Here is a 54643-nt window from a genome sequence, read left to right on the forward strand (position 1 = left end):
ACGCCGCATGATGACTGCCTGCTGATGATGCCGAGCTACAAGCAGGGTGTCGGCATGCGCAAGCTGCGGCTGTGCCGCCGCATCGGCTGAGGCTTCGCTTCAGTCGCGAAAGATATCGATCAGAAATACCGTGGAGGCCGCGCTGCAGTGCAGGGCGGCCTTTTCGGTGTCTTCGATCAGCGCGCAGTCCAGCGGGCCAAGGCTGGCGCCGCCGATCCCGATCCCGCCGGTATGGCACAGAACGAGCAGGGTTCCGGTCACGCTGACCTGCAACTCGCCTTGAAACCGTACCCGCCGCATCATATGCGTGCAGCTGGTACGCCGCGTCATGATGTTCAGATTGCTGACCGGCCCATCCAGCAACCTGCCCTCGGCGGGGCGGTCGGCGGCGAAGCGATGCGGTGCCGAGTCTTGGTCGAGCGTCACCGGCCTCTCGCCTTCTACCGCAAGCGTCAGGCCAGAGCCCTCGATTACTGACAGGGTGCGCAAGATGCCCGGAAAGGCGGAGAAGGGGGCATCCGCCTCCATGCGGGCGATGGACAGCCGCCAGTCGAAATCCTCCAGCCCGGCACCGGCCGGTGCGGCGGCGATTTCGGTGGTCGTGCCCTGGCCATTCTTCCACGGCATCGGGCTTCTGTCGGCATATCGGAAAATCTGCATGGCGGCTTTTCCCACGTCATGGGCGGGAAGGGAAGGGGGGAGGCGGATCGAACAGACCCGCCCCCCATCTGTCTTAGCGGCGGTGGAAGATCATCCCGCCATGATGCAGCGTGTTCTCGTCCACGAAGGTGCCGTCGGCGGTGAAGCCGGTATCGTCCCAATAGTCGATATGGGTGCCGGTCACCTCGTAGCGGCCCTGATAGGCCTTCTCGCGGCTGCCGCGCGCCTCGACATAGCGGTTGTTCGGCAGCAGTTCGTGGCGGATATGGCCGTCCGGCGTGACCCACATCCCGACATAGGGATGGTCCTGGGCGACCTGCGCGGCGGCGGGCTGATTGGTGGTCGTCTGGGTATTCATCTGGGCATGACCTTTCTGGATGGGAAGCAGGGCCGCACCGGCGAGGAGCACGGCGGCAAGCAGGGATGCGGTGGGCAGATACAGGGGAGGCGTCTTCATCGGGCTTCTCCTCAGCGTCGTTCGGCGAACAGCTCGGACAGCGCCTGCGAGGCGGCGATGGCGCGCGGGAAGCCGCTGGTCACGGTGACGAGGTAGATCGCCTCCTTCAGCTCCTCCTCGGTGACGCCGATATTCAGCGCATAGCCGGCATGGACCCGCATGATGCCGGTCTCGCCCAGCGCGGCGAAGGCGGTGACGGCGGCGAGCTGGCGGGTGCGGTTGTCCAGCCCGTCGCGCGCCCAGACATCGCCCAGCGCATAGCCTTCCGTCGCCTCGGCCAGGAACGGGAATTCCTCGCGCATGCGCTCCAGGTTGGGCTGGGTCTGGCCGTTGTTCAGGCTGAGGATCACTTCGGCACCGCGCTGCTGGCGTTCCTCTGTGGTCCGCGATGGCGTTTGCGACAGGGCGGTTGCGGGGAGCGCCACGGTAAGCAGCAGGGCGGCGGCGATTTTGCGATGGGTCTTCATGATGGTCTCCTTCACTGGGTAGCGGTGGGACGGATGACGATCTCGTTCACATCGACATCGTCGGGCTCCGCGATGGCGTAACGCACGGCGCGGGCAATGGCGTCGGGCTGCAGCGCGATGGCGCGGTAGAGCTTCATCGCTTCTGCTGCGGTCGGGTCGGTGATGCTGTCGGCAAGCTCGCTCTCCACGACGCCGGGATGGATGCAGGTGACGCGGATATCGTTATGTTCCTGCCGCAGCCCGTCGGAGATCGCGCGGACCGCATATTTGCTGGCGCAATAGACGGCCGCCGTCGGCACCACGGACAGCGCACCGACGGAGGCGATGTTGACGATGTGGCCGGAGCCGCGCGCGGTCATTTCCGGCAGCACGGCGGCGATGCCATGCAGCGCGCCCTTGATGTTCACATCGACCATGCGGTCCCATTCTTCGACCTTCATCGCGGCCATCGGGGACAGCGGCATCACGCCGGCATTGTTGATGATGACATCGACCCGGCCCCAGGTCTGGCGCGCGGTCTCGGCAAAGGCGGCGACATCGGCGCGGTCGGTGACATCGACGCGGGCGATGGCGGCATCGCCGCCCTCGAAGTTGATTTCCTTGGCCAGCGATGCCAGCCGGTCGGTGCGGCGCGCGCCCAGCATCAGCTTCGCGCCGGCCCGGCCCAGTTCGCGGGCGATGCCGGCACCGATGCCGCTGGAGGCGCCGGTGATGAGGATGACCTTGTCGAGGGACATATGCTTTCTCCACTGGTGTCGAAGTCCCGCATCGCGGGGTTGCCAGGAAGGTAAGCGCGGTTCATTGTCGCGATAAGACGCTCATTCTTTTCCATTAAGGAAAGAAAAACTAACCAATGGGGCCGGACTTCAATGCGCTTGCCATTTTCGCCCTGGTCGCCGAGGAGCGCAGCTTCCGCGCGGCCGCTGACCGGCTGGGCGTCACCCGCTCGGCGGTCAGCCAGACCATCCGGCGGCTGGAGGAGGGGCTGGGGATCGCACTGGTGCAGCGCACGACGCGCAGCGTCAGCCTGACCGAGGCCGGGGAGCGGCTCTATGCCGAGGTGGCCCCGGCGCTGGCCGAGATGCGGGCCGCCATCGAGACCACCGGCCATCTGCGCGGCCGCCCACGGGGGCAGTTGCGGCTGGCGGTCTCCTCCATCGCCGAGCGCTTCCTGTCCGGGCCGTTCCTGGCCTCCTTCGCCGAGGCAAATCCGGAAATCCAGCTCGACGTCACCGTGACCGACGAGGAATGCGACATCGTCGCGGAAGGCTACGATGCCGGTGTGCGGCTGGGCGAGGTGATCCAGCAGGACATGATCGCCGTGCCGGTGGCCGGGGAGGAACGGCAGATCATCGTCTGCGCGCCATCCTATATCCAGCGGTTCGGGGCCCCGGCCCACCCGAAGGACCTGTCCGCCCATCGCTGCGTCGGCTGGCGGCCGGCGCCCCGGGTGGCGCCCTATCGCTGGGAATTCACCGAGCAGGACCGCGAATTCAGCGTCGATGTGCGGCCGGAGATCACCACCAACGACATGGCGCTGATGATCAAGCTGGCGGTTGCCGGCGCCGGCATCACCTGCGGGCTGGAGGAAAGCTTCCGGCCCTGGATGGCGCGCGGCGCGCTGGTGTCAGTTCTGAGCGAGTTCTGCCCGCCCTTTGCCGGCTTCTATCTCTACTATCCCAGTCGCCGCAACCTGGCGCCGAAGCTGCGCGCGCTGGTCGATCATCTGCAGCGCTACCGGTGGGCCGATCAGTCGTAGGCCCGGCAGTGTGCGCTGCCGTTACGTTGCGCGGATGACGGCCTCGACCGGGCGGCGCGGGGCATAGGGCAGGGCCGGGCCATAGCCAAAGCGCAGGACGATATTCGGGCGCCGGCCCGGCAAGCCGACAAGGGCCGCAAGCTCTGGCCGCAGCGATGCGACCTCGACAGGCTGGTTCACAAAGGCGCATTTCAGCCCCAGCGCCGTGGCCTGCAGGGCGAAGCGCTGGCAGGCGCGCCCGGCCCGCATCCAGTGTTCGCGGTCGTCCTGCTGACCGACGAACACGGCGACTCCGACCGAGGAGCGCAATTGTTCCGCATATTTGTTGTTCTCCCCCTTGGCGGTGAAGACCAAGTCGAAGGCGCGTGGCCCCAGCCAGTCGGGCAGTGCCGGATTGCCGCTGGCCGCGCTGTACAGCCCGTCACCGGTGCGGAGCGCCTGGCCAGGGTTGAAGCGCAGCCAGGCCTTCAGTTCGCGGATAAATTCCGGATCGGCCATCTGCGCGCAGTTACCGGCGATGACAAGATCGCGGACACGGTCGAGCTGTGGCCGCTCTGTGATCAGCACCATGTCGATTCCGGGAATCGCGGCGGCATCGGCCAGGCTTTGCAGATCGGCCGCGCTGACCGGGCGGCCATCATAGACGGCGCGGGTGGATTGGCGATGCGGTATGGCCGCGAACAGGGGCGATTCCTGCGGTTCTGTCGGCTGGTGCGCAAAGACGATCCGCCCGTCGCCATGATCGTCGAACACCAGTTCCCCGCCTTGTCCACGCGCGGCTGCGGCCAAGGCGAGATTTTCGGCAGCGCATCCAAGGCTGGCATAGAGGTGATGATCGTCGGGATCGACCACCGGCGTCCGCCGGCTGAAATCGGGCTGAATAGTGATTTCGCCCAGTGCCACCGAGAACAGCCAGGGCTGGGTGTTGTGGCCGTTCGCCGCCAGCGTGGCATGGCGGATGAGGTCGTGGTCCCGCGGCTGGAGCGGCAAATCCGCGCGCAGTGCCTGCATCGCCTCCCGATAGGAGGCAGCGGCCTGCCTCTGGCGCATGGCCATCCATCCAGCCGCGCCGCCAAGCGCCAGCAGGCCGCCGGCACCGATGAGCATATGCCGCCTGTTCATGATCCTCTCCCGGTGTCCGTTTCCGGCGACCCTGCTGGATTTGGCCCTTCGATTCGGGGGGGGGCAATAGCCCTCGGCCTTGTCCCTGCGGCTATCCGGCCGCCCGGCGCTTGCGCAGGATGATGAACACGCCGCTGGAAATGATGATGGCCGCGCCGAGGAAGGTCATCGAATCCGGGATTTCGTGCCAGATCAGCCAGCCTAGGCCGGTCGCCCAGATCAGCGCCGTATAGTCGAACGGCGCCACCAGCGTGGCGGGGGCAAGCCGGAAGGCCTGGGTTATCATCGTCATGCCGGCGGTGCCGAACAGCGCGATGGCGACGAACAGCCAGATATCCTCGGGCCGGATCGCGGTCCAGAAGAACGGCACGATGACGCCACTGAGCAGGGCAGCGGTGCCGGTCAGGTAGAGCAGCAGGGTCCACACGCTCTCGCGGGAATCGACCCAGCGCGCGCTCAGCATCAGCAGCGCATAGACCAGCGCCGTGGCGACCGGCAGCAGCGATACCGGCTGGAAGGCGGCGGCCCCCGGCCGCAGGGCGACCAGCACGCCGATGAACCCCACGGTCACCGCCAGCCAGCGCCGCCAGCCGACCTGTTCGATCCGGAACAGGGCCGACAGGGCGGTGATGAACAGCGGCGCGACGAAGGCCAGTGCCGTCGCCTCGGCCAGCGGCAGGTGCATCAGGCTGGTGAAGAACAGCAGCGTCGCGCCGATCCACAGCACCCCGCGCAGCAGATGCGCCGCCGGCCGGTGGGAGCGCAAGGCACTGGTGCCGCCCATCCGCCATGCCACCAGCAGCGCGAAGGGCAGGGCGATCAGGTTGCGCAGGAACAGGATCTGCAGCGGCGCATAGGTGTCGGTCAGGCTCTTGGCAATCGCGTCATTCACGCACAGGCTGGCAACGCCGACACACATCAGGGCGATGCCGGCCAGTGGGCCCCGTCCTCGCGTGGCATCCGAAACAGGCTGCACTACCTCGTTTCCTTGAGGGCGGGTCAGGAGGCGTGGCGCTTGTCGAAATCCCAGACCTGCTGGAAGCCCATCATCTTGCTGAAGTCCATGAAATCATCCAGCGGCACGGTGACGCCGACACTCGCCCCCTCATTCTTCAGCGTGCCATAGACCGAGGCCAGCGCCGCACCCATCGCCAGGAAGCCGGTCGCCGGGAAGATCGCCATCGCATAGCCCAGTTCCACCAGCCGGTCGCGACTGACCACCGGCGTGCGCCCGCCCTCGACGATGTTGGCGAGGCAGGGTGTGTCGAAGCTGGCGCAGATCTTCGCCATCTCCTCCTCGGTCTCGGGGCTTTCGATGAATAGGATGTCGGCGCCGGCCCTGGCATAGGCCTCGCCGCGCCGCAGCGCCTCGTCGAGACCCAGCGTGGTGCGCGCATCGGTGCGCGCGATGATGAGGAAATCGGCGGAGTCGCGGCTTTCCACCGCAACCCTGATCTTGGCCACCATATCCTCCATCGGGATCACCCGGCGGCCTGGCGTGTGGCCGCACTTCTTCGGGAATTCCTGATCCTCCAGCTGGATCGCCGCCGCTCCGGCCTGCTCATAGCCGCGCACCGTGCGCTGCACATTCAGCAGCCCGCCATAGCCGGTATCGCCGTCGGCGATCAGCGGCGTTGTCGTGACTGAGGCCAGCGTCTGCACACGGCTGACCATCTCCGTATAGCTGGCAAGGCCGGCATCGGGCAGCCCCAGATGCGAGGCGACGGTGCCATAGCCGGTCATGTACAGGGCCGGAAACCCCATGCGGTCGGCCACGCGCGCGGAAATGCCGTCGAACACGCCGGGGGCGGTGATGAATTCCTTGTCGGCAAAGCGCTGGCGCAGGGTTTTTGAGGCGGTCATGACGGACGATCCCTTTCGGAATTTGGGAAAGAGTTTCGGTGGGTGAAAAAGGCGACTTGGCAAAATAAGCTGCACCTGATTAGCATCGACAAAACAAAAATCGCAATCGGGAGGAAACAAGATGAGCAAATTCAGCATCAAGGCGTGCCTTGTCGGCGCCGCCGCACTTCTGGGAACCGCCCTCGCAAGTCCGCTGGCCAGCCCGGCCAGGGCCGACCAGATTTCCGTCACCCACTGGGGCGTGCTGATGTATGGCGCGCCCTATGCGGTGGCGCTGGAAAAGGGCTTCTTCAAGGATGCCGGCATCGAGATCACCGGCATCCTGACCTCCAAGGGCGGCGGCACCACGGTGCGCAACGTGCTGGCCGGCGGCCTGCCCTATGGCGAGGTCAGCCTGGCGGCGGCGGTCGCGGCGGCGAAGGAAGGCCTCGACATCAAGATCGTGAATACCGGCGCCGCCTCAGTCTATGACATCCTCTGGGTGGCGCCGAAGGGCAGCGACATCAAGTCGGTGAAGGATCTGGCCGGCAAGAAGGCCGCCTTCACCAGCCCGAAATCGGTGACCGAGATGGTGCTGCTGATGTCGCTGGCCGCTGGCGGCGTGGATGTGAAGCAGGTGGAGCGCATCTCCACCGGCGGCATCGGCGCCGGCCTGACCGCGCTGGGCCAGGGCGGCGTGGCGGCGGCCCCGATCCTCGACCCGATCTGGTCGCGTACCCAGGACAAGTACCAGCCGGTCTTCTACGCCAAGGATCTGCTGCCGCTGATGACCCAGACGGTCGGCATCACCACCGGCGATTTCGCCAAGTCCAGCCCGGACAAGCTGAAGGCCATCATCGAGGGCCGGCGCAAGGGGGTGGACTTCATCTATGCCAATCCTGAGGAGGCCGGGAAGATCTTCGCTGCCGCCTACAAGATGGACGAGGCGCTGGGCATCCGCGCGATCCAGAACATGATCGATGTGAAATACTGGGGCCGCGGCGATCTCGACCTGAAGGCGATGGACAATATGGTCGAGGGCTTGCGGATCATCGGCGAGGTGGACGGTCCGATGGACTGGTCGAAGCTGGTGGACAAATCCTTCCTGCCCGACGATCTGAAGTCGTGACCATGGCGGCATCGCCGAAGACGATGCCCGCCGACAGCCCGGAGACGCGCGCAATTCACGCCAGCGTGGCGGGGGTGACGCGCGTCTTTCCGGCGGTCGGAGGACAGCCGCCGGTGCATGCGCTGGGGCCACTGGATCTGGACCTGATGCAGGGCGAGTTCTTCTCCGTCGTCGGCCCGTCCGGCTGCGGCAAGTCCACCCTGCTGGAGGTGCTGGCCGGCCTTTCCGCGCCGACCGAGGGCAGCGTGACCTTCGAGGGCAAGCCGGTTGCCGGGCAGGTGCCGGACGGCGTCGGCGTGGTGTTCCAGGAAGATGCCAGCTTCCCCTGGCTGACAGTGTGGGACAATGTCGCCTTCGGCCTGCGCCGCGCCGGCTTCGAGGTGGCGGAGATCGCGCGCCGTGTCGATTATGCGGTGGGTTTCATGGGGCTGGCGGATTTCGCCCAGGCCTATCCGGCACAGCTGTCAGGCGGTATGCGCCAGCGTGTCTGCATCGCCCGCACGCTGGTGCTGCAGCCGCGGCTGATTCTGCTGGATGAGCCATTCGGCGCGCTGGACCAGCAGACCCGCCTGCTGATGGGCGACGAGCTGCTGCGGCTGTGGCGGGAGACCGGCGCGACCGTGCTGCTGATCACCCATGCGCTGGACGAGGCGGCGATGCTGTCCGACCGGGTGGGTGCGATGTCGGCCCGGCCAGGCCGCTTCATCGAGCAGGTACAGACCGGCTGGCCACGCGAGCGTGACAGCCGCATCGTCTCGGAAGACAGTTTCGGCCGGCTGACCGGCCATCTCTGGTCGCTGCTGCGCGAGGAATCCATGAAGGCTTCCGGGCACCATGCGGGGCACCGGAAATGAGCAAGGTTGGCTGGATCAGGCTGGCCATCGTTGTGGGCGCGGTCGGTCTGCTGGAAATTCTGTGCCAGACCGGCGTGATCCGTCCGCTGACCATGATCCCGCCCAGCCGCATGGCGGTGGAGCTGTGGAAGCTGGCGGAAAGCGGGAAGTTGGCGCCGCCAGTGACCAAGACGCTGGGCAATGTGGCCGCCGCCTTCGTGCTGTCGGTCACGCTGGGCTTCGTCGCCGGGCTGCTGATCCACGCGCTGCCGCGCTTCCGCCGGGCGCTCGATCCGCTGCTGGCCAGCTATTACGCCGTGCCCTTCTTCGTGTTCTACCCGGTGCTGATCGTGATCTTCGGGATGAGCGACCTGCCGATCATCATCATCGGTTTCCTGTTCGGCGTGGTGGCGATGATCATCAACACGCTGAACGGTCTGGACCGCGTGCCGCCAGTGCTGCTGAAGGTCGGCCGGATGAGCCGGATGGGGCCGTTGCAGACGGCGCTGCTGATCAAGCTGCCCTCGGCAGCACCCTATCTGTTCACCGGGGTGAAGCTGGCCGTGGCCTATTCCTTCATCGGCGTCATCGCCTCCGAATTCATCCTGTCCGGAGCCGGCATCGGCTACGACATCGCCTATGCCTATAACAATTTCGACAACCGGACCATGTACGCGCTGATGCTGTTCATCCTGACCACGGTGACGGCGGTGAACATGGCGCTCTATATCTGGGAGCAGCGCATGCTGAAGCGCCGCCAGGGTGGAAGATGAGGGGTGGCCGATGAGCGCTACGGCCCTCGACAAGCCGGCGAATCCGGCGCTGCGGCGCTGGCTGGATTTCTGCCTGCTGATCGCCGGGCTGGTGGTGGTCTGGTACCTGCTGCATCTGTGGGCCGGCGATGTGGCGCTGACCTCGCCCTATGAGACGGTGACGAAGCTGATCCATCTGTTGGGGCAGGACTGGTTCTGGCCGCATGTCGGGGAAACCCTGGTGGCGCTGGGCTATTCGCTGATCATCGCCGCGCTGGGCGGGCTGGGGCTGGGTACGCTGCTGGGCATCCACCGGCTGTCCGGCCAGATCGCCGAGCCGATCCTGGTCGCCCTCTATGCCCTGCCGAAGATCACGCTGTACCCGTTGATCCTGCTGATCTTCGGCCTGGGGCTGCCGGCCAAGGTGGCGTTCGGCGCCATCCACGGCATCATCCCGGTCACCATCTTCGCGCTGAACGCGGTGCGCAACATCAAGCCGGTATATCTGAAGACCGCGCGCGTCATGCGCCTGACGCCGCTGCAGGCGATGCGCATCGTCTGGGTGCCCGCCGCCCTGCCGGAGATTGTCTCGGGCCAGCGCATCGGCTTCGCGCTCACCCTGCTGGGCGTGCTGCTGGGCGAGATGTTCGCCTCGCAGCGCGGGCTCGGCTTCCTGATCATGAACGCGATCGGCCTGAACGATGTGCCGACCATCATGGCGCTGGCGCTGCTGCTGGCGATCTTCGCGGTGACCGTCAGCTCGATTCTGCTCGCCATCGACCGGCGGCTGCACAGCCGCAGCTGACCGGTCTGCCTGACTTTTTATCGAAACGCTGTCCCCCGGATAATCCGGTGGCGGCGCTATGTCACCGAAGTGCAGAATATTCTAATTTCTTGCGCAAGCCATAAATATGTATGCATTACTGGTAATAGGGTGTGTTTTTGAGACTTCTTAAAAAGTAAATCAAAATTGAATCTGGGGTTCTCATAGCTAGTCTTTGTTTTGACATGATCGGCATTCTATTTTTCAGTGGACAGGCTGTTGAAATCAGAGTTTCACTATAAAAAATCTCCGACTCTTTGATCGGCGATGGCGGCTCTTTCGGGCCTGCCAGCAACAAGGTGGGAAATCACGGCGGCAAACAGTGGCCTGCTGTCCTGTAGGGGGCACGGCCGGTCTTATTGTTTTCGAAGGAACCGCACGTGACGACCACCACCGCCGTTACCGCATCCGGCACCTCCTATATCGATTCCCTGCTGCATGGCCAGAAATGGGACGGCACGACACTCACCTATGCCTTTCCCGACGCTGCGGCCAATGTCGGCTATTCGATTGACGGCGCCTATTTCACGGCGCTGAGCGGCGCGGAGCAGACCGCCTTCGAGGCCGTGCTCCAGGCCTGGGCCAGGGTTTCCGGCCTCACCTTCACGGAGGTGGCTGCCGCCGACGCGGCCACTGCCGATATCTCGGTCTATTGGTATCGCTCGCCGGATAATCTGACGGCCCGTGTCGTCACATTTCCGGACGGGACGGTCGAGGGCGGTGATATCCAGCTGGGCAGCGGCATCAATGGCGGGGATCTGTCGAGCCCTGGTAGCTATTCCCATTTCATCGCGATGCATGAGCTGGGCCATGCGCTGGGGCTGAAGCATCCGCACGAGGTTGAGGGGAGCTTCCCCGCCGACACCGGGATGTCCGTCGAACTGTCGGTGATGAGCTATGTCAGCTTCACCGGCGGGTCGGTGAGTAGCTATTCGATTGCCGACGGCAGCTACCCGACCGCGCCGATGCTGAACGACATTGCGGCGATCCAGTATCTCTACGGCGTCAACACCAACGCGCTGACCGCCAATCTGGGCGATACCACCTACACCTACGACCCGGGGGCAGCGATCATCTTCCAGGCGCGCTGGGATGGCGGCGGCTACGATACCTTCAATTTCGCCAGCTATGGGACCGACCTCTCGGTCGATCTGCGGCCCGGCCAGTGGATCGATCTGGGTGGCCAGTACGCGGTGCTGGATACGGGCGACATCAATGTCACGCCGCTGGGCAACATCGCCATCCCCTATCTGCATGAAGGCAACACTGCCTATCTGATCGAGGCCGCCTATGGCGGCAGCGGCAACGACCTGATTGTCGGCAACGAGGCCAACAACCTGCTGCGCGGCAATGGGGGCAATGACACGCTGCGCGGCGGGGCCGGCACCGATACGCTGGTCGGCAGCGCGGGCCAGGACACCTTCGATTTCACCGATGGCGCGGCGAGCAGCAATACGGTCAGCGATTTCACGGCCGACGATACCATCGTGCTGCGTGATGCCGTTGTCGGCGGGATCGTGCGTGGCAATGATGGTGCCACATTGGCGCAGGGCGAGGTCTCCTTCGCTTGGAACGGCGTCTATAACGTGCTGTATGTCGGGCTGGACGCGACGGCGGGCTCCGACCTGCAGATCGTGCTGGCGAACAGCACCGTGTTCGACAATCTGAGCCTGTCCGGCAACACGATTTCCTTCATCGCCGATACCGTGGCCCCGGAATTTCTGAGCGGCACCGGTCCGGCGGACAATGCTGTCGGCGTCGCGCGCGACGCGACCCCGACCCTGATCTTCAACGAAGAGGTGTCGGCGGGTACCGGCGAATTCATCATCTACAACGTCACCAACCCGTCGGTGGTCAAGACGATTGCCGCGAACTCCGCCGCCGTTACTGGCTGGGGCACCTATCGCCTTACCATAGACATCGATCCGGACGGGCTGACGCCGCTGCCCTATGGCGCGGAGATCGCGATCATGTGGGACGAATCGGCGGTGCGCGACCTGGCCGGCAATCCGCTGGCGGAGAATACCAGCGAAACGCTGTACAGCTTCATCGCCAATGTCGGGCCGACTGCCACGGCATCGGCGGCGAATGTCGCCCATACGGCGGCGGGTCAGACCAGCTACAGCTTCACCGTAACCTACAGCGATGCCGACGGCACCATCGATGACACCTCCATCGACACGAACGATGTCACCGTCACGGCGCCCGACACCAGCACCCTGACGGTGACCGGGGCGGTCTGGAACGGCGACACCAACACCGCGACCTATACGGTGGAAGTGCCCGGCGGCAATGGCTGGGAGGCGGCGCTGGAAGGCACCTACACCATCGGCCTGGTGGAAGGGGAAGTTACCGACAATCACGGCGATGGCGTTGCCGGCAACGCAAATGCCGACAGCTTCACCGTGGATCTGACGGTACCGCCGACGCCGGACCCGGGCCCTGGCCCGTCGCTGCCGCCCCCGACCGACACCAGTGTGGGCGGGGTGGACATCGCCACGCGCTACAGCACGGATGCCAGCGACCGGCAGATCGAGACCGTCACCATTACCCCAAATGGCACCCAACAGACGACGCAGGGCGTGCCGCTGGCCGGACCGGCGAGCAATCCGGTGCTGTCCGGCACGCTGCCCTCGACGGTATCGGTCACTGTTACCAGGCCGAGTGCGCCTATCAGCAGCACGGCACTGGTCAACAGTCTGCTGGCGGAGGTACCGTTCGGCATCGTGCTGCCGGATGACCCTTCACTGCCGGTGCTCGCGGCGCTCAGACCCAATGTGCCGATCACCGCCCGTACCATCACCATGACGCCATATGGCACAGACGACCTTCTGGAAGCCATGATCATTGAAGGGTCGCCGGACAGCGGCCAGGCCAGCGGCATCGTGCTGGATGCCCGCAACCTGCCGTCGGGAGCGCCGATCCAGCTGAACAATGTCGATGTCGCCATCATTTCCGGCGATGTCGTGGTCAGCGGCGGGGCGGGCCCCAGCATCGTGCTGGGCGATGCCGGCAGCCAGAACATCGTGCTGGGCGAGGGCACTGATTACCTGCATGGCGGTGCGGGCAACGACACCATCGGCTCGGCCACCGGCAGCGACACGCTGCTGGGCGGGGAGGGCGATGATTCCGTGTTCGGCGGCATGAATGGCGACAGCATTGAGGGCGGCGAGGGCAACGACATCCTGCGCGGCGGCAAGGGCCATGACAGCCTGGACGGCGGGGCCGGCGACGATATCCTCTATTCCGGCTTCGGCGATGATACGCTGACCGGCGGCGAGGGGGCAGACCTGTTCGTGCTGCGCGGCTTCGATGCGAATTTCGCCGGGGCGGTGCTGAAGGCGACGGTCACCGACTTCGCGCAGGGCACTGATCGCTTCGCCGTGGAGAATGTGTCGGTGGCCGCGCTGGAAGCGGCCCTTGCGCTGCAAAGTGTGACCGAAGCGGGCGTGGTGATCGAGGTGGCGGGGGCAACCCTCACCTTCATCGGCATTTCCCAGCTTACCGCTGCCGATATCGACCAGAGCTTCTACGCCTGAGCCTGTTGGTCTGAATGCGCGGTTTGTCATGGCGACAAACCAGCGATTTCCGTCCGGCCGGATTGCTGGCATCCTTGCGCCCCATTGAAAGACCGTAGGGCCAAGGAGCCTTGCCATGTACACACCCCCTGCCTTCCGCGACGAGGACAAGGACAGCCTCCTTGCGACCATCCGCGCCGCCCGGCTGGCCAATTTCGTGACCGCCACGGCGGACGGGCCGATGGTCACGCCGCTGCCGCTGTTCTTCGACGGGAGCGAGGGGGAGCAGGGGGTGATCTACGGCCATCTGGCGAAGGCCAATCCGCAATGGCGCATCCCGCCGGTGGGCGAGGCGGTGGCGGTCTTCATGGGGCCGGACGCCTATATCACGCCGGCCTGGTATGCCACCAAGCGGGAAACCGGGAAGGTAGTGCCGACCTGGAACTATGTCGCCGTCCACGTGCATGGTCCGGTCGAGTTCTTCGAGGATGCGGACCGGCTGCTGGACCTCGTCACCCGGCTGACCGACCTGCATGAGGGCGAGCGCGCCGGTCCCTGGGCAGTGTCCGATGCGCCGCCGGAATTCGTGCAGGCGCAGCTGCGCGGGATCGTCGGCCTGCGCATGCCGGTAACCCGGATCGAGGGCAAGCGCAAGATGAGCCAGAACCGCAACGCGGCCGACCGCGCCGGCGTGGCCGCCGGGCTGGCGTCAAGCGACCGGGAGTCCGACCGCGCCATCGCGCCGCTCATCCCGTCCTGAGCCGCGCAGCCGATATCGTCTGATGTTCAGGGAAGGTTGGCTGGGGGACCTGGATTTCCAGCCATTTTCCTGTAAGACCTTGACCGATAATAAGAAATTTACAGGCTCTGAAAAGCCTGTGCAACAGCTATGTGGTCACGGCGGTGACGTTCGCGCATTCTTCGCCGGGCGTCCTCGCCCGCACATCAAACCACGCCATTTCCGGTGAGAAGTGCCCTGACTCAACCAGGGTCCCGGAAACGCACGCCCTCTCCATGGTCGTCCCCGGCCGGCAGGAACTGGATACCGGCCTTTTCAAGGGCATTCACGACGTCATCAAGTGTACGGGCATAAGGGGTGCGCGCACCCCTCTCAAAATCCGCGAGTGTTTGTTTTGCCACTCCTGCCATGGCGGCCAGCTCGAGCTGGTTAATCCCAAGCAGGGCGCGCGCGGCCCTGCACTGATATCCGGATATTTTCATAATGTTGTATTTTTATATTGACATGATCGCATTGCCAATGGGAGACACAAAATGACCCAGCTCCAGTTTTTCCTCCGTGCGGGCGGCCAACCCGCTTCTGATCGTCGATGAAGTCGAGAAGGCAGCAGCAGCCGACGAAACGGCGGCGTGGTGGATACCCTGCTGTCGCTTCTCGAGCCGGAGACGAGCCGTAACTGGTTCGATGAGTGTTTGTGTGTTGCCCGTGACGTCAGCCAGGTGAACTGGATTCTGACCGCCAACAGCCTTGGCGGGTATTCCCCCAGCGCTGATGAACCGTGTGTCTGTCGTTCCGGTTGCATCCCCGGGAGCACACAATTTCGACGCGATTCTTGCTGGCCTGAAGGCCGATATTGTCACGGAACTGGGTGTGCAACTGGCGGTCACCCTGGCGTATCGCATCCTCGCAGGGCGCGGGTTTGTCGAGGTAGAGGAGCGAAGCATGACGGCGCATGTTCATTGCCTGCCCTGGTTGCTGTGCGCGCGGGTTGTCTCTACGTCGGAGGAGCTGGATGTCGGCATTGACGCAATAGGCTGAGAAGCGGGGAGGGGTGCCGGTTTGGAACCGATAGAGCCGTCAGATATCCGGCCGCTAAAGATCGATCTCCGCGTCCGGGTCGCCGGCGGCGAGGGCGTTCATATAGGCGAGGCAAAGGTCGCGCGAGCGGTAGCGCCCACCATAGGCCTGTGTCTCCTGCCGTTCGACGATGGGGAAGGTAGAATAGATATAGCGCACATCGTCCCGATCGGTGACGCCATATAGATGAAAGAACAGGGCATCCAGCTTGGCGCGCAGCTTCAGGCGCCGCTCCTCGTCCCAGACGAAAGGCGGCTTGACAGATCCATCCGGCTCGACATGGCCCATGTCACGGGCGAAGGGCGCCATGTCATGCGCGGTGTAGGTCAGCTCCAGCACGGCGTCCCGGACGATCTCCCCGGCGCTTTTCGGACCGAAGCGCACCGTATCGAACCGCTCCGGCGGCACCACCGGCAACTGTTCGAGGATGAACAGATTTAAAGTCTGCCCTTGGATTTTCTGTCGGGTCACATAGTCGAATGGAATAGCGTTAAAATTTGCGGCAAGAAGCCACTCTTTTTTGAAATCACCTTCGCGTAACAAGAGTGGGATTTTATTCCCAAACCCGACTTCAGGCAGTAAGGCAGCAATGAAGGTGCGAACGTTGGTCGGTGCTGTAATCTCTTTGAATCCAAGGGTCCACCCAATGTCTCTATTCCAGAGGCATTTCTCTGCGAGAACCCAAAACTGCGGATTTGGCAGCCAGGATGGATCAGTATGCTGCTCGATCGTTGCTGGCTCCGGCTGTGCGGGCCGATGCTGATTTTCCAGATTTACGACGATGCTGGCGGCGCGATGGTCAAAAGCCTGCACCATCTTGCCTTCATAGAGCGGTAGCCATTGTCCTGCGGGACTATCGAAGTGATTGTCGCCAATCGGATAGGCACCTTCGCGCTCCTCCAGCTCTTCGCGGGTCCGGAAGAGACCGGAATCGTTCGTCATATGGAACATCGTCGCGTACTTCACCGGCCACGCCTTTTCCGGCGCGCCGCCGGTGTGGCGTGTCAGCACCGGCAGGCGGGCATAGATGGCGGTGGTCAGTTCGGCGTCGCGGCGCGTGCGGAAGATTGGTGCTGTACCGGTGTTGGGATTCACGCGCGCGAAATCCTCCGCCGTCAGGGGGAAACGGCGCTCAGGGTCGGCAAGCTCGCTAACGCTTTGCAGAAAGAAGCCGCACATAGCCGCATCGGAGGTCGGGGACGGGCTGGCGACGAAAACACAGAACTTGAACCGACTATCCACGTCAGGAAAAAAGGGCGGGGCGTCGTGGCGTGTGCGCCGGTTCTCGAAATCATACAGCGCCTTCAACCGGCCCTGGGTCGATATTCCTTTGAAGAAGTCGGCGGCGGTCTTGTCGGAGGCGATGCCCGACGGTGTCAGCAGGCCAACCATGCCATCGGGCTTCACCAGGGCCATCGATCGTTCGACGAACAGCGAATAGATGTTGATGTCCCCGCCGGATAGCAGCGGGTAGTCTCCACCCTTGCGGGCCATGCGGGCAGCCGCCTCGGCGCGGCTGTTGGCCTTGGCGAAATCGGCGGCCAGCGGGTCGCCGTCGCGTTCCAGCGCCGCGATCATCCGGTGGCGGTCGGCGGCGCGCTGCGCCATGGCGATCTCGCGGCGGCGGGCGGCGAACCATTCCACCTGCTGCAGTTTCATGCGGTCCCAGGGCGGGTTGCCGATGATCGCGTCGAACCCGCCGACGAGGCCCTCGGCCTCCCAGTCGGTCCAGACGCCGGGGAAGGCGACCTGCCAGTTCAGGAAGCGTTCCTCCGCCATCAGCGTGCGCGCCTCGGCCAGGATATCGGCAAGACGGCGGCCGTGCTCTCCGCGCGCCAGCGGCTCGCGCGTGCCCTGGGCGATCTCGAACGGGTCGCCATAGGACCCGTCGAAGAAGCCCTGCAGCGCCTTCATGTTATCCTTGCCCTTCAGGTCCAGCCATTCAAAGGCGTGGAGGAGGGACAGGAAGGCATCCAGCGGTGCCGTCATGATCCGGACGCCGTCGAAGATTTCCTGCGAGCGGTGCGCCTCGGCGATTTCCGCGTCCGGCAACCCTTCGATGGTCTGCATGGAGGCCGCCGATCCCAGAGCAATCTTCACCGGCTTGTGCAGCAGCAGTGGGCTGCCATAGGCCGTTGCCTTGGCGATGCCGGTCTTTACCCAGGAACCGAACAGGCTGTCACCGCAGCGCAGATGATGGTCGAGGAAGGACAGCGGCGCGCCGACCGTGAAGCTGTGCAGCCATAGCGCCACCTTCGCCAGTTCGACCGCCATCGGGTTCTTGTCCACGCCATAGACACAGCGTTTCAGCACCATGCGGCGGATGATGTGCCGGTCGTCCAGCTGTTCGGGATCGACCGTCCAGTTGCGGTCCTCGGCATTGCCGATGATGGTGGCGCGAATGCCTTCAATCCGGTCGGCCAGTGGCGAGATATATTCCCACCAGTCGACCATGGCTCCGGCTTCCGCCATGGCGGCGATCACCTGGTCGGCCATGTAGTCCACCAGGCTGACCAGGAAATGGCCGGAGCCCATCGCCGGGTCGCAGATTTTCAGGTCGAGCAGCCTTTCGGCCGGATCGAGCCGTCGCAGGATGCCCAGCTTGCGGCCTTCATCCATGTCGGTGGCGGCCAGTTCCTCCGCTTTTTGCCGGAAGGCATCCAGCCGCGCCCGGATCAGCGGTTCCAGTGTCTCGCGGATGATCAGGTTGACCAGATCGTCCGGCGTGTAATAGCTGCCGGACCCCTTGCGCGCGAAGATGTTGGGGCGGATATCGACGATGGGGCCGTCGCGCACCACCTCGTGTTCCAGCAGCCGTTCGTAGATCGAGCCCAGCTGTTGCACGCTGAGGTCGCGATAATTGATGTATTTGCGGGACCCGTCCGTCCGCTCGAAGGACAGCCTGTCGATCACCTCGGCCATCACCGAGTCGGACAGCCGTACCTGGCCCAGCAGCGGCGTGCGCACGCGGTCGAACAGGCCGCCATTATAGGGCGGCAGCCCAATCGAGGTGTCGCCTTCGTCGATGGCGCGGCACAGATCGTCCAGCACCGCCCAGTAGCGCGCAGCCGACGCCGAGAAGGTATCGCCCCTGTCCTTGCGGTCACCGATATCCAACCGGACGCGCTTGCGCAGGCCGTAATCGTCATACCGCTCGTCATTGACCGGAAGCAGGTCACGATCCTCGGCATAGAGCACGAAGAGCAGCCGATAGAGCAGGATCAGCGCCGCCTGGCGTACATCCTCCAGATCGGCGTCAGGGGCACCGTCCGCGATGGCGCGCGCGAGCAGGGGATAGACCGTATCGAAGACGAGGTTCGACAGATCGGCGGCGACGCGCTCCTCATAGAATTTGCCTTCATCGATGGCCCGAAGGTGGAAGCTCCTGATGTCCGGCCCGGAAGGCAGGAATGCCTCCCGGCGGAACATCAGGGCAAACAGCCGCAATGCATGGCGTCTTTCGCCGTCATCAAGGGCGAACAGCCCCTGGTCATGGCCGGCGATGCCAAGGACGGCAGCGAGATCGATCTCGAAGAACTGCTCGGAGACGGAACGTGCACCGGAGAAATACAGCCGCCACCGGCCACCGTTGGTGAGGATGCCCCAGCGCAACCTGCCCTCGGTCAGGTCGTCCACGCGCCTGAGATAGCGCAGCATCTGGGTGGACGGCGCCAGCTTTTCGCCTTGCCGGCCAGATTGCCGGTCGAGCGGCCGATGCCAGCGTTTCGATTCGACGATGGCAAGGCCGAAGCCGTAGCGTTTCCATTCCTCAAGGGAACGGTCGGCCTCCGCCTTCGCCCCGGCATCGGCGAACAGCAGCCCGTCCGGCACATCGTCCCGGCCCTTGACCGTCAGGTTCTGCTGGCGCATCGCCTGATCCCAGCCGAGCCGCTGGAGGATCGGCCAGATCAAATCGTCTTCGGTTCGGCTCTCGTTGGGTGTTTGCCCGGTGGGAAAGGCTTTGAAGAGGTCAGCCAGGTCCGCTGCCAGGCGATCAATCTTTTCGTCGCTGACGCTGTGCCATTCCGCGTTGCGGACAATCGACTGGGTCAGGAAGTCGCTGGTGAACAGGCTTCCCTGAAAAACATGATCGATCATCCGATTGTCTGTCCCTGCGATGCGCCTGCCCGATGCCAACTGGCTTGGTCAGTCGAGCTTATCTTCTTGAGAATACAAGGTAGCGCACAAAAGCGCCGTCCGACAATCAGGCGGCATCATATGCGCTGGCGCGTTCTGGCCGACGCCGGCTCGCAGGGTCGCGGACAGCGCCGCCAGGATTTCCCGCTGCCAGGCGGAAACCAGCGCCCATGTCCCGCCGTGAAGGCGTCGGCGGGAACCGCATGGCCATGCGCCACCGGCCCAAGCGCAATCAGCATAACCAGCAGGGCAGCCAGCACGTGCCGAAAAGACATGGGAACCCTTCGATTTCCGGTTGTCCGCCAAGCGGCCAGACGCCAGAACACTATCGGCAAAACGTCATTGCTTCAATCCCCCCTGGGGGGATATGTTCCGATAATGACGGATCACGCGCCCCACCATCATCATGACGACATACTGAAACGGCTGCGCCGCGCGGAAGGCCATCTGCGCAGTGTGATCGCCATGATGGATGAGGGGCGGCCCTGCGTCGTCCTCGCCCAGCAGCTTCATGCGGTCGAGCGGGCGATCAGCGAAGCCAAGCGCGTCCTTATACGCGATCATATCGACCATTGCCTGGACAGTGCGGTGGCCGGCGACGGGCAGGACCATCTTGCCGAATTCAAGGAAATCACCCGCTACCTCTGAAGGCGGCGCGACATGCTCGACATTCTGGCGAACCGTATCTACCGGCACCTGTTCGCCGCGCAGATACTCTCCCTGCTCGGCAGCGGCCTCACCACGGTGGCGCTCGGCCTGCTGGCCTATGACCTTGCCGGCGCCGATGCCGGGGCGGTGCTCGGCACCGCGCTGGCCCTGAAGATGGTCGCCTATGTCGGCGTCGCACCGGTGGCGGGCGCGCTTGCCGGCCGCTGGCCCCGGCGGCGGCTTCTGGTCTTGCTCGATCTGTGCCGGGCGGCGCTGGTCCTGCTGCTGCCCTTTGTCACCGAAATCTGGCAGATCTATGCGCTGGTTTTCCTGTTCCAGTCCTTCTCCGCCGCCTTCACGCCAGCCTTCCAGGCGACCATTCCCGACATCCTGCCCGGGGAGCGCGACTATACCAGGGCGCTCTCGCTGTCGCGGCTGGCCTATGATCTGGAAACGCTGCTGAGCCCGCTGCTGGCCGGGCTGCTACTCACCCTCATCAGCTTCCACTGGCTGTTCCTCGGCACGACGTTCGGCTTCCTCGCCTCCGCCGTGCTGGTGGTCTCGGTGCGGCTGTCCTCGCCCCGGCCAGAGGCGGGACAGGGGAGCTTCGGCAAGCGGCTCACGCGCGGCGCTCGGCTCTATCTGGCCACGCCCCGGCTGCGCGGGCTGCTGGCGCTCAGCCTTGCGGTGGCGGCGGCCGGCGCCATGGTGATCGTCAATACCGTGATTCTGGTGCGCGAGGCGCTGGGCGGCAGCGACCGCGATGTCGCGCTGTTCTTCGCCGCCTACGGGCTGGGCTCGATGATCGTGGCGCTGACCCTGCCGCGCCTGCTGGAAAGTCTGTCCGCGCGACTGGTCATGCTGGCGGGCGGCGCCGGCCTTGCGATTCTGCTGCCCCTCGCGGCCATAAGCCAGGACTACGCCGCCGCGCTGGCCCTCTGGCTGCTGCTGGGCGCGGCCTCGGCGCTGGTGCAGACGCCGGGCGGACTGCTGCTGAAACGTTCCTCCCATGCCGAGGACCGGCCGGCCCTGTTCGCCGCTCAGTTCGCCCTGTCGCATGCCTGCTGGCTGCTGACCTATCCGCTGGCCGGCTGGCTCGGAGCCATGCTCGGACTGGAGGCCACCTTCTATGTTCTGGCAGCGATTGCGGCGGTGGGAACAATGATCGCCGCGCTGGTCTGGCCAGCGGGCGATCCCAGCGTGCTGCCGCACGATCATCCCGAACAGGCGCACAATCATGCGCATATCCATGATCCCCACCACCAGCATGAGCATGAAGGCTGGGAGGGACCGGAGCCGCACAGCCACCCGCACCGGCACGGGCCGCTGCGGCACAGCCATGAGCTGGTGATCGACGATCATCACCCGGTCTGGCCACGGTGATACCGGGAACCCGGCAGACCCGCGACCCAGGCGAAACTGCCCGGGCCACGGGTCGTCGCTTGCCGTCACGGAGCGGTCAGGACAAATCCGCCTTGCGCTGCAGATAATCCTCGCGGTCGATTTCTCCGCGCGCATAGCGTGCCTTGAGAATGTCGAGCGCGCTGCTGTTCAACGGTGCCGCTGTTTGCGTTTGATGCCCCGCGCCGAACCAGCGGAACAGCAGGATCAGGACCGCTGCCAGTATCGCAATGAACAGGATGGCAGAGAGGCCGTGGAAGGCCATTCCCCAGAACCATCCGCCACCGTCATAGCCCATCATCGCACCGGGCTGGTGCCAGTTCTGCCACATATCATCCCCCTTTCAATCGACCTGACGCAGGGCGCCGGTGCGGCGGTCGATTGCCAGCCGCTGGACCAGCGAGCCCTCCCGGGTGACGATATCGGCCAGAATCTCGCCATGCTCGGTCGGCTTGATCTCGCCGAGCTTCAGCCGCGGATTGCCGTGCCAGTCGAGGCGGCGCTGCAGCATCTCTCTCACCTGTTCCGGCGCGATCTCCTGCTCGACACGGTCCGGCATGCCATAGATCATGCCCTGGCCCATCATGCCCGGACCCGTCATACCTTGCCCCATCATGCCCTGGCCCATCATGCCCTGGCCCATCATGCCGGGACCTATCGGCCCATATCCCGGCATGCCATAGCCGCGGCGGTCATCGTAGCCCTGCAGCATCGGACCGGGCATGGCGTACCCATTGCCCGATCCCCGCATCATCGGCATCGGCCCGGAGAAGCGATTGCCATCCGGCCCGCCGGGCGGCTGTTGCATCCAGCCTCCGGGCCAGCCACCGGGCATGCCTTGCCCCTGCATCATCCCGGGGCCTGCGCCGATACCCGGGCCCATACCCTGACCCATACCCGGGCCCATGCCGGAACCGGGCATGCGCTGACCGGGAACAGCAGAGTCCGTCTGGTTGCCCTGCCCGCTTCCCATGGTTTGCGCGAAGGCGGCCGGGGTTACGTCAGTGCCATGTATTGCCAACACAAGCGCCATCGAGGTCGCGCCAATGAGGATGGGTCGGATCAAATTCTTCATGATTTTGTTCCTTGTCCAAGGTTCGTTCATTTGCCATCGCCATGACCGCCATGGCCCCGATGCATGAAAACATGCAGGCCGATGCAGATCAGCAGAGGCAGGAAGAGAGGCAGCGCGTCGGCGACCTGGAGCCGGTATTCGACCCACAGAAAGATCGCCAGCGCCGCCAACATGAGGCAGACCGCATAGCCTGCCGGCGTATTGAGAAAGCCCGATTGTTTGGTCTTCATATGCTTGCTCGCTTGTCGATGCGGGAAACGCCGTCGCTTGAAGGCGGCGTCCTTGGCCTCGCGACAAAAGCGAGGCGCCATCAGACCAGAGCGGGCCGCCTGGGAGGGTGCTTGGCGGGAGAGAGCCCCGCACGCACGATCCGATAGGGCCTGGCGGAAAGAACGCCCGCCTTTCCGGCGTCATCGATGCCCATCGCCGCCGGCAGCACGCCAAAAACAAGGCAGAGTTGAGTGCATCCGCAGTCGAGAAGATCTGAGGTCGCAGCCCTGTCACAGGGACGGGCGACGCTCAGCACGGAAGCCGCATCCTCCGCCCCATAAGAGTGCGTGGCCTGTCGCATGCCATCGCCTGGGCCAGCATCTGCAGCGAACGCGTGCGGGGCAAACACCAGCAGCAGGCAGCACAGGGCCGCCATCCGCACGATATCTGCCAGTCCGCATTTCATACCGTCACGCCTATCCTTTTCCAGCACCGGCATCTTGCTTGCAATCCAGCGCCAGCACATTGATGCAGATCAACCGCCATCCTGGGCACAACACCCGCCTGCATGCCCCTTCGCCCGCGATTTCTGGATCGGCGGGCAAGGCGTGTCGCCATAGGAGCAGAATACGCAACAATCACTAGGCAGGGGCCGAAGCAGGCTTTTGCAGCCCCCGCACTCGTAGAAATACTGGCAAGCATTCTCCAGCATCGTCTCCACCGAGACATGCCCACATGTCGGACAGGTGATCGTCGATTGCAGCACCGTCATCATGCCTGCCTTCAATCCCGCAGCCTGACGGCGCGCAACCGCAAGGCATTACCGATGACGCTGACCGAGGACAGCGCCATGGCGGCGGCAGCGACGATCGGTGACAGCAGGATGCCCAGGAACGGATAGAGGATGCCCGCGGCGACCGGCACGCCGGCCGCATTGTAGATGAAGGCAAAGAACAGGTTTTGCCGGATGTTCCGCATCGTCGCCTCGGACAGGCGCCGTGCCCTGACAATGCCCATCAGATCGCCGCGCAGCAGGGTCACGCCAGCGCTCTCGATGGCGACATCGGTGCCGGTGCCCATGGCGATGCCGACATCCGCTGCGGCCAGCGCCGGCGCATCGTTCACGCCGTCGCCGGCCATCGCAACCACCCGTCCCTCGTCGCGCAGCTGCTTGACGATTGCCGCCTTCTGTTCGGGTAGCACCTCGGCCTCCACCCTGTCGATGCCGAGCTTCCTGGCAACCGCCTGTGCCGTGGTCTTGTTGTCGCCTGTCAGCATGACAACGGCGATGCCATCGGCGTGCAGCGCTTTTATGGCCGCCGGCGTCGACTCCTTTACCGGGTCGGCGATCGCGACGACTCCGGCAGGCTCACCGTCAACTGCCGCCAGAATCGCCGTCGCGCCGTCCTGGCGCAGCGTATCGGCGATTTCTTCCAGCGGACCGGTTTCGATATCGTGCTCGCCGAGGAACCGGGCATTGCCCACCACGAGCTTTCGCCCATCGACCATACCCAGCACGCCCTTGCCGGTCGGCGAATCGAAGTCGCTGGTCTGCAGCAGGTCGAGCGAACGCTCCCTGGCGGCGGCCACGATGGCGGCGGCGAGAGGGTGTTCGCTGCTCTGTTCGAGGCTGGCGAGCAGGCGGAGCAGATCATCTTCCCCGAACCCGCCGAGGGTCCTGATCGCGGTGACCTTGGGCCGGCCCTCTGTAAGGGTGCCGGTCTTGTCCACGATCACGGTAGCGACCTTCTCCATGCGTTCCAGCGCCTCGGCATTCTTGATCAGGACGCCCTCCTGGGCACCCCGGCCGACGCCGACCATGATCGACATCGGCGTTGCCAGCCCGAGCGCGCAGGGACAGGCAATGATCAGCACGCTCACCGCCGCGATCAGCGCATACCCAATCGCCGGCACCGGTCCCCAGAGAGACCAGGCCGCGAAAGCCAGCAGCGCAATCAGGATGACCACTGGCACAAACCAGGAGGAGACCACATCCGCCAGCCGCTGGATCGGCGCGCGCGAGCGCTGCGCCTCGGACACCATCCGCACGATCTGCGCCAGCATCGTATCACGGCCGACCTTCTCCGCCCGCATGATGAAGCTGCCCTGGCCGTTGATCGTCCCGCCAATGACCTTGTCATCCGGCTGCTTGGGGACCGGCATGGATTCGCCGGTTACCATCGATTCATCGACGCTGGAGCCGCCTTCGGTGACCATCCCATCGACTGGCACCCGGTCTCCCGGGCGGACCCTGAGCCGGTCGCCAGCCGCGACCCGATCCAGATCGACTTCCGCTTCCGTACCATCATCCGACAGCCGGCGCGCCGTCGTCGGCGACATGCCGAGCAGCGCCTTGATCGCCCCGGACGTCGTCTCCCGCGCCCGCAGTTCCAGCACCTGCCCCAACAGCACCAGAACGGTGATGACCGCCGCCGCCTCGAAATAGACGGCCACCGCCCCCTCTGCATTGCGAAACGCCTCGGGGAAGATGCCTGGCGCCAGAGTGGCGACGATGCTGTAGATCCAGGCCACGCCGGTTCCCATGGCGATCAGGGTGAACATGTTGAGCGACCGGTTCACCACCGACTGCCAGCCCCTGACGAAGAACGGCCAGCCCGCCCAGAGCACCACTGGTGTGGCCAGGACGAGCTGGACCCAGTTCGATATCTGCGCCGGAATCAGATGCGACAATCCCGTCAGATGGCCGCCCATCTCCAGCAGGAAGACGGGTGCGGCCAGCGCGAGGCCGATCCAGAATCGCCGCGACATGTCGGCGAGTTCCGGGTTCGGGCCTTCGTCAAGTGATACCTCCGCCGGCTCCAGCGCCATGCCGCAGATCGGACAGCTGCCGGGGCCGGTCTGGCGGATTTCAGGGTGCATCGGGCAAGTATAGATCGCGCCGGCATCCGTCTCTTTTTCAGCAGGCTTATCGCCAAGAAAGCTCTCCGGCGCTGCGACGAATTTTTCCTGGCATCGCGCCGAACAGAAATAGAAGGTGTTCCCCGTATGCGCGGCACGGTGCTTCGTCACATGCGGATCGACACGCATGCCGCAGACGGGATCGGTCGCGGTCAGGGCGCCATTGTCTTTAGCATGCGCATGGTCGCCGTGATCCTGATGGCCGTGATGGTCCATGTCGATTCCTCTTGGGGGAATGGCATATTGCCACGCCGCAGAGTTTCCGGGCTGCGAATGGCCGCAGTTCACCGAGCATCGCACGCGCTACTGTCAAGATAGGGCTTCCAGTGCCGGGAAGGTCAAGCCTATCTATCGGCAATTCATGAAAGTCAGGGTTGCACCTCACGGATAGTGCGCTGGAAATGGAAAGTTAGCGTCCGCGGAAGTGGTGTAATTTCATCGGCGCTGCCGATGTAATCCGGGTGGCCATCGAGGTGTATGGTCGAGGTGGAGTCTCGCGTCGGGACATAGTGGGACTCCTTCTTGCCCATTATGCCCGCCCACATACGAAATTCCTGACAGTCCCGACCGTCTGTTCGCGCAGAAATGACGAGTGGTTGATCTCCAGCCGCTACATGATGGTTGAGGCCTTCGCAGACATCAACAAAGAGGAGATTGACCCTATTCTCAGCATAACCACCAAAGCCGCCTGATCATGACCTCAGGCCATCCGTAAAATTACAACACCTTGACGGACGTGACCCCGGGAAGCGCACGAATCAGGTCTACCGGTTCAATCTCCTCTCTGTAGGCCAGCCGCCGCTGCCCGGCCTTTCCCAGCCAATATTCATAAACGAAGCGGGTCAGCTCCGGACATCCTTCAGCAGATGACATCCGTCACGGCTGCTTACAGCGGGGTTGCAGACACAGAAATGGCCGTCCGCGCAGGGCGGACGGCCATCGGCCTAGTCGGACTGTACTTTACCCGATGATCTCGAAATTGTCGGTCGTCAGGCTGCCCTCTGCCACCCCCACCAGGGTTACAGAGTCGCCGTCGGAAAAATCGATGACAGCGCCTTCCTCGGTATAGAGCACTGCATCCAGCACGGATGCGGCATCATAAAGCATATCCCCATATTCCGCCTGAAGGACCAGGCGGTCAGACATCTCGAAATCCAGAATGACGTCTTCGCCCTGCCCTTCCAGATGCAGGAAGCGGTCAGCGCCGTCGCCGCCGGTCATCGTATCGTTGCCGCGTCCGCCCACGAGGGAGTCATCGCCGATGCCGCCCTCGATGGAATCATCGCCGCTGCCACCACGCACCGTATCGTCACCATCGCCGCCGGTGAGTGTGTCATTGCCGGCCGCACCGAACAGGGTCTCGGCAGCTTCGGCACCTTCGAGAAGGTCATCGCCTTCGGTTCCGACCGAAACCTCAGGCTCGGGTGTTTCTCCGGAGTCATCCCCGTCCTCGTTGCTGAAGACGATGAAATTATCCGCCGTCAGGGAATCAGCCGCCACGCCCTCCAGGGTGATGCGGTTGCTTCCGCCAAGGTTGAGGATGGCATTGCCATCGGCATAGGTGACCAAGGCAAGAAGGTCGGCTCCAGCCGCAATCCCGGTGCCGTTAAAGTCGCTGACAACCTTGATGAAATCCGCGGAAGCGTCAAAATCGGTGATGATGTCGGCCCCGCTCTCCTCATAGAAAACGAAGGTATCGGCGCCATCACCGCCGGTCATGGTATCCTTGCCCTTGCCGCCGATGATGATGTCGTCGCCAGCGCCGCCATCGATCGAATCATGGCCCTGGCCGCCGCCAAGGGTCTCGCTGCCACCTCCACCAAAAATCGTGTCGCCCTGCTTGCCGCCCTGCACCTCATTCGCACCGGAACTGTCCGCGCGGAGATCGATGAGGTCAAACCCGATGCCAGTGGAGATCGTGTCGTTGCCTGCGGCGCCGATTACCGTGTCGAAGCCGACGCCGGTTTCGATGAGATTGTCGCCATCATCATCGAAGATCTCTTCACCCTGGCCATTTGCCTGGTTCATCATTGCCATCTTCCTAACTCCTGATTCTTGTATTCCTAGCGGGCCGCCTAACGCGTGCACCCAATGAGTAACGAGGCATGCGGAAGTTGGTTGCAGGCACTGAATCAATCAGGCGAAATGAATTTGACATCGCTTCGATCATCGCGCGGGCGCCTTGCCCGAAACGGCCACCAGCACGCTGCATGGGGCATGGGCGAGCAGCGAAGCGCCGACGGAGCCGCCCCACCACCGGGCAAGCGCGCTCTGTTCGCGGTGCCCGACGACGACCAGGTCCGCGCCGATCTCGCGGGCCATTCGGCCGATCTCCTCGGCGGGGTTGCCCGTGCAGAGACGTGTTTCGACGGAGAGGCCTACCCGCCGCAGCTCTTCCGCGCCCGCCGTCAGCACGCGGCGCACTTCCTGATATTCACGCTCTGGCAAGTCTGAGGGGGCCGCCGCCTCAGCGAGCGCGACACCCAACTCGTGTGCGACGACGGCGAGGAGATAGACACGAGCCTGGCAAAGCGAGGTCAGTTCGGCCCCCTGATCCAGCGCCTCACGACCGTGCTGGCTGCCGTCATAGGCCAGGAGGATCGTCCGATACATTGTGGTTCTCCTTCAATGAGCGCCGTGGAATGCCTTTTTCGAGCCAGGCTGCGGACAGAGCAGGTGGGAGGACTTTAATCTCTACCTCTGGACATTCAATAGGTAGCCACCTATTAGTGTAGCCAAAGGGAACCATGCAGGCAATGAGATGATTAATCCTCTCAACGATCAGGAACAATTCGGCCTTCGCCTCGGGCTGGTCGCCCGGCTGTGGCGCGCCGAGATCGACCGGCGGTTGGCCACCTTTGGCCTCACCGAGTCCCGCTGGTTGACCCTGTTACATCTCTCTCGCCTGCCCCAAGCGGCAACCCAGCGGGAGCTGGCTGAGGCGGTCGGGGTGCGGGGGCCGACCCTGGTGCGCACGCTGGACCGGCTTGAAGCCGAGAAGCTGATCGAACGCCGGATAGAAGCTTCCGACCGCCGCACCAAATCGGTCCACCTGCGCGCGGAGGCCGACCCCGTCCTGGAACGGATCGAAGAAACCGCGGCGGCGGTGCGTGCGGAAATCTTCTCCGACATCTCCAGTGACGAGGTGGCGACTTGCCTGAAGGTCTTGGAGCAGATCGCCGGCAAGCTGGGCGGCACGCCAAGGGCGATGCGGCCCGCGGACGAAGACCGATGAGGGGTAGGCCATGGACCAGCATGTGAGCCGCCTGGAACACCAGAGCCACGATCCGGAAACCGATCTGCAAACAGCCCCCGACAAGGAGACGGAGGCAGCGTCAGAGGCGGCTTCACCTCCTGCCCGCACCCGTCCATGGCGACTGTATGGGGCGATCCTGGCGGCGCTGATCGTTCTCGGGGGCGGTGGCTGGTGGCTATATCAGCAGTTCACCCACATTTTTGTGACGGATGCCCGTGTTGCTGCCGACATCGTTGCCGTGAGCAGCCGGGTTCCCGGCTGGGTCACCGCCGTAAAGGTCATTGCGGGCGATTCCGTTCGCAAAGGTGACATACTGGTCAGGATCGATAACCGGGAAAGCCGCCTGCTCGTTCAGGAACTTGATGCGCAACTTGCGGGAATCGGCCGCCGCCGAGAGGAAATCGAAGCGCGCATCGCACTCACCGACCGTCAGACGCAAAGTCGTATTACCGCCAAAAAGGCGGCAGTAAGGGCGGCCGAAGCCGCGCTGGCTGCCGTGTCGGCACAACGCGATCTTGCCAGACAGGACAATGATCGGGCTGAGAAGCTGGCGCCGAGGGGCGCCATCACCCGCGCGCGCCTGGACCAGACGCGCGCGGCGCTGGAGACGGCAAAGCAACAGGTGTTGAGCGCCCAAGCGGACCTGGAGAACACTCGCGCTGCCGTTGCCGAGGCCGAAGCGGCACGCGAGGAACTCACAGTACTCCAACGCCAGTTGGCCGAACTCGGCCCAGAAGAACAGCGGCTGCGCGTGCAACGGGAGCGCGCAGCGCTCGATCTCGAAGACCGCACCATCGTCATGCCGTTCGATGGCGTCGTGGACCAGACCTTTGTGGACGAGGGCGAATACGTCACGCCCGGCCAGCGCCTGCTGATGGTCCATGATCCCGAGCGCGTGCGCGTCGAGGCCAACATCAAAGAGACCGGCATCCGCTTCTTCCGGCTCGGAAAGACCGTTACGATCACTGTCGATGCTTTGCCGGGGCGGCGCTTCGAGGGGAAGGTCACGCGCGTCGGTCAGGCTGCAACCAGCGAGTTCGCGCTGCTGCCCAACCCCAACCCGAGCGGTAATTTCACAAAGATCACCCAGCGCCTGCCGGTTCGCATCGCCGTCCAGCAGGACGGCGGCGCCCTCAAGCCCGGCATGATGGTGGAGTTGGAGGTCAGAGTCGGTGACTAGCGCGTCGCACCCGGACAGTATCGAGGGGCTGTTCGCCCGTTTCGGCCCGGCGTATCGCTGGCTGGTCACGGCGACGGTCATGATGGGCACGATAGCCACCATCCTGACCGCGACGATCGTCAATGTGGCCCTGCCCGACATCATGGGCGCCTTCGGCATGGGCCAGGACAAGGCGCAGCTCCTGTCCACAGGCTTCCTTGCCGCGATGACCGGAACCATGCTGCTCAACGCCTGGATGGTCGAGACGCTCGGCCAGCGCGCGACCTTCATGCTGGCGGTGATGGTCTTCATCGTCGCCTCCGTCATGGGCGGGCTGGCCCCTGCGGAAGGTGTGCTGATTCTGGCCCGCGTGCTCCAAGGCGGCGCGGCTGGCATCCTGCAACCCTTGGCCATGCAGGTGATTTTCCAGGTCTTCCCGCCGCAAAAACGCGGCTCGGCCATGGGCATCTATGGTATCGGCGTGGTGCTGGCCCCGGCGCTCGGTCCCACGCTGGGCGGAATCATGGTGGATAGCTTCAGCTGGCGCTATGTGTTCTTCATGGCCGTGCCGTTCTGCCTTGTCGGGCTGTTCCTCGCCACCCTCTTCATGCCGGGGCGGGCAACTTCGGGATCGCCGCGCAAATTCGACTGGATCGGTTTCGGGCTAATGACCGTGTTCCTCGTAACCTTGCTCAACGGCCTGTCGAATGGACAACGTGATGGATGGTTCTCCGATTCTATCCTGCGCGACTTCGCCGTCGCCTTTATCTCGGGCATCGGCTTCATCGTCTGGGAACTGCACGCGCCCGCGCCCATGCTCAATCTCAAGCTCTTCACGAACCGGGTGTATGCGGGCGCGTCTGTCGTGGCCTTCATCTTCGGGGCGGGAATCTACGGTTCGACCTTCTTGATTCCGCTGTTCGCGCAGACGATCCAGGGCTATACGCCGACCCGCTCCGGCCTGCTGCTGATGCCGGCGGGGCTGATCCTGGCGCTCGTCTTCCCGATAGCCGGGCGTCTCACCGATAAGACGCCGGCGTATGTCATGGTCATGTTTGGCCTGGCGGTCTTCGCATTGTCGTCGTTCCTGATGACCGGCGTCGATACCGATACCTCCTTCTGGCTGTTTGCCTGGTGGATCATGCTGGGCCGGATCGGGCTTGGCTTCATCATGCCGAGCTTGAACGCTGGCGCCCTCAAGGCGCTGCCAATGACGCTACTCGGTCAGGGCTCCGGCGCGATCAACTTCGTGCGCCAACTCGGCGGCGCCTTCGGCGTCAACCTGCTTTCCATCGCGCTGGAGCGGCGCTCGCAGCTTTACGTGGACAGCTTCACGACGGCGCAGCACGCGGGCAACAGCACGACGACCGGCTTGCTGCGCGATGTGACCGGCTTGCTAGCGCAGGCCGGTGTGCCGGAAGCGATTCGCCAGGCCGGAGCGATGAACTATCTTGGCCGCATGATCTACAGCCAGGGCAACATGCTGGGATATCGCGACAGCTTCTTTATTGTCGGCGTGATCTTCCTGGCCGCCCTTGTCCCAACATTGATGATGCGCCGGAGGTCCACGCCTCCGGCGCTGCAGGCAAGTGAGGCCATGCGTCACCCGCCATCGTCGCAGAACGCGATCCAGCAGGGTCGGTGACGCACGAGATTTGGCGTAGATGTTGGCAAGCCCAACATCTAGCAATGTTTTGTCAGATCTAGTTTGATGGGGTGGTTCAGAGCGGTCCGTTGGGATTGCTCCAGAAAGGGGCGGGCCATCCAATAATCACATATCCACCGACGCCAGAATTCCCTTATTGAGTACCTACCCTAAGGCAGCAACCCAGCGGCAGGGTCAACAACGACCGGATGACGAGATGCGCAAACCGATTAGAACTTGGCTTTGGCGAATCGCCCTTATCGCGCTTGCCGGTGGCGCTGCTGTCGCTGCTTGGTGGCATTTTCAACCGCAGGACTTGCCGGACGGGTTTGCCGGCGGAAACGGCCGGATCGAGGCGGTCGAGATAGATATCGCGGCCAAGACCGCAGGCCGGATCCGGGAGATCCTGGTCAACGAGGGCGACTTCGTCCGCGCCGGCCAGGTCTTGGCGAAAATGGACACGGCCGTCCTGGAGGCGCAGTTCCGGGAGGCCGAAGCGCATCTGCGGCGGGCGCTCATCGGCATCGAGACCGCGCAAAGCCGGGTGACCCAGCGTGAAGCCGAGAAGCAGGCCGCCGAGGCGCTCATAGCTCAGAGGAAGGCCGAATTCGACGCCGCGCAAAGGCGGGTCGCGCGCTCGGAGGAACTCTCCCCGAAAGGCGCCGTCCCCGTCTCGAAGCTGGACGACGACCGCGCCGCCTTTCAGGCGGCGAAGGCTGCGGTTGGCGCCACTGAGGCGCAGGCGGCGGCCGCGCAAGCCGCCATAGGGGAAGCCAAGTCGGATGTCATTGCCGCGGAGGCCTCGGTGGAAGCGGCGCGGGCCACCATCCAGCGCATCCAGGCCGATATCGACGACAGCGTGCTGAAGTCGCCGCGTGACGGCCGCGTCCAGTACCGCGTCGCCCAGCCCGGCGAGGTGCTCTCTCCCGGCGGCGTGGTGCTGAACATGGTCGATCTCACCGATGTCTACATGACCTTCTTCCTGCCGACGGAACAGGCCGGGCGGGCCGCGCTGGGAGCCGAGGCACGGCTCGTGCTCGACGCCGCCCCACAATACGTGGTCCCGGCCGCAATCTCCTTCGTCGCGGACGTCGCACAGTTCACGCCCAAGACGGTGGAAACGGAAGAAGAACGCCAGAAGCTGATGTTCCGCATCAAGGCGCGGATCGCCCCGGACCTGCTCAGAGAGCACCTCCTCCAGGTCAAGACCGGCCTGCCGGGCATGGCCTATGTGCGGCTCAACCCGCGGGTGGATTGGCCGCCTGAACTGCAGGCCAGGCTGCCGCAATGAGCCGGGATGTAAATCAACAGATCGAGGATGGCAGGGGGCGCGCCGCGCCGATTGCCCGCCTGCGGGATGTGTCCCTGCGCTACGGCAAGGTGCGTGCGCTCGACGAGGTCACCATCGACATCCCGGCGGGCTGCATGGCCGGGCTGATCGGCCCGGACGGGGTTGGCAAGTCGAGCCTGCTGGCACTGATCTCGGGCGCCCGCGCGGTCCAGACGGGGCAGGTCGAGGTGCTCGGCGGCGATATGGCCGATTCGCGCCATCGCCGCAGAGTCGGCCCGCGTATCGCCTACATGCCGCAGGGCCTGGGGCGCAACCTCTATCCGACGCTCTCGGTGTTCGAGAATCTCGACTTCTTCGGGCGTCTGTTCGGGCATGATGGCGGCGAACGGGCGCGCCGCATCGAGGCGCTGACCGAGGCCACCGGGCTCAAGCCGTTTCTCGATCGGGCGGCGGGCAAGCTATCCGGCGGGATGAAGCAGAAGCTCGGCCTCTGCTGCGCGCTGATCCACGACCCGGACCTGCTCATCCTCGACGAGCCGACCACCGGCGTCGATCCCCTCTCACGACGCCAGTTCTGGGAGTTGATCGCCGGCATCCGTCGTTCCCGGCCCGGCATGAGCGTGCTGGTGGCCACGGCCTATATGGAGGAGGCGGCGCGCTTCGACTGGCTGGCGGCAATGGACGGTGGGCGGGTGCTGGCCAGCGACACGCCCCAAGGCCTGCTGCAGAGCACGGGGGCGGATTCGCTGGAGGCAGCCTTCATCCGGCTGCTGCCGGAAGACAAGCGCCGGGATTATCGGGCGGTCGAGATTCCGCCGCGGCCGGAAGACGATGGCGATACCGCGATCGAGGCCCGGGATCTGACCATGCGCTTCGGCGAGTTCACCGCGGTCGATCATGTGAACCTGCGTGTCCCACGGGGTGAGATCTTCGGTTTTCTCGGTTCCAACGGCTGCGGCAAGACCACGACGATGAAGATGCTGACAGGCCTCCTGCCGCCGAGCGAAGGCCGGGCCTGGCTGTTCGGACACGAGGTGGACCCGCACGACCTCGCGACCCGCCGCCGCGTCGGCTACATGTCGCAATTCTTCTCGCTCTACACCGAGCTCACGGTGCGGCAGAACCTGGATCTGCATGCCCGGCTGTTCCACGTGCCCGCTGCCGAGATTTCAGGGCGGGTGGACGAAATGGTTGAACGCTTCGATCTGGCCGCGGTGATTGACAGCTTGCCGGGTCGGCTGCCCCTCGGCCACCGGCAACGCCTATCGCTGGCGGTCGCCATGATCCACAAGCCCGAGATGCTCATCCTCGACGAGCCCACCTCGGGTGTCGACCCGGTGGCGCGCGACGCCTTCTGGCGCATGCTGGTCGAGCTGTCGCGCCGCGACGGCGTGACCATCTTCATCTCCACCCACTTCATGAACGAGGCTGAGCGCTGCGACCGCATCTCTCTGATGCATGCGGGCCGGGTTCTGGTCACTGACACGCCTGCCGCCCTGGTAGGCAAACGCGGCGTGGACAGCCTGGAAGACGCTTTCGTCGCCTATCTGGAGGATGCCGCAGCGGAGGGCGCGGACGAGGCACGCCGGCCGAACGCAACAGCTTCGCTCGATTCGGTCGAGGCGTCGGCAGGCCATGTCGAACCACAGGGCTGGCGGCGCCAGTTCGACCCCCGACGCATGATCAGCTATGCCCGGCGCGAAGGGTTGGAGCTGCGCCGCGATCCCATCCGGCTGACGCTGGCGCTGCTCGGCAGCGTCATCCTGATGTTCGTGATGGGCTATGGCATCAACCTCGATGTCGAGGATCTCACCTTCGCGGTGCTGGATCGCGACCAGACCACCGTCAGCCGCGACTATACGCTCAACCTCGCCGGCTCCCGGTATTTCGTCGAGCGGGCGCCGATTACCGGTTACGCCGATCTCGACCGGCGAATGCGCGAAGGCGACATCAGTCTGGCGATCGAGATTCCGCCGGGCTTCGCGCGCGACATGGCCCGGGGCCGGCGCGTCGAGATCGGCGCCTGGATCGACGGCGCCATGCCGACACGGGGGGAGACTGTCCGCGGCTATGCGCAGGGGATTCATGCCCACTGGCTGGCGACCAAGGCGCGCGAGGCCGGCTACGGCGAGGCTTTGGCGGGGCTCGTCAATATCGAGACCCGGTTCCGCTACAACCCGGACGTCAAGAGCCTGGTGGCGATGGTGCCGGCGGTGATCCCGCTGCTGCTCATGCTGATCCCGGCCATGCTCGCGGCGCTCAGCGTGGTGCGCGAGAAGGAGCTCGGCTCGATCACCAACTTCTACGTCACGCCAACCACGCGGCTCGAATTCCTACTCGGCAAGCAGCTCCCTTACGTGGGCCTGTCCTTCCTGAGCTTCCTGCTGCTCACGCTGCTCGCGGTGACCGTCTTCGGCGTGCCGCTGAAGGGCAGCTTCCTGACGTTGGCGGCGGGCGCGCTGCTCTATGTCGGCGCCGCGACGGCCGTGGGTCTGCTGATTTCCACCTTCATGCGCAGCCAGATCGCGGCGATCTTCGGCACGGCGGTGCTCACCATCCTGCCGGCCGCGAACTTCTCCGGCATGATCGACCCGGTCTCCTCGCTCCAGGGCGTTGGTCGGCTGATCGGCGAGATCTACCCGACCACGCATTTCCTGACGATTGCGCGCGGCACCTTCTCGAAGGCCCTCAACTTCTCCGACCTGCATGCCGCCTTTCTCCCACTGGCGCTGGCCGTGCCGATCCTGATCGGGCTGTCCGCCGCGCTGCTCAAGAAGCAGGAGCGGTAGTCCATGCGCCTTGCCAATATTTTCCATCTCGGTGTCAAGGAGTTGCGCAGCCTCGTCCGCGACCCGATCATGCTTGTGCTGATCGTCTACGCCTTCACCGTTTCGGTCTACACGGCGGCCACAGCCATGCCGGAGACCCTCAACAAGGCGCCGATCGCGGTTGTGAATGAGGATCGCTCGCCGCTGTCATGGCGCATCGTCAGCGCCTTTTACCCGCCCTATTTCGTGCTCCCCAAGGTGATCGACCAGGCCGAGATGGACGCCCGCATGGATGCCGGCCTCGACACCTTCGCCCTCGACATCCCGCCCAACTTCCAGCGCGATCTGCTGGCGGGGCGGCGGCCAACGGTCCAGCTCAACGTCGATGCCACGCGCATGAGCCAGGCGTTCACCGGCAGCGGCTATATCCAGACCATCGTAAGCGACGAGGTGCGCGCCTTCGCGCAGCGTTATCGCGAAGTTCCGGAGTTGCCCGTCGATCTGGCGCTCCGGGTGCGCTTCAATCCCCAGCTCAACAAGTCGTGGTTCGGCGCCATCATGCAGGTCATCAACAACGTGACCATGCTTTCCATCGTCCTCACCGGCGCGGCGCTGATCCGCGAGCGCGAGCACGGCACCGTCGAGCATCTGCTGGTCATGCCGGTCACGCCTTTCGAGATCATGAGCAGCAAGGTATGGGCGATGGGGCTGGTCGTCCTTGCCGCCACCGCCTTCGCGCTCACCGCCGTCGTGCAGAGCTGGCTGTCGGTGCCGATCCAAGGCTCGCTCGCGCTGTTCCTGGCCGGGGCGGCGCTGCATCTGTTCGCGACTACCTCGATGGGCATCTTCCTCGGCACCGTCGCCCGCTCCATGCCGCAGTTCGCCCTGCTGCTCATGCTGGTGCTGCTGCCCTTGCAGATGCTCTCCGGCGGCTCGACGCCACGCGAGAGCATGCCGGAGGCGGTGCAGTACATCATGCTCGCCGCGCCCAACACGCATTTCGTGATGCTGGCCCAGGCGATCCTGTACCGCGGCGCGGGCTTCACCGCCGTCTGGCCGCAGTTCCTCGCCATCGCCGCGATCGGGGCGGCCTTGTTCGGCTTCGCGCTCGCCCGGTTCCGTCGCACCATCAGCACCATGGCTTGAGTATGCAAATGAGACAGGGACAAAAGATCAGGACACCCTCGCCATTGAGAAGATGGTTCACCATCTTGGTGGTGGTTGCCGCAGGTCCTGTAGGTTCTCTTTCGGCTGTTGCGGCCGACGAGACGGAAACCGGCACCCTGAGCCTGGTCTTCGAGAACGATCTCTTCTACGGCACGGACCGCAACTACACGAACGGTGTGCGCGCCTCCTGGCTGTCCGGCCCGGACGGGACGCCTGACTGGGCGCTTGGCGCGGCCCGCTGGTTTCCCCTGTTTCCGGAGGGCGGCACCGTGCGGACGAGCTATGCCATTGGACAAAACATGTACACGCCGGACGACATCGCGCTGCGGAATCCGCCGCGCGACGACCGCCCCTATGCCGGCTGGCTGTACGGATCGGTCGGGCTGATCGCCGAGACCGGCCGTCGGCTCGACCAGCTGGAGCTCACGCTCGGAGTCGTCGGACCGGCCTCGCTCGCCGAACAGACCCAGAAGATTGTTCACGAAATTACAGGTTCTCAGGAGGCGCGCGGCTGGGATACCCAGCTTAAGAACGAGCCGGGGGTTGTCCTGACCTACCAGCGCAGCTGGCGCGGCTTCGTCTCGGAATCGGTCTCTGGCTTCGGCTTCGATGCAACGCCGCATGCCGGCGGCGCGCTCGGCAACGTCTTCACCTACGCCAACGCCGGCCTGATGCTGCGCTTGGGTCAACGCCTGCCGCTCGACTACGGCCCGCCGCGCATCCAGCCGAGCCTGCCGGGCTCGGGCTTCTTCGTGCCGCAGGAGGGCTTCGGCTGGTACCTGTTCGCCGGCATGGAGGGGAGGGCGGTCGCGCGCAACATCTTCCTCGACGGCAACACCTTTCGCGACAGCCGCAGCGTCGACAAGGAGTCGCTGGTCGGCGACCTCCAGTTCGGAATCGCCGTGACCTGGCGGAACGTGCGCCTGAGCTACACCCACGTGCTGCGCACGCGGGAGTTCGAGGGTCAGGACGAGGGCGACGATTTCGGGGTCTTCAGCCTCTCGCTGCGGTTTTGATGTCTGATCTTCGGCGCACGTCGGTGAGTTTTCCCGGAAGTCACAGAAGCGTATTTCATATTCCTCGGCGATGCGGTTCAGCCGGAGTCGCAACATCAAGTGCTGCGGAACACCTTTGCGTGGTCGCGTGCAAACTCCTGAAACGTGCGGACGGGGCGACCGGTGATCTGCTCGACCGTATCGAGTACACCTTCCAGATGTCCGGCAGGGGAGCGGCGTAGAATTCGTTCATCGCATCAGCCAGTATCTCTGTCATTTCCATGGCGGTCATCGCTTGTTTGGCCTGGTCCGGTGAGGTGAGGACATAGTGACTGAACCGCGCCAGGCCGCCTCGGATACCGGGGCGGCGTCGAGCCAGCTGCTTTCTTCCTCCAGCGACCTGTCGCGCGAGGCAGATGCGTTGCGTGCCTAGGTCGCCCAGTTCCTGGCGAGCATCCGCGGCGATACCAGGACAGCGTAGTACAGAGCATCCCTGCCGGTCAGTCGGCTGGCAGGGATGCTCCCGATTTTCATTAGGCGAATCTTATGTGCGCCTTGTGTCTTGTGCGAGTGGGCTATGTTGGATAGTGTCGATGGATAAATAAAAAAGACCTAATAAGTCGTGTGGTCAGATTCCGGAAACCGGGGCATTTCGACGGGCAGACAAATTTGCCGGTCGGAGCAGCACGAGAAGGTCAGGGAAGCAAGGTCCGGGTCATTCTCAGTGCCGCCGATTTCGGGGGTGCACCGCCATCGCGTGGCAAGGAATGTCCGGGCGCGCAGGGAGCGAAACGGGAATGGCGTCAGGCGAATTCGTCCTGGAGACGGACGACCTCAGTAAGGAATTCAAAGGTTTCTTCGCGGTGCGTGGCGTGAACCTGCGCGTCCGGAAGGGCGATGTTCATGCCCTGATCGGCCCGAATGGCGCCGGCAAGACCACCGTGTTCAACCTGCTGACGAAATTCCTGACGCCGACATCGGGGCGCATTCTCTACAAGGGCGAGGACATCACCCGGACCAGCCCGGCCGATATCGCGCGCAAGGGCATGGTGCGGTCCTTCCAGATTTCCGCTGTCTTCCCGCATCTGTCGCTGCTGGAGAATGTGCGCATCGCCCTGCAGCGCGAATTGGGCACCTCGTTCCATTTCTGGAAATCCGACGCCAGCCTGGCGGCGCTGAATGACCGGGCGGAGGTACTGCTGGACGCGGTCGGTTTGACCGAATTCCGCAGCCACATGGCCGGCGACCTGCCCTATGGCCGCAAGCGGGCGCTGGAGATCGCCACCACCCTGGCGCTTGACCCGGAGATGCTGCTGCTCGACGAGCCGACGGCCGGCATGACGCATGAGGATATCGTGCGCATCACCGAGTTGATCGGCAAGGTGGCACAGAACCGCACGGTGCTGATGGTCGAACACAATCTCAGCGTCGTCTCCAATCTGTCGAATATCATCACGGTGCTGCAGCGCGGCGAAATTCTGGCCGAGGGATCGTATGATGAGGTGTCGAAAATGCCCGAGGTGATCAGCGCCTATCTGGGGACCGGCAATGGCTGAGGTGCTGCTGAAAGTCTCGGATCTGCAGGCCTTCTATGGCGAATCGCATATCCTGCATGGCATGAACCTGGAGGTCGGGCAGGGCGAGGTCGTCACCCTTCTGGGGCGCAATGGCGCGGGCAAGACCACGACCCTGCGGGCGATCATGGGCATGGTCGGCCAGCGCAGCGGCTCCATCGCCTTCGAGGGCACGGAGACCATCGGCCTGCCATCGAACAAGATCGCCCGGCTGGGCGTTGCCCTGTGCCCCGAAGAGCGCGGCATCTTCGCCAGCCTGAATGTCGAAGAGAATTTGCTGCTGCCGCCGGTGGTAAAGCCCGGCGGCATGCCGCTTGAGGAAATCTTCGACCTGTTCCCCAATCTGAAGACTCGGCTGAAAAGCCAGGGCACCAAGCTTTCCGGCGGCGAGCAGCAGATGCTGGCGATTGGCCGCATCCTGCGCACCGGCGCCAATCTCCTGCTGCTCGACGAACCGACCGAGGGCCTGGCCCCCGTCATCGTGCAGCAGATCGGCGCGGTCATCCGCAAGCTGAAGGAAAAGGGGCTGACGATCCTGCTGGTCGAACAGAATTTCCATTTCGCGGCCACAGTGTCCGACCGGCACTACATCGTCGAACATGGCAGGGTGATCGACATGATCCCCAATGCCGAAGTCGAGACACAACTCGACAAACTGCACACCTATCTGGGTGTCTGATAACCAAGGGAGGTTACGATGAAACATAGTACAGCGTTGCTTGCGGGCGTTGCGGCTCTGGCGCTTTCGGCCGGTTCGGCCCTGGCGCAGGTTTCCGACGATGTGGTGAAGATCGGCGTGCTGAACGATCAGTCCGGCACCTATGCCGACCTGGCTGGCCCCGGCTCCACCCTGGCCGCTCAGATGGCGGTCGAGGATTTCGGCGGCACCGTGCTTGGCAAGAAGATCGAGGTGGTCTTCGCCGACCACCAGAATAAGCCGGATGTCGGCTCCAGCATCGTCAATCGCTGGATCGATGCCGAACAGGTCGATGTCGTGGTTGATGTGCCGACCTCCTCGGTGGCGCTCGCCGTGCAGGAAATCACAAACCGCAAGGGCAAGGTGCATCTGAATTCCACCGCCGCCACCTCCGACCTGACCGGCAAGGCCTGCTCGCCGACCGGCGTACACTGGACCTACTCCACCACGGCGCTGGCCAATGGCACTGGCAAGGCCATCGTGGCCCAGGGCGGCAAGAACTGGTTCTTCCTGACCGCCGACTACGCCTTCGGCCATGCGCTGGAGCGAGACGTCTCCAAGGTGGTGAAGGAGGCCGGCGGCGAGGTGAAGGGCGTTGTGCGCCATCCCTTCCCGAACCAGGACTTCTCCTCCTTCCTGCTGCAGGCCCAGGCCTCGGGCGCGCAAGTCATCGGCCTGGCCAATGCGGGCGCCGATACCATCAACTCGATCAAGCAGGCCGGCGAATTCGGCATCACCCAGGCCGGGCAGAAGCTGGCCGGGCTGCTGGTCTTCCTGTCCGACATCCACAGCCTCGGCCTGGACACCGCGCAGGGCCTGCAACTGACCACCGGTTTCTACTGGGACATGGATGACGAGGCTCGCGCCTGGTCGAAGAAATTCGCCGCCAGGCATAATGGCGCCATGCCCACCATGGCCCAGGCCGGCGTCTATTCCGCCGTCGCGCATTATTTGAAGGCGATCAAGGAAGCCGGCACCGATGACGGCAAGAAGGTCGTCGACAAGATGAAGGAATTGCCGGTGAAGGATTTCTTCGCCCGCAATGCCAGCCTGCGCGCCGATGGCCGCATGGTGCACGACATGTATCTGGTCGAGGTGAAGAAGCCGTCCGAATCCAAGGGTCCGTGGGATTACTACAAGGTCCTGCGCACCATCTCGGGCGAGGAGGCCTATGGCCCGATGAGCCCCGCCTGCTCGCTCGCCAAGGGCTGAGCGTCACCTGAACGGACCGACGGGGATTGGGATGTTCGAACTGCTCGGCATACCGCCGCAAGTGTTGTTCGGCCAGCTGCTGCTGGGGCTCATCAATGGCGCGTTCTACGCCACGCTGAGCCTTGGCCTGGCCCTTATTTTCGGGCTGCTGAACATCATCAACTTCGCCCATGGGGCGTTGTACATGATGGGGGCCTTCGTGGCCTGGCTGCTGCTCAACATGCTCGGCATCGGCTACTGGCCGTCGCTGTTCCTCGCCCCTGTCCTCGTCGGTCTTTTCGGCATCCTGCTTGAAAAGACCATGCTCAGCCGGCTGTACAAGCTGGATCACCTCTACGGGTTGCTGCTGACCTTCGGTCTGGCATTGATGATCGAAGGCCTGTTCCGGCAGATGTATGGCGTCTCCGGCCTGCCTTATCCGATCCCGGATGCGCTGAAGGGCGGGCAGAATCTGGGCTTCATGTTCCTGCCCAATTACCGTAGCTGGGTGGTGGTCGCCTCGCTGCTGATCTGCTTTGCCACCTGGTTCCTGATCGAGCGTACGAAGCTCGGTTCCTACCTGCGGGCCGCCACGGAAAATCCGGCGCTGGTGCAGGCCTTCGGCATCAATGTGCCGCGCATGATCACGCTGACCTATGGCTTCGGCGTGGCGCTGGCCGGTTTTGCCGGGGTGCTGGCGGCGCCGATCTATTCGGTCAATCCGCTGATGGGCTCCAACCTGATCATCGTCGTCTTCGCCGTGGTGGTGATCGGCGGCATGGGGTCGATCATGGGGGCGATCCTGACAGGCTTCGGCCTCGGCATGGTCGAGGGGCTGACCAAGGTGTTCTATCCCGAGGCCTCGAACACAGTGATCTTCATCATCATGGCGATCGTGCTGGTATTGAAGCCGGCCGGCCTGTTCGGCCGCGCACGGTAAGGGGAGCAGCCGCATGATCCGCATACTCGGTCTCGTCGTGCTGGTGGCTGCCGCCCTGGCGGCCCCCTACTTCTTCTACCCGATCTTCCTGATGAAGGCGCTGTGCTTCGCGCTGTTCGCCTGCGCCTTCAACCTGCTGCTGGGCTATGTCGGGCTGCTGTCCTTCGGGCATGCCGCCTTTCTGGGGACGGCGGCCTATATCACCGGCCATTCGATGAAGGTGCTGGGGCTGCCGCCGGAGCTGGGCATCCTGGCCGGCACTGCGGCGGCGGCACTGGTCGGGCTGGTCTTCGGCTGGCTGGCGATCCGCCGGCAGGGCATCTATTTCGCGATGATCACCCTGGCGCTGTCGCAGATGATCTTTTTCTACGCCCTGCAGGCACCGTTCACCGGTGGCGAGGACGGCATCCAGGCCATCCCGCGCGGGTATCTGCTGGGCTTCATAGACCTGACCAGCGAGATCGCGCTGTATCACTTCGTCCTGGCGATCTTCGTGTTCGGCTGGCTGGTGATCTACCGCACCATCCATTCGCCCTTCGGCCAGGTGCTGAAGGCAATTCGCGAGAACGAGCCGCGCGCCATCTCGCTCGGCTACCGCACCGATCACTACAAGCTGGTGGCCTTCGTGCTGTCGGCGGCGCTGTCGGGCATGGCGGGATCGACCAAGACGCTGGTGTTCCAGCTGGCCTCGCTGACCGATGTGCATTGGCACATGTCGGGCGAGGTGGTGCTGATGACCCTGCTGGGCGGCATGGGCACTGTGTTCGGCCCGGTGGTTGGCGCGTTTCTGGTTGTCAGCATCCAGAATTATCTGGCGCAGATGGGGTCCTGGGTGACGATCATCCAGGGCGGCATCTTCGTGGTCTGCGTACTGCTGTTCCGCCGGGGTATCGTCGGCGAATTCCTGGCGCTGGTCCGCAAGCTGCGCGAGAAGCAGGCCCGGACCGGCTGATCTGGAGAGTGACGCGGCGGGGACAGACTCCCCGCCGCCGATAGCGCCGCCGTGGCAGGGATCGCCGCATCCTCAGCCGATGGCGGTGAGCGGTACGCCGGATGCCATTTCTATGCGCACATGCTGTCCCTTCAGCCAGCCGCTGCTCAGTGCCAGAACTAGGGCCAGGAACATCAATAGGCTACAGGTCTCCTGCACCCACTGGCCTGCTGCCGTTTTGATGGACACCGAGATAGGCTCGTTAATGCTATGCCGGGTGAAGGTTGCAGCTGCTCCATCAGATCACCGGAATTCATAATACATCATCGAGGTACATAAGCTTCACACAAGATTATAGGTGACAAAGCGAAGAGCCGTGCTGTGTTAGAAGATATAAAAGCCGTAAAAGCGGCCATTCAGGAGGATGTCACAATGCAGCGAATACCAATGGAGAGCTACGAGGCGGCCCGCGATGCCTTCCGCTGGGACGTGCCCGAGAGTTTCAATTTCGGCGGCGATGTGATCGACGCCTGGGCGCGCGAGCGGCCCGACCATCCGGCGCTGATCTGGTGCGACGACCAGGGCAATGAGCGCCGGCTGACCTATGCCGATATAGCCGAGCTGTCGAACCGTGTCGCCAATGCGCTGTCGGCGCGCGGGGTGAAGCGCGGCGACCGGGTGATCGTCATGCTGCCGCGCATCCCGGAATGGCAGATGGCGATGGTCGGCTGCCTGAAGCTGGGCGCGATCCCGATCCCCTGCATCGATATGCTGACCGAGCGCGATATCGCCTATCGCCTTGCCAATTCTGAGGCCACAGGAGCCATTACCACCCTGTCCAACATCGGCAAGTTCGCCTCCGGAGACCACTTGCTGGCCAGCCTTTCGGTCGGGGGGGCTGAAGGGCATTGGGAGGATTTCGACGTGGCGCTGGCCGATGCGTCCGACCGGTTCCAGCCGGCCCGCCTGGCTGCCGACGAGCCGGCGATCATGTATTATACGTCGGGCTCCACCGGCCATCCGAAGGGCGTTCTGCACGCCAGCCGGGGGATCTTCGCCTGGCGCGTCTCGGCCTGGTACTGGCTGACGCTGACGCCCGAAGACGTAATGTGGTGTACGGCGGATACCGGCTGGAGCAAGGCCGGCACCTCGATCATCTTCGGCCCCTGGAGCTGCGGCTCGACCGTGGTGTTCTACAATGGCCGCTACGATCCGAAGCTGCGGCTGGAAACGCTGGCGCGCTACCGTGTGACGGTATTCTGTGCGGCGGCGACCGAGCTGCGCCGGCTGGTGCAGGAGGATGTCGCCGGCTACGACCTCTCCGCCCTACGCATGACCGTCTCGGCCGGCGAGAGCGTGAACCCGGAGATCGTGCGCGGCTGGAAGCGCCTAACCGGCGTCGATTTGCTGGATGGCTATGGCCAGACCGAGACGTTGATGACGGTGCTGAATTATCCGCCCTTGCCGGTGAAGCCCGGCTCCATGGGCAAGCCGCTGCCGGGCACCGAGGCGGCAGTAATCGACATGGAGGGAAGGTTCGCCCCCGCTGGTACGCCCGGCCGGCTGGCGATCCGCGCCGATAACCCGCAGATCATGCTGGGTTACTGGAAGGAGCCTGAGCGCACGGCGGCCAATTACATGAAGATCGGCGGCGCGGACTGGTTCCTGACCGGCGATCTCGCCCGCATGGACGAGGATGGCTATCTGTTCTACGAGGGACGCTCGGATGATGTCATCAACTCCGCCGGCTACCGCATCGGGCCGATGGAGGTGGAGAATGTGCTGATGGAGCACGAGGCCGTGGCCGAATGCGCCGTCGTTGCCAGCCCGCACGAGGAGCGCGGCGAGGTGGTGAAGGCGTTCATCGTGCTGAAGGCCGGGCATGTCGGCGAGGATGCCCTCGTGAAGCAGTTGCAGGATCACTGCAAGGCGCTGACCGGCCCCTATAAATATCCGCGCCGCATCGAGTTCACGGCCGATCTGCCGAAGACCGCGTCGGGCAAGATCAAGCGGCGTGAACTGCGCGACCGGGAATTCGCGGCGCAGAGCTTCTTGGCGAAGAAAGAAGATGCCTGAAACTCGGTGAGTTCGACTGTACTCGCTGCCGGATTCTTGCTGAGACCGTAAATCAGGAAATCCTAGTGGTTGGTGAGTTTCGCATTCGCGAAGGTGCATTGCACAAAAAAATGATTTATGACTCGTCGTTCATTTTTTATTGACAACGTTGCTTTCCCAACCCCAAACTCCTGTTGCCCGTCAGGCGTAGCGGCGGGCTACCCAAACAAGAGGGGCCGGCGTGCGAACCTCCTTTCGCCCGAACGGCCTGAGGGAGGAAATCAATGGCCAGTAAAAAGAGCGGCGTGTCGCGTCGCACGATTCTGAAAGGTGCCGGCTCCGCCGCTGCGGCCGGCGCCTTTGCCACCACCATCACCGGCTTTCCCCATATCGCCGGCGCCCAGGCGAAGGTGATCCGTATCGGCATGCCGACCATCCTGTCCGGTCGTGTTGCCATCCTCGGCACCTCCAGCCGCGCTGCCGTGCAGCTGGCGGTGCAGGAATTCAACGCCGCCGGCGGCGTGAACGGGCGCACGGTCGAACTGATCGACCGCGATTCCAAGGGTCGCCCGGACGAGGCCGCCAAGGTCACGCGCGACCTGATCAACAATGACGGCTGCGAGATCATCATCGACGGCGAGGCGTCGTCCGGCTCCTTCGCGGTGCAGGAGGTGATTCGCGACATTCCGGTGCTCTGCCTTCACACATGCTCGGAATCATCGACCCTCACGGCCGATCCGAAGCTGCATGTGAAGACCGCTTTCCGCAGCGCCCGCCAGGGTATCCATGACGCGGTGGCCGGCGGTAAGTATGCCTCCGTCATCTCCAAGGCCAAGGGCCTGAAGAAGTGGATGACCTGTTCGCCGGATTACGCCTATGGCCGCGATAACACGGCGGAATTCCTGGAATACCTGAAGGTCTTCGATCCCAATGTGGAGGTTGTCGACCAGGTCTGGCCGAAGCTGTTCCAGCCGGACTACACCGAGAACATCACCAAGATCCTGCAGGTGAAGCCGCAGGCGATGTATTCAGCGCTTTGGGGGGGGGATCTCGTTGCCTTCATCGAGCAGTCGAACCTCTACAGCCTGTTCAACAACATCACCTTCTTCTCTGGCGGGCTCGGTGATCCGCCCGTGCTGACCGCGATCAAGAACCTGCCAGCCGGGCTGAACACGGTCTATCGCTACAACCGGTTTTACCCGGACAAGCCGGGCAATCAGGCCTTTGCCGAGGGCTATAACGGCATCGCCAAACAGGAGCCGACCAACTGGTCCTGGCAGAACCGCCTGGCCTGTCATTTCATCTTCGAAGCCCTGAAACGGACCAACGGCAAGACTGACGGTGCGGCGCTGGCGGCCGAGGTGAAAGGCATGGAGCTGGATTCGCCCTTCGCAGTGGAAGACAAGATCACCATGCGGGCGGACGATCACACCATCATCGGCTATCCGGCCGCCTGGGGTGTGACGAGCAGCAAGTTCCCATATGTCGAGAACTTCACCGCGCCTGCGTGGTCGGAAATCATCCAGCTCGAAGGCGAGTGGAAAAAGCGGAAAGGGTACGCCTGACGCACCTTGCGGCATCCGGGGAAGATATTCCCCGGATGCCGCTCCTTTTTTCCACGGAATTTACGGGAGAACGGCCTTGGAGCTGGAAGCGCTTGCGGGCTGCCTGTCGTCGATATCCTGCGCGGTGACGCAGGTCTCGACCGGGCTGATCATCGGTATGTTGTTGTTCCTGGTGGCATCGGGCCTGTCGCTGATCTTCGGCGTGCTCGGCGTCATCAATTTCGCGCACGGCTCCTTCTATATGATCGGGGCGTATTTCGCTTTCAGCGCCTATCAGCTGACCGATAGTTTCACCCTGGCCATCCTGTCCGGCGCGCTGGGCGTCGGCATTTTCGGCATGGCCTTCGAGCGGCTGTTCATGAGCAAGGTCTACGGTCGCGACGTGCTGATGCAGCTTCTGGTCTGCTACGCCTTCATCCTGATCCTGGATGACATGGTGAAGATCCTCTACGGCGCGGAATACCAGCTTATGGGCATGCCGGATGCCTTCGCCTTGCCGCCGCTGCAGGTCGCCGGCGGGTACATCCCGTCCTATTACGTCTTCATGATCGGCATTTCGGCGGTTGTCGGGCTGGTGCTCTGGCTCGGCATCGCCAAGACGCGCTTCGGCAAGGTGGTGCGGGCCGCCGCGATCAACCCGACCATGGTCAGCGCTTTGGGCATCAACACGACGCTGCTCTACGCCTTCGTCTTCGGCATTGGCAGCCTGCTGGCCGGCACCGCCGGCGCGCTGGCCGCGCCGATCCGCACGCTGACGCCGGGCATGGGGCTGTCGATCCTGATCGAAAGCTTCATCGTCACCGTGATCGGCGGCATGGGTTCCATCGTCGGCGCTTTCATCGCGGCCCTGCTGATCGGGCTGACGCGGTCCTTCGGGTCGATGGGTTTCCCGCTGTTCGTCGATGGCATGATGTTTGCCGTGATGGCCCTCGTGCTGATCGTGAAGCCGAGTGGCCTGTTCGGCCGGCCGGTGCAGTGATGCTGGGCCGATCTTCCCTGCGCGACCTCGCCTGGGCCGGCTTGCTGCTGGCCGGGCTGCTGGTGCTGCCGATCCTGGTGCCGCATCCGGCGATGCGCGATTTCGTGATCTATGTCATCGCCTATGGCCTGCTGGCCATGTCGCTGAACCTGCTGGTCGGCTTCACTGGTCTGGTGTCCTTTGGCCATGCCGCCTATTTCGCGTCGGGCGCCTATATCTTCGGCCTGCTGATGCAGTCGGGAAATGTCTCCCTGCCGGTGGCGATGCTGGCGGCGGTGGGCGGCACGGCGCTGCTGGCGCTGGTGATCGGCGCGATCTGCGTGCGGTTGAAGGAGATCTATTTCGCCTTCCTTACGCTCGCCTTCCAGATGTTCATCCACTCGATCATCCTGACCTGGGTGTCGCTGACCGGCGGCGACCAGGGGCTAATGGGCGGCATCCCGCGCCCGGTCTTCCTGGGTGTCGACCTGAACGACAGCATGACGCTCTACATCTTCTGCACCGTGGTGTTCATCGTCTGCCTGGTGATCATGCGCCAGATCGTGCAATCGCCCTTCGGTTATACGCTGCGGATGATCCGCGACAACCCGCAGCGCGCCAATTTCCTTGGCGTGAACGTGGTGCGCATGAAGCTGGCGATCTTCGTCATCGCCGGCACCATGGCCTCGGTCGGCGGCATCATCCTGGCGCTGTTCGTCTCGGGTGCCTATCCGGAATTCGCCTTCTGGACGATGTCCGGCGAGGCGATTGTCATGATCATGCTGGGCGGCACGCAGCTTTTCCTCGGCCCGTTCGTCGGTGCCATCCTATTGCAGACCCTGAACCATTTCGTAACGATCTATACCGAACATCACGGGCTGGTGCTGGGTGCCATCATCCTGGTGTTCGTGCTGGGGCTGCGGCGTGGCCTGGCCGATTTCGTCTATCTCTGGTTCCAGGATCGCCGGACCAGGAAGCTTGAGAAGGAGACCGGTCGATGAGCCACACTCTCGAGGGCAGGGTCGCCGTCGTCACCGGCGGGGCCAGCGGCATTGGCGAGGCCTGTGCGCGTGATCTGGCCGCACGCGGCGCCCGACTGGTGATTGCCGATATCAACGAGGCTCTTGCGAAGCAGGTCGCCGCCAGCCTGAAGGGCGCGATCCATGCCCGGCTGGACGTCACCAGCGTCGACGACACCGAGGCGCTGGCCGAGCGTGTCGCCCGCGAGATGGGGCCGACCGATATCCTCGTAGCCTCCGCCGGCGTGCTGCAACCGCCGCTGCCGCCGGAAGAGCTGTCGATGGAAATCTGGGACCGGGTCATCGCGGTCGACCAGCGCGGCGTCTATGTCAGCAATGTCGCTTTCGGCCGGCGCATGGCGTTGCGCGGTGCCGGGTCGATCATCAACATCGCCTCGGTCACCAGCTTCCGCTCCGCGCCGCTGCACGCCTATGCCCCGGCCAAGGCGGCGGTGGTGTCGATCACCCAGACCCTGGCCACCGAATGGGGCCGCTCCGGCGTGCGGGTGAACGCCATCGCCCCCGGCTATGTGCTGACCCCGGCATTGCAGGCCGCCATCGACGATGGCAAGCGCGATCCGAAGGCGCTGGAGGAGAACTCTGCCTTTGGCCGGCTGATCCGCACCGAGGAGATCGCCAAGGCGTGCAGTTTCCTCGCTTCGGACGATGCCTCGGGCATCACCGGCGTCGCCCTGCCGGTGGATGGCGGCTGGCTCGTCGCCCCGCCCTGGCACACCTATGGCGGCGTGCCGCCGAAGCGGGGTTAGCGGCGATGCTGAAAGTCGAGAATCTCTACAAGGCCTTTGGTGGCGTCGTGGCGATGAATGATGTCTCGCTGGATTTCCCGACCGGGTCGCTGACGGCGATCATCGGGCCGAACGGCGCGGGTAAGACGACCTTCTTCAACCTGATCTCCGGCCATATCCGCCCGGATCGCGGGCGGGTGCTGTTCGACGGCCAGGATCTGGTCGGCCGCTCCAGCCTGGAGATCGTACGCCGGGGCATCGGTCGCGCCTTCCAGGTGGCCTCGATCTTCCCCAGCCTGACCTTGCGGGAAAGCCTGATGGCGGCGGTGATTTCGCACCGCCGGCAATCGACGCAGGTGCTCACCCGCTTCCCGCTGCAAAGTGCGGCGGACCGGGTGGAAGAGATCATGGCGCTGCTGGAACTGACCGCGAAGGCCGATGTGCTGTCGCGCAGCCTGTCGCATGGCGACCAGAAGCTGCTCGATATTGCGCTGGCGCTGGCGATGGACCCGAAAGTGCTGCTGCTCGACGAGCCGACGGCGGGCATGGGGCCGGAGGAGCGCTGGCAGATGATCGACAAGGTCTATCGCCTGTGGGAGGCGGAAAAGATGACCCTGGTGTTCATCGAGCATGACATGGGCATCGTCTTCAAGATCGCTCAGACCATCCGCGTGCTGAAATACGGTGCCGTCCTGGCCGAGGGCACGCCGGATGACATCCGCAGCAACCCGGATGTGATCGATGCCTATCTCGGTACCGATCACGATGCCACCGTCTCTGCCGGGGAGGGCTGACCATGACCCAGGCCATGCTTGAGGTGAAGGGCATCGACGTCTTCTATGGCGCCAGCCAGATATTGTTCGGTGTCGACCTGACGGTGGAGAAGGGCCAGACCATGGCGCTGCTCGGCCGCAACGGCGCGGGCAAGAGCACGACCTTCAAGGCCATCGCCGGCATTGCCCCGCCACGCCGGGGCGAGATCAATCTGGCCGGCGTGACCGTCTCGGGCCGCAAGCCCTACCGCATCGCCCGGGCCGGCATCGGCTATGTGCCGGAAGACCGGCAAGTGTTCCCGGAACACAGCATCGAGGACAATCTCGTCATCGGCACCAAGAAAGGTCCGAATGGCGAGGATTACTGGACTCTGGAGCGGGTCTATGAGGCGTTCCCGATCCTCGCCGGCATGCGCCACCGCATGGCCGGCCGCCTGTCCGGCGGCGAGCAGCAGATGCTGACCATCGCCCGCACCCTGATGGGGAACCCGGAAATCCTGCTGCTCGACGAGCCGTCCGAGGGGCTGGCGCCAATCATCGTGCAGGCCATCGGCGATCTGATCCGGCGATTGCGGGACATGGGGGCGACCATCCTGCTGGCCGAACAGAACATGCATTTCTGCCTCGGCATCGCCACTCATGCGACCGTGGTCGATAAGGGGCAGATCGTCTATCGCGACACAATCGAGGGGTTGAGGGCGAACGATGCCATCAAGCAGCGCTATCTCGCCATCTAAAGCCCGGAATGGGGCCCGGAAAGGCAGCAACACGCCGGAGGCGCTGTTGGCGCTGTACCGGCAGATGCTGCTGATCCGGCGCACCGAGGAGAGGCTGTCCCAGCTTTTCGCCGATGGCGAGGTGCCGGGCTTCATCCATCTCTCCATCGGGCAGGAGGCGATTGCCGCCGGGCTGGGATCGGTGCTGGAGCGCAAGGACACCATCGCCTCGACCCATCGCGGCCACGGCCACGCCTTGGCCAAGGGCGTCGAACTGAACGGCTTTTTCCAGGAAGTGATGGGAAGGGAGACCGGCGTGTGCAAGGGGCGGGGCGGCTCGATGCATGTCGCCGACATGTCGGCCGGCATGCTGGGCGCGAACGGTATCGTCGGCGCCGGCATGCCGATCGCCGTCGGCAGTGCGCTGGCCCATCAGGTGCGCAAGACCGGCGGCGTCGGCGTGGTCTTCTTCGGCGATGGCGCGCTGGCCGAAGGCGTGCTGCATGAGAGCCTGAACCTGTCCGCCCTGTGGCAGCTGCCGGTGCTGTTCGTGTGCGAGAATAATGGCTGGTCGGAATTCTCCCCGACCTCGAAGCAGTTCGTCGCCCCGCTGGCCAAGCTGGCCGACGCCTTCGGCATCCCGGCCGAGACCATCGACGGCAATGATGTCGAGATCGTCGCCGAAACGGCGGGCCGGCTGGTCTCCGAAATCCGCAAGGGTGGCGGGCCGCGTGTGCTGGAATGCATCACCCAGCGGGTGCGCGGCCATTACGAGGGCGATGCGCAGAAATACCGCGACCCGGCCGAATTGAAGGACCGCGACAAGATCGACCCGCTGCCGCGCGCGGAGTCCCGCCTGTCGCTGCTGGGCGTGTCCGAGGCCGTGCTGGCGGCACTGGAGACCGAGGTGATGGCCGAGATCGACGCCGCGACCGAGGCAGCGCGCGCCGCCCCCCTGCCGGAATTCGTGGCGGCGCAGGCCGATGTCTATACCCCGGCGGGAGTGTAGCGATGGCAGAGCTTCGCTACGTCCGTGCGCTGAACCAGGCCCTGTCCGACGCCATGGCGGAAGACCCGTCTGTCATCGTCTTCGGCGAAGATATCGCGGCGGCTGGCGGTCCCTTCGGCGTGACGCGCGGCTTGCTGGAAGCCTATGGCGAGGACCGTGTGCGCGACACGCCGATCTCGGAAGCCACCATTGTTGGCGCCGCCGTGGGCGCGGCGATGACCGGGCTGAAGCCGGTGGTCGAGATCATGTTCATGGATTTCGTCGCCATCGCGATGGATGCCATCGTCAACCAGGCGGCCAAGGCGCGTTTCATGTTCGGTGGTCAGGGCAGCGTGCCGATGGTGGTGCGCCTGCCGCATGGCGGCGGCGTCTCCGCCGGGCCGCAGCATTCGCAATGCCTGGAGGCATGGTTCGCGCATATCCCCGGTCTGAAAGTGGTGTGCCCGGCCAGCGTCGCAGATGCCTATGGGCTGATGCGCGCCGCCATCGATGATCCCGATCCGGTAATCATGGTGGAGAACAAGGCGCTCTATGCCCGCAAGGAGGATGTGCCAGACGATCTGCCTGTCGTGGAGATTGGCAAGGCCCGCATCGCCCGGCCCGGCCGGGACGCAACCATCGTGACCTATGGGGCGGCGCTCTACACCGCGCTGGACGCCGCCGACACGCTGGCGGGCGAGGGGGTGGAGGCCGAGGTGCTGGACCTGCGCTCGCTGCAGCCCTGGGACGAGGCGGCGGTACTGGAGTCCCTGTCGCGCACCCACCGGCTGGTGGTCGCGCATGAGGCGGTGGAGGCCTTCGGCATCGGCGCGGAGATCGCCGCCCGCATGGCCGATATCGGCTTCGACGAGCTGGACGGCCCGATTGTCCGTGTCGGCGCGCCCTTCATGCCCGTGCCGTTCGCCAAGACCCTGGAGCAGGGCTATCTGCCGGATGCCGGCCGAATCGCCGATGCCGTCCGCAAGACCCTGGCCTGAAACCGTAACGAGGAACATTCCCGATGAGCGAGCAGACAGTCCTGACCGAAGTGAAGGGGGCAATCGGCATCATCACCGTGAATAGGCCGGAGGTGATGAACGCGCTCGACGTGCCGACCGTGCTGGCGCTGGAACAGGCGCTGGACGGGATGGAGAAGAACAAGGATGTACGCGTCATCGTCGTCACCGGCGCAGGCGAGAAGGCCTTCGTGGCCGGGGGTGACATTGCCGACATGAATTCCCGGCAGGCGCTGGACCACTACATCGAGTTTGCCGAGGTGATCCACCGCGTCTTCCGACGGTTCGAGCTGTCCGACAAGCCGACCATCGCCGCCGTCAACGGCTGGGCGCTGGGCGGCGGGACCGAGCTGCTGCTGTCGCTCGACATCCGCATCGCCGCCGAAACCGCGAAGGTCGGCCTGCCGGAAATCACGCTGGGGCTGATTCCCGGTGCCGGCGGTACGCAGCGCATGATCCGCCAGATCCCGCTGTGCAAGGCGAAGGAGCTGATGTTTGCCGGCGCCCATATCACGGCGGCGGAGGCGCTCAGCTTCGGCCTGATCAACCGTATCGTGCCGAAGGACCGGCTGATGGCGGAGGTGATGGAGTTGGCCGAGCGTATTGCCCATAAATCGCCGCTGATCCTGAAGGTGATGAAGCGCACCATCCGCGACGGTGCCGATATGCCGCTGCCCTCGGCGCTGGCGCATGAGCAGGCGATGGCCAGCCTGATCTTCGACAGCGCCGATGCGCATGAGGGATGCACAGCCTTCTTGGAGAAGCGGAATGCCGTCTTCACCGGCAAATAAGGGCCAGGCGCTGACCGATCTGGTGATGCCGAAGCTGGGCCTCACCATGACGGAAGGCGTGCTGGCTGAATGGAAGGTAAAGCCCGGCGACAGCGTGTCGGCGGGGGCGGTGATCTTCGTCGTCGAGACCGACAAGATCGCCAATGAGGTCGAAGCCCCCAGCGCCGGCACGATTGCCGAGATTCTGGTCCAGACCGGCGAGACCGTGCCGGTCGGCACCGCCGTCGCGCGCTGGACCGGGAAAGGGTTCATCGCCGAGGCGCCAGATGCGCCCGAGCCTGCTATGGAAGCGCCGAAACCGGTTCCGGTGCCGGCCTCGGCTGGTGAGCGGGTACGGGCGACGCCGCTGGCCCGCCGCATCGCCAAGGCGCAGGGCGTCGATCTCCACGCCATTGCCGGCAGCGGGCCGGATGGGCGCATCAAGGCTGCCGATGTCACGGCGGCGGCCAAAGCGGTTCCATCCTCTCCGCCCTCTGCCGAGGGCGAGCGTATCGCGCTCTCCGCCAAATATTTGTCCATGGTGCGCCGGGTCGTGACGGCCAGGCGCGAAATACCGGACTTCCAGATCGTCCGCACCGCCGATGTCGGCGCGCTGCTGGAACTGCGCGCGCAGCTGAACGCTGCCGGCGGACGGAAGATCAGCGTCAACGACATGGTGCTGAAGGCGGCCGGTCGGGCGCTGCTCACCGTGCCGCGGGCCAACCGTATCTGGGATCATGACGCCCATATCGCCTTCACCACCACCGATGTCGGCATGGTGGTGAACAGCGAGGAGGGGCTGTTCATCCCCATCCTGCGCGATGTCGGGCGGCTGCCGCTCGACCGGCTGGGGGG

At 64.3% G+C, this 54643-nt stretch carries 50 protein-coding genes (1 of these 50 cut by a window edge); 33 read left to right on the top strand and 17 right to left on the bottom strand.

Features of this window, described 5'->3' with window-relative positions; translation table 11 throughout:
* Positions 1-90 carry the end of a M14 family metallopeptidase gene (locus P24_RS07880; protein WP_008944175.1) on the top strand. Its footprint begins 870 nt before the window's first position, so the window shows 90 of its 960 coding nt (coding positions 871-960); its start codon lies beyond the left edge, outside the window; its stop codon occupies positions 88-90.
* A 9-nt stretch (positions 91-99) separates the two neighbouring features.
* On the opposite strand, the gene P24_RS07885 is transcribed toward P24_RS07880, so the two are convergent.
* The 4 genes from P24_RS07885 to P24_RS07900 form a co-directional block, all read right to left on the bottom strand.
* On the bottom strand, positions 100-660 hold the full coding sequence (locus P24_RS07885; protein WP_008944176.1) for a HutD/Ves family protein: 561 nt from the start codon (positions 658-660) through the stop codon (positions 100-102).
* 73 nt (positions 661-733) lie between these two features.
* On the bottom strand, positions 734-1117 hold the full coding sequence (locus P24_RS07890) for an Atu4866 domain-containing protein (RefSeq protein WP_008944177.1): 384 nt from the start codon (positions 1115-1117) through the stop codon (positions 734-736).
* An 11-nt stretch (positions 1118-1128) separates the two neighbouring features.
* On the bottom strand, positions 1129-1584 hold the full coding sequence (locus P24_RS07895; RefSeq protein ID WP_008944178.1) for a carboxymuconolactone decarboxylase family protein: 456 nt from the start codon (positions 1582-1584) through the stop codon (positions 1129-1131).
* An 11-nt stretch (positions 1585-1595) separates the two neighbouring features.
* Positions 1596-2321 carry an SDR family oxidoreductase gene (locus tag P24_RS07900; protein WP_008944179.1) on the bottom strand — a complete coding sequence of 242 codons (726 nt, stop codon included), beginning with the start codon at positions 2319-2321 and terminating at the stop codon, positions 1596-1598.
* Between the two features lie 116 nt (positions 2322-2437).
* On the opposite strand from P24_RS07900, the gene P24_RS07905 reads away from it, so the two are divergent.
* Complete coding sequence (locus P24_RS07905; RefSeq protein WP_008944180.1) at positions 2438-3343, top strand: LysR family transcriptional regulator; 906 nt, start codon at positions 2438-2440, stop codon at positions 3341-3343.
* Between the two features lie 21 nt (positions 3344-3364).
* Here the strand turns inward: P24_RS07905 and P24_RS07910 are convergent, their stop codons facing one another.
* The 3 genes from P24_RS07910 to P24_RS07920 all read right to left on the bottom strand — a co-directional run bounded on the left by P24_RS07910 (position 3365) and on the right by P24_RS07920 (position 6328).
* Positions 3365-4465 (bottom strand): Acg family FMN-binding oxidoreductase, encoded by a 1101-nt coding sequence (locus P24_RS07910; protein ID WP_008944181.1) that lies wholly within the window; start codon positions 4463-4465, stop codon positions 3365-3367.
* Positions 4466-4556: 91 nt separating this feature from the next.
* The gene (locus tag P24_RS07915) at positions 4557-5441 is read right to left on the bottom strand and encodes a DMT family transporter (protein ID WP_008944182.1); all 885 of its coding nucleotides are present in this window, start codon (positions 5439-5441) and stop codon (positions 4557-4559) included.
* Positions 5442-5464: 23 nt separating this feature from the next.
* On the bottom strand, positions 5465-6328 hold the full coding sequence (locus tag P24_RS07920; protein WP_008944183.1) for an isocitrate lyase/PEP mutase family protein: 864 nt from the start codon (positions 6326-6328) through the stop codon (positions 5465-5467).
* 121 nt (positions 6329-6449) lie between these two features.
* On the opposite strand from P24_RS07920, the gene P24_RS07925 reads away from it, so the two are divergent.
* The 6 genes from P24_RS07925 (at position 6450) to P24_RS07950 (ending at position 14122) form a co-directional block, all read left to right on the top strand.
* On the top strand, positions 6450-7436 hold the full coding sequence (locus tag P24_RS07925; RefSeq protein WP_008944184.1) for an ABC transporter substrate-binding protein: 987 nt from the start codon (positions 6450-6452) through the stop codon (positions 7434-7436).
* A gap of 2 nt (positions 7437-7438) precedes the next feature.
* Positions 7439-8290 carry an ABC transporter ATP-binding protein gene (locus P24_RS07930; protein ID WP_040706980.1) on the top strand — a complete coding sequence of 284 codons (852 nt, stop codon included), beginning with the start codon at positions 7439-7441 and terminating at the stop codon, positions 8288-8290.
* A complete protein-coding gene (locus P24_RS07935) occupies positions 8287-9042 on the top strand; it encodes an ABC transporter permease (RefSeq protein ID WP_008944186.1) in 756 nt (251 codons plus the stop codon). The genes P24_RS07930 and P24_RS07935 overlap by 4 nt, the downstream gene beginning before the upstream one ends.
* Before the next feature lie 10 nt (positions 9043-9052).
* Positions 9053-9826: an ABC transporter permease gene (locus tag P24_RS07940; protein WP_008944187.1), complete on the top strand. Its 774-nt coding sequence runs from the start codon at positions 9053-9055 to the stop codon at positions 9824-9826.
* A 398-nt stretch (positions 9827-10224) separates the two neighbouring features.
* Positions 10225-13383 carry a M10 family metallopeptidase C-terminal domain-containing protein gene (locus tag P24_RS07945; RefSeq protein WP_008944188.1) on the top strand — a complete coding sequence of 1053 codons (3159 nt, stop codon included), beginning with the start codon at positions 10225-10227 and terminating at the stop codon, positions 13381-13383.
* A gap of 115 nt (positions 13384-13498) precedes the next feature.
* Complete coding sequence (locus tag P24_RS07950) at positions 13499-14122, top strand: FMN-binding negative transcriptional regulator (RefSeq protein ID WP_008944189.1); 624 nt, start codon at positions 13499-13501, stop codon at positions 14120-14122.
* A gap of 221 nt (positions 14123-14343) precedes the next feature.
* Here the strand turns inward: P24_RS07950 and P24_RS07955 are convergent, their stop codons facing one another.
* Positions 14344-14583: a helix-turn-helix domain-containing protein gene (locus tag P24_RS07955; RefSeq protein WP_008944190.1), complete on the bottom strand. Its 240-nt coding sequence runs from the start codon at positions 14581-14583 to the stop codon at positions 14344-14346.
* Between the two features lie 610 nt (positions 14584-15193).
* Complete coding sequence (locus P24_RS07965; protein WP_008944192.1) at positions 15194-19276, bottom strand: Eco57I restriction-modification methylase domain-containing protein; 4083 nt, start codon at positions 19274-19276, stop codon at positions 15194-15196.
* A 417-nt stretch (positions 19277-19693) separates the two neighbouring features.
* Here P24_RS07965 and P24_RS07970 point away from each other — a divergent pair, with 417 nt between their 5' ends.
* Both P24_RS07970 and P24_RS07975 read left to right on the top strand, forming a co-directional pair.
* Positions 19694-19963 carry a metal-sensing transcriptional repressor gene (locus P24_RS07970; protein WP_008944193.1) on the top strand — a complete coding sequence of 90 codons (270 nt, stop codon included), beginning with the start codon at positions 19694-19696 and terminating at the stop codon, positions 19961-19963.
* A 12-nt stretch (positions 19964-19975) separates the two neighbouring features.
* Entirely contained in the window at positions 19976-21346 is a 1371-nt protein-coding gene (locus P24_RS07975) for an MFS transporter (RefSeq protein ID WP_008944194.1), read from the top strand.
* Positions 21347-21422: 76 nt separating this feature from the next.
* Here P24_RS07975 and P24_RS07980 read toward each other — a convergent pair whose 3' ends face one another.
* The 8 genes from P24_RS07980 to P24_RS08010 form a co-directional block, all read right to left on the bottom strand.
* Entirely contained in the window at positions 21423-21695 is a 273-nt protein-coding gene (locus tag P24_RS07980) for an SHOCT domain-containing protein (protein ID WP_008944195.1), read from the bottom strand.
* A 12-nt stretch (positions 21696-21707) separates the two neighbouring features.
* Entirely contained in the window at positions 21708-22172 is a 465-nt protein-coding gene (locus P24_RS19200) for a hypothetical protein (RefSeq protein WP_156816221.1), read from the bottom strand.
* Positions 22173-22465: 293 nt separating this feature from the next.
* Positions 22466-22750: a DUF2933 domain-containing protein gene (locus P24_RS07990; RefSeq protein WP_237740178.1), complete on the bottom strand. Its 285-nt coding sequence runs from the start codon at positions 22748-22750 to the stop codon at positions 22466-22468.
* Entirely contained in the window at positions 22750-23148 is a 399-nt protein-coding gene (locus tag P24_RS07995; protein WP_008944198.1) for a hypothetical protein, read from the bottom strand. Before P24_RS07995 ends, P24_RS07990 begins: the two co-directional genes overlap by 1 nt.
* A 36-nt stretch (positions 23149-23184) precedes the next feature.
* The gene (locus P24_RS20620; RefSeq protein ID WP_083859618.1) at positions 23185-23424 is read right to left on the bottom strand and encodes a GDCCVxC domain-containing (seleno)protein; all 240 of its coding nucleotides are present in this window, start codon (positions 23422-23424) and stop codon (positions 23185-23187) included.
* An 8-nt stretch (positions 23425-23432) separates the two neighbouring features.
* A complete protein-coding gene (locus P24_RS08000; protein ID WP_008944199.1) occupies positions 23433-25784 on the bottom strand; it encodes a heavy metal translocating P-type ATPase in 2352 nt (783 codons plus the stop codon).
* A 744-nt stretch (positions 25785-26528) separates the two neighbouring features.
* Positions 26529-27605: a calcium-binding protein gene (locus P24_RS08005; protein WP_008944201.1), complete on the bottom strand. Its 1077-nt coding sequence runs from the start codon at positions 27603-27605 to the stop codon at positions 26529-26531.
* Between the two features lie 129 nt (positions 27606-27734).
* Positions 27735-28181 carry a universal stress protein gene (locus tag P24_RS08010; protein WP_008944202.1) on the bottom strand — a complete coding sequence of 149 codons (447 nt, stop codon included), beginning with the start codon at positions 28179-28181 and terminating at the stop codon, positions 27735-27737.
* A gap of 148 nt (positions 28182-28329) precedes the next feature.
* On the opposite strand from P24_RS08010, the gene slyA reads away from it, so the two are divergent.
* From slyA to P24_RS08125, 23 genes are all read left to right on the top strand, one after another.
* Positions 28330-28803 (top strand): transcriptional regulator SlyA, encoded by a 474-nt coding sequence (gene slyA / locus P24_RS08015; RefSeq protein WP_008944203.1) that lies wholly within the window; start codon positions 28330-28332, stop codon positions 28801-28803.
* A 10-nt stretch (positions 28804-28813) separates the two neighbouring features.
* Positions 28814-30004, top strand: a complete 1191-nt coding sequence (locus P24_RS08020; RefSeq protein ID WP_008944204.1) for an HlyD family secretion protein — start codon at positions 28814-28816, stop codon at positions 30002-30004.
* Positions 29997-31628 carry a DHA2 family efflux MFS transporter permease subunit gene (locus tag P24_RS08025; protein ID WP_008944205.1) on the top strand — a complete coding sequence of 544 codons (1632 nt, stop codon included), beginning with the start codon at positions 29997-29999 and terminating at the stop codon, positions 31626-31628. The genes P24_RS08020 and P24_RS08025 overlap by 8 nt, the downstream gene beginning before the upstream one ends.
* A gap of 217 nt (positions 31629-31845) precedes the next feature.
* Positions 31846-32919 (top strand): HlyD family secretion protein, encoded by a 1074-nt coding sequence (locus P24_RS08030; RefSeq protein WP_040706989.1) that lies wholly within the window; start codon positions 31846-31848, stop codon positions 32917-32919.
* Positions 32916-35708 (top strand): ribosome-associated ATPase/putative transporter RbbA, encoded by a 2793-nt coding sequence (rbbA, locus tag P24_RS08035; RefSeq protein ID WP_008944207.1) that lies wholly within the window; start codon positions 32916-32918, stop codon positions 35706-35708. Before P24_RS08030 ends, rbbA begins: the two co-directional genes overlap by 4 nt.
* Positions 35709-35711: 3 nt before the next feature.
* Positions 35712-36833 carry an ABC transporter permease gene (locus P24_RS08040; protein ID WP_008944208.1) on the top strand — a complete coding sequence of 374 codons (1122 nt, stop codon included), beginning with the start codon at positions 35712-35714 and terminating at the stop codon, positions 36831-36833.
* A 68-nt stretch (positions 36834-36901) separates the two neighbouring features.
* Positions 36902-37870 (top strand): lipid A deacylase LpxR family protein, encoded by a 969-nt coding sequence (locus P24_RS08045; RefSeq protein ID WP_237740181.1) that lies wholly within the window; start codon positions 36902-36904, stop codon positions 37868-37870.
* Between the two features lie 776 nt (positions 37871-38646).
* Positions 38647-39405, top strand: a complete 759-nt coding sequence (locus P24_RS08050) for an ABC transporter ATP-binding protein (protein ID WP_008944210.1) — start codon at positions 38647-38649, stop codon at positions 39403-39405.
* The gene (locus P24_RS08055) at positions 39398-40102 is read left to right on the top strand and encodes an ABC transporter ATP-binding protein (RefSeq protein WP_008944211.1); all 705 of its coding nucleotides are present in this window, start codon (positions 39398-39400) and stop codon (positions 40100-40102) included. The genes P24_RS08050 and P24_RS08055 overlap by 8 nt, the downstream gene beginning before the upstream one ends.
* An 18-nt stretch (positions 40103-40120) precedes the next feature.
* Complete coding sequence (locus tag P24_RS08060) at positions 40121-41332, top strand: ABC transporter substrate-binding protein (RefSeq protein ID WP_040706992.1); 1212 nt, start codon at positions 40121-40123, stop codon at positions 41330-41332.
* Between the two features lie 31 nt (positions 41333-41363).
* The gene (locus tag P24_RS08065; RefSeq protein ID WP_008944213.1) at positions 41364-42251 is read left to right on the top strand and encodes a branched-chain amino acid ABC transporter permease; all 888 of its coding nucleotides are present in this window, start codon (positions 41364-41366) and stop codon (positions 42249-42251) included.
* A 13-nt stretch (positions 42252-42264) separates the two neighbouring features.
* Entirely contained in the window at positions 42265-43203 is a 939-nt protein-coding gene (locus P24_RS08070) for a branched-chain amino acid ABC transporter permease (protein WP_008944214.1), read from the top strand.
* A 411-nt stretch (positions 43204-43614) separates the two neighbouring features.
* Entirely contained in the window at positions 43615-45258 is a 1644-nt protein-coding gene (locus P24_RS08075; protein ID WP_202802366.1) for an acyl-CoA synthetase, read from the top strand.
* Between the two features lie 263 nt (positions 45259-45521).
* Complete coding sequence (locus P24_RS08080; protein ID WP_008944216.1) at positions 45522-46802, top strand: ABC transporter substrate-binding protein; 1281 nt, start codon at positions 45522-45524, stop codon at positions 46800-46802.
* A gap of 76 nt (positions 46803-46878) precedes the next feature.
* On the top strand, positions 46879-47781 hold the full coding sequence (locus P24_RS08085) for a branched-chain amino acid ABC transporter permease (RefSeq protein WP_008944217.1): 903 nt from the start codon (positions 46879-46881) through the stop codon (positions 47779-47781).
* Complete coding sequence (locus P24_RS08090) at positions 47781-48761, top strand: branched-chain amino acid ABC transporter permease (RefSeq protein ID WP_008944218.1); 981 nt, start codon at positions 47781-47783, stop codon at positions 48759-48761. Before P24_RS08085 ends, P24_RS08090 begins: the two co-directional genes overlap by 1 nt.
* Positions 48758-49546: an SDR family NAD(P)-dependent oxidoreductase gene (locus P24_RS08095; RefSeq protein ID WP_008944219.1), complete on the top strand. Its 789-nt coding sequence runs from the start codon at positions 48758-48760 to the stop codon at positions 49544-49546. The genes P24_RS08090 and P24_RS08095 overlap by 4 nt, the downstream gene beginning before the upstream one ends.
* A gap of 5 nt (positions 49547-49551) precedes the next feature.
* Entirely contained in the window at positions 49552-50319 is a 768-nt protein-coding gene (locus tag P24_RS08100) for an ABC transporter ATP-binding protein (protein WP_008944220.1), read from the top strand.
* Between the two features lie 2 nt (positions 50320-50321).
* Positions 50322-51035, top strand: coding sequence for an ABC transporter ATP-binding protein (locus tag P24_RS08105; protein ID WP_008944221.1), 714 nt, complete (start codon positions 50322-50324; stop codon positions 51033-51035).
* A 46-nt stretch (positions 51036-51081) separates the two neighbouring features.
* Positions 51082-52023 (top strand): thiamine pyrophosphate-dependent dehydrogenase E1 component subunit alpha, encoded by a 942-nt coding sequence (locus tag P24_RS08110; protein ID WP_008944222.1) that lies wholly within the window; start codon positions 51082-51084, stop codon positions 52021-52023.
* Between the two features lie 2 nt (positions 52024-52025).
* Positions 52026-53000: an alpha-ketoacid dehydrogenase subunit beta gene (locus P24_RS08115; RefSeq protein ID WP_008944223.1), complete on the top strand. Its 975-nt coding sequence runs from the start codon at positions 52026-52028 to the stop codon at positions 52998-53000.
* A gap of 23 nt (positions 53001-53023) precedes the next feature.
* A complete protein-coding gene (locus P24_RS08120) occupies positions 53024-53809 on the top strand; it encodes an enoyl-CoA hydratase/isomerase family protein (protein WP_008944224.1) in 786 nt (261 codons plus the stop codon).
* Positions 53787-54643: biotin/lipoyl-containing protein (locus P24_RS08125; protein WP_008944225.1), on the top strand; the 857-nt coding region annotated here is incomplete at its 3' end. The genes P24_RS08120 and P24_RS08125, both read left to right, overlap by 23 nt.

The organism is Oceanibaculum indicum P24, from assembly GCF_000299935.1.
In the GTDB taxonomy this organism is placed as follows: domain Bacteria; phylum Pseudomonadota; class Alphaproteobacteria; order Oceanibaculales; family Oceanibaculaceae; genus Oceanibaculum; species Oceanibaculum indicum.

Coding starts and splice junctions, on each gene's coding strand:
- P24_RS08060 (WP_040706992.1), top strand. CDS start 40,121: ATGAAACATAGTACAGCGTTGCTTGCGGGCGTTGCGGCTCTGGCGCTT.
- P24_RS19200 (WP_156816221.1), bottom strand. CDS start 22,172: ATGCAACAGCCGCCCGGCGGGCCGGATGGCAATCGCTTCTCCGGGCCG.
- P24_RS08100 (WP_008944220.1), top strand. CDS start 49,552: ATGCTGAAAGTCGAGAATCTCTACAAGGCCTTTGGTGGCGTCGTGGCG.
- P24_RS08115 (WP_008944223.1), top strand. CDS start 52,026: ATGGCAGAGCTTCGCTACGTCCGTGCGCTGAACCAGGCCCTGTCCGAC.
- P24_RS07900 (WP_008944179.1), bottom strand. CDS start 2,321: ATGTCCCTCGACAAGGTCATCCTCATCACCGGCGCCTCCAGCGGCATC.
- P24_RS08000 (WP_008944199.1), bottom strand. CDS start 25,784: ATGGACCATCACGGCCATCAGGATCACGGCGACCATGCGCATGCTAAA.
- P24_RS08090 (WP_008944218.1), top strand. CDS start 47,781: ATGCTGGGCCGATCTTCCCTGCGCGACCTCGCCTGGGCCGGCTTGCTG.
- P24_RS08075 (WP_202802366.1), top strand. CDS start 43,615: ATGCAGCGAATACCAATGGAGAGCTACGAGGCGGCCCGCGATGCCTTC.
- P24_RS07975 (WP_008944194.1), top strand. CDS start 19,976: ATGCTCGACATTCTGGCGAACCGTATCTACCGGCACCTGTTCGCCGCG.
- P24_RS07910 (WP_008944181.1), bottom strand. CDS start 4,465: ATGAACAGGCGGCATATGCTCATCGGTGCCGGCGGCCTGCTGGCGCTT.
- P24_RS07965 (WP_008944192.1), bottom strand. CDS start 19,276: ATGATCGATCATGTTTTTCAGGGAAGCCTGTTCACCAGCGACTTCCTG.
- P24_RS08040 (WP_008944208.1), top strand. CDS start 35,712: ATGCGCCTTGCCAATATTTTCCATCTCGGTGTCAAGGAGTTGCGCAGC.
- P24_RS08065 (WP_008944213.1), top strand. CDS start 41,364: ATGTTCGAACTGCTCGGCATACCGCCGCAAGTGTTGTTCGGCCAGCTG.
- P24_RS07890 (WP_008944177.1), bottom strand. CDS start 1,117: ATGAAGACGCCTCCCCTGTATCTGCCCACCGCATCCCTGCTTGCCGCC.
- P24_RS08120 (WP_008944224.1), top strand. CDS start 53,024: ATGAGCGAGCAGACAGTCCTGACCGAAGTGAAGGGGGCAATCGGCATC.
- P24_RS07955 (WP_008944190.1), bottom strand. CDS start 14,583: ATGAAAATATCCGGATATCAGTGCAGGGCCGCGCGCGCCCTGCTTGGG.
- P24_RS07950 (WP_008944189.1), top strand. CDS start 13,499: ATGTACACACCCCCTGCCTTCCGCGACGAGGACAAGGACAGCCTCCTT.
- P24_RS08050 (WP_008944210.1), top strand. CDS start 38,647: ATGGCGTCAGGCGAATTCGTCCTGGAGACGGACGACCTCAGTAAGGAA.
- P24_RS08005 (WP_008944201.1), bottom strand. CDS start 27,605: ATGGCAATGATGAACCAGGCAAATGGCCAGGGTGAAGAGATCTTCGAT.
- P24_RS07885 (WP_008944176.1), bottom strand. CDS start 660: ATGCAGATTTTCCGATATGCCGACAGAAGCCCGATGCCGTGGAAGAAT.
- P24_RS20620 (WP_083859618.1), bottom strand. CDS start 23,424: ATGATGACGGTGCTGCAATCGACGATCACCTGTCCGACATGTGGGCAT.
- P24_RS08020 (WP_008944204.1), top strand. CDS start 28,814: ATGGACCAGCATGTGAGCCGCCTGGAACACCAGAGCCACGATCCGGAA.
- P24_RS07970 (WP_008944193.1), top strand. CDS start 19,694: ATGACGGATCACGCGCCCCACCATCATCATGACGACATACTGAAACGG.
- P24_RS08095 (WP_008944219.1), top strand. CDS start 48,758: ATGAGCCACACTCTCGAGGGCAGGGTCGCCGTCGTCACCGGCGGGGCC.
- P24_RS07920 (WP_008944183.1), bottom strand. CDS start 6,328: ATGACCGCCTCAAAAACCCTGCGCCAGCGCTTTGCCGACAAGGAATTC.
- P24_RS07925 (WP_008944184.1), top strand. CDS start 6,450: ATGAGCAAATTCAGCATCAAGGCGTGCCTTGTCGGCGCCGCCGCACTT.
- P24_RS08070 (WP_008944214.1), top strand. CDS start 42,265: ATGATCCGCATACTCGGTCTCGTCGTGCTGGTGGCTGCCGCCCTGGCG.
- P24_RS08030 (WP_040706989.1), top strand. CDS start 31,846: ATGCGCAAACCGATTAGAACTTGGCTTTGGCGAATCGCCCTTATCGCG.
- P24_RS07990 (WP_237740178.1), bottom strand. CDS start 22,750: ATGGCGCCTCGCTTTTGTCGCGAGGCCAAGGACGCCGCCTTCAAGCGA.
- P24_RS07895 (WP_008944178.1), bottom strand. CDS start 1,584: ATGAAGACCCATCGCAAAATCGCCGCCGCCCTGCTGCTTACCGTGGCG.
- P24_RS08080 (WP_008944216.1), top strand. CDS start 45,522: ATGGCCAGTAAAAAGAGCGGCGTGTCGCGTCGCACGATTCTGAAAGGT.
- P24_RS07905 (WP_008944180.1), top strand. CDS start 2,438: ATGGGGCCGGACTTCAATGCGCTTGCCATTTTCGCCCTGGTCGCCGAG.
- slyA (WP_008944203.1), top strand. CDS start 28,330: ATGATTAATCCTCTCAACGATCAGGAACAATTCGGCCTTCGCCTCGGG.
- P24_RS07930 (WP_040706980.1), top strand. CDS start 7,439: ATGGCGGCATCGCCGAAGACGATGCCCGCCGACAGCCCGGAGACGCGC.
- P24_RS07980 (WP_008944195.1), bottom strand. CDS start 21,695: ATGTGGCAGAACTGGCACCAGCCCGGTGCGATGATGGGCTATGACGGT.
- rbbA (WP_008944207.1), top strand. CDS start 32,916: ATGAGCCGGGATGTAAATCAACAGATCGAGGATGGCAGGGGGCGCGCC.
- P24_RS07995 (WP_008944198.1), bottom strand. CDS start 23,148: ATGCCGGTGCTGGAAAAGGATAGGCGTGACGGTATGAAATGCGGACTG.
- P24_RS08105 (WP_008944221.1), top strand. CDS start 50,322: ATGACCCAGGCCATGCTTGAGGTGAAGGGCATCGACGTCTTCTATGGC.
- P24_RS08055 (WP_008944211.1), top strand. CDS start 39,398: ATGGCTGAGGTGCTGCTGAAAGTCTCGGATCTGCAGGCCTTCTATGGC.
- P24_RS07935 (WP_008944186.1), top strand. CDS start 8,287: ATGAGCAAGGTTGGCTGGATCAGGCTGGCCATCGTTGTGGGCGCGGTC.
- P24_RS07940 (WP_008944187.1), top strand. CDS start 9,053: ATGAGCGCTACGGCCCTCGACAAGCCGGCGAATCCGGCGCTGCGGCGC.
- P24_RS08010 (WP_008944202.1), bottom strand. CDS start 28,181: ATGTATCGGACGATCCTCCTGGCCTATGACGGCAGCCAGCACGGTCGT.